This is a genomic window from Brevibacillus sp. RS1.1 (genome assembly GCF_013284365.1).
GTDB lineage: Bacteria > Bacillota > Bacilli > Brevibacillales > Brevibacillaceae > Brevibacillus > Brevibacillus brevis_D.
This window is the reverse complement of sequence record NZ_JABSVA010000008.1, coordinates 115344-171994: the sequence shown is the minus strand read 5'-3', so window position 1 is coordinate 171994 and position 56651 is coordinate 115344. Positions and strand designations below refer to the sequence as shown.

Genomic DNA, 56651 nt, shown 5'->3' with positions numbered 1-56651 from the left:
CTTCACATCTCGGTTGTAGGTGTACCGAGCATATTTATCCGCGAGAAGCATATCTGCCTGTTTTTCCCCGCCCGTTCCAAATAGCTTCAAATGCTCCGGCACCCCATGCTCCACGAACCAGTCATACAGCTCTTCTTCGCTCTTTCCCGATTTATCCAGCTCAAAGGCCATTTCAGCAGGAGGCTTCCCCAGCTTCATGTCTCTTAAAAAACGCGTTATATAACAATCGCAAGCGATGTTCCACAAAATCGGCTGCTCTTTTTCCACAAAATGTCCGAAGCCTAAATGCAACAGCGCATGTGCGAGAACATAAATCCATTCCCCGACTTCCCCTCTGCGCTTCGGATGCGCATACAAGCTGCCTTCCCGGGTCACGACTACCCAACCGTTATCCGGACAAATACTTCGCTCGGAACGTATAAAGTGCGCTCGCGATGAAAGCGGACCAAACATCGGGTGATGACTCAAAAAATGGACGGCCTGTTCGTAGTTTTGCGTCGCCGGGTCGTTTTGAACTCCTCTGGCCATTGGCTATTTGCCCTTCCTGTCCATGGCCAATCGCGGTAAATCACGAATGACCTCCACAACGAACCAGTCTGGCAATCCGTCGCCATCCTCGTGCCGCGCCACTACCATTTGCGCCATTTCCAGTGAGATAGATGAGAGCTCCTTCAAGAGAGCTTTCGCTCGGTGTGCAAACCGTTTATGCTGTTCCCCCACGGAGACTTTATCCGCTGGCAGTTCTTTTTTGATCTGCGAACGGAAAGAATCCGCCAGAAAATACAGTACGTCCCGATCCTCTGGAGTCGTCGGGAAAGAAGCCTCTCCCTCCAAAATACGGTTGAGCTGGTATTTGCCCTGAATGTTCTTGTGAAAAGCCCGAAATTGAGCCGCATGCTGGGGCGTCAAGCATCCGTAGGCCAGTACCCCCACCATCTCTGTCGTCAAGTTCTCACCGAATTCGTTCAGGGCATCAGAGAGCATGTGCCAGGAACGCGGAGTAGAAAAAGGTTCCTCGCTCTTCGGTGGCTGCGACCACAAATAGTCCGGGCGCACCTCCAAAAATTGCAGCACGTAGGAATGGATGCCGTTGCTGTACGCCCAATTCATCCATTGTTCATACGAAACTAGCAATTGCACATGGAACATCCGGTTGATCAGAGCAGACGACATCGGTTTGACAATCGCGCTATCCTGCGCGCGGTTACCTGCTCCAATCACAATGGACCCTTCTGGCAGATGGTAATCCCCGATTCTCCGCTCATGAATCAGACTGTAAAACGCCTTTTGCACTTCTTGCGAGCATGCATTCAATTCGTCAAGAAACAAGCAGTACGGTTCTTCTCGCGCAATTTGTGCAGGTGGGCAAAATCTGCTTTTCCCATCTACGGTCTGCGGGACACCAATAATATCCTCAGGTGCCAGCTGACTACCCAATAACGATACGCAAGGCAGGCCCACCTGCTCGGCAAACGCCTCGACGAGAGACGACTTTCCGATACCTGGTGCGCCCCAAATAAATACGGGACGAGCTACTGCAACGTTTAGCAGCACATCCATTAGTTGATTTTGCGTTACTTGAATGGCTAGATTCATTTCATAACCTCTCTTGTTTGATTGATTTTTGCAGCAATCTACCTCTTTCCATGATGGATTTCCATTGACTAGAGCGACCGTCACACCACAAATATTTCCTAATATTACAAGAAGATTGAATAAGGAGCAAGAAAGAAAGGCAAGTCGCAAACTTGCTACTCGCATCCATCGCATTGGAAGAGCTTGGGTTAAGCCATATCATTAACGCAGAGGCGGAAAAGCCTACTTCTCCTCCTTATGTAACATTCCTTTTTTTACCACGTCACATAGGCAAAGGGGGAATCACAAAAGATGAGAAAAATTATGAAAGCCAGTGGCATCACCCTATTGGTCACATCCTTGATCGGATGCAGCTCGAGCGAGCAGTTCGTATCAAGAAGCGAAAGTGGAAACAAACCATCAGCATCTGTTGAGCAAGGCCAAAGCAATCAGGTAGCCTCCAGTCCAAGTCCTCCCAGCCAACTAGCTGATTACGCCCTTAAAAAATCGGGCGATCCTCTCCCCAATGACATGTACTTCAAAGATTACGGCACCAACCAATTTGTCTCTACGGCGAAGGACCGCCTGTCTACTTTTGCCGCAGATGTGGACACCGCCTCCTACACCATAATGCGCCATTTTATAAAAGACGGGAATCTCCCGCCAGCAGAGGCCGTTCGGGTGGAGGAATTCATCAACTTCTTCCCCACTTCGTATCCCGCGCCGACCAATCAGACATTTGCGATTCAGGCCGATAGTGGCCCCTCTCCGTTTCAAAAAAATCTTCAATTAGTGCGAATCGGGATCAAAGGAAAGGAATTAAGCCCAAAAGAGCGGAAGCCCGCTAATCTCGTCTTTGTCATTGATGTATCTGGCTCGATGAATCAGGAAAACCGACTAGAGCTGGTGAAAAAAAGCTTACATGTTCTTGTCGGTCAACTCCAACCTACAGATTCAGTAGGGATCGTCGTCTATGGATCAGAGGGACGCGTTCTTTTGCCCCCAACCTCTACCGAAGACAAACAGGCGATTTTATCAGCCATCGATGAATTGCAACCCGAAGGCTCCACCAATGCGGAACAAGGACTGGTGCTCGGTTATGAAATGGCGGCCCGTTCCTTCAAGCCTACTGCCATTAACAGGGTGATTTTATGCTCCGATGGCGTGGCCAATGTAGGAGAAACAGGAGCTGAGGGAATTTTGCGTTCGATCGAGGACTATGCGCGAAAAGACATTTACTTGAGCTCCTTTGGCTTCGGCATGGGTAATTATAATGATGTCATGATGGAGCAATTAGCGAATAAAGGAGAAGGCAGCTACGCCTACATCGATACGTTTTCCGAGGCACGCCGCATTTTTACGGAATCTTTGACAGGCACCCTCCAAACGATCGCTCGAGATGTGAAAATTCAGGTGGAATTCGACCCTAAGAAGGTAGACTCGTATCGCTTGATCGGTTATGAGAACCGCGATGTCCGCGACGAAGATTTTCGCAATGACAAGACAGATGCGGGCGAGATCGGAGCTGGCCATAGCGTGACCGCTCTTTATGAAGTGAAGCTAGCTTCCCCTGTCCATGCAGAGCTCGGGACGGTTCGCGTGCGCTATCATCATGCCTCTACCCAAAAAGTAGAGGAAATCTCTGAGCCCGTGAAGGTGCAAAGTACCTTGTCTCCTGATGTGACGTTCCTTGCTGCTGTAGCAGAATACGGGGAAATATTGCGAGAGAGTCCGTATGCCGAAAGAAGCTCCCTTGCCGATGTACTCAAACTGGCGGAAGCCACAGCTACTGGAGAGGAACAGTTAGAATTTGTCCGCCTGGTAAAAGATAGCATGGCGATCAAAAGGAACTAATGCTTGTTCCTATGCTTTGGTGTCACGCCTGTATCTCATCCAAATATAAACCATCATGCCAATCGCCGAACCGATTAGCAAAAATGTGATGCCATAATGACGTATATAAACGACGACCTTGAGCCACTCTTTCTCAAGCGCCCGTCCCAACAGTAAAAAAGTGACACTCCAAAGGAATGCTCCAGCGTAAGCAAATAAAGCGAATCGTCGAAACCCCATCGTAGAGACTCCTGCCAAATAGGCGGTAATATGACGGACGCCAGGCAAAAAATAGCCAATGAGCAACAGGTATGGACCGTACTTGGCAAACAGCTTTTGGGTTGACTCTATTTTTTTCGGCGTAATATGCAAGTACGGTCCAACCTTCATAAGCAACGGCAGCCCCCACTTCCACGCGATGGTATAGCTGACCGTAATCCCTACTGCCGCTCCCAAAAAAGCGCTCAGTATTGTAAGCGGCATGTGCAAAACACCGCGGGAAACCGCATAACCGGCGTACGTCATCAGTACCTCATCGGGTATGGGGAGCCCCACAACACCAAGTGTGAGCGAAAAAAAGATGCCGACATATCCATATTTCATCAAAAAAAGATCCAAATGCTGCTCCACGGCTACCTCCAATAATGTTGTCCTACTTCATTGTATTCTCTCCCTATTCTTTGGCATTCTGGCTTTTTTACAAAAAAATCAGGTCAAGGCATATGGTATCCTAAAAAAGATCTTATTTCCTTTTTCAGGTGACGTCATGAATTATATGGAGCAAATAACGTATGCCCTCTCGTTTATCGAGAAGCAATTAACGGAAAAAGTCACTCTCGATGAAGTGGCATCAGCCGCCGGATATTCCAAGTACCATTTTCAACGCTTGTTTTTTCACGTGACAGGAGAAACGGTCGGTCAGTACATTTCGAAGAGGCGCTTGACCGAGGCAGCCAAAGCACTGTCGCTCGAACAAAAGAGCGTGACAGAAGTCGCCTTTACCTATGGCTTTGATTCCCACGAAGCCTTTACTCGCGCCTTTACCAAACGCTTTGGCCTGCCTCCTTCTACTCTTCGCCGATCTGGTAAGATGCCGCGATACATGATGTTGGAGCGCATGGAGTTGCCGTATTTAGAAAATATTCAGCGACAGTCCATTGAGCCCTTCTATGTCCCTGCCGACGAAGCGCTGAACCTGGCAGGCTACTACTCCCCTAGTTTTTCGGTTCGTGATATTACCGGTTGCTGGAGCCGCTTGGGGCAACAAGTGGGGTGGCAGCCAACGCAAAAGCGTTATGGTATCCTTCGCTACCCAGATACATTTGGACTGGAGCTGAGCTTTACGTATTTCGCCAGTCTGCCCGCATCGGAACGTGCTGACATCAACAGTCTGGAAATGCTCACATTGCCTGCATCAAGTTATCTTGTGTTCCCTCACAAAGGATCGGTGCAAAATCTCAAGCTGACGTATCAATACATATACGGGAGCTGGATGACACACGCATCCGAATCCGACCAGCTGTATGCCCGATACGATTTTGAATACTACGATCACCGCTTTCTCGGAAATGACCATCCTGATTCGCTTTGTTTCATTTATATACCCGTTCTAGCCCGAGAATAGTCGGGAACGGTTCGCATTTTCGATCAAGTTTTCCTCCTTTTCCTGTCGTACGCTGGATGTGTGAAAAGGAGTGAATCGAATGAATGAACTGACCTATTTGACAGCAACGGAGATGGGCACTTGGATTCGCGAGCGAAAAATAAGCGCCGAGGAAGCTACCCGGCATATCTTTAAACGAATCAACTCCCTCAATGGCAAAGTGAACGCCATCGTCGCCTATGATGAAAAAGGTGCGTTCCAAGCCGCCAAGCAAGCAGATAAAGAAATAGGGGAAGGCATCTATCGTGGGCCTCTTCACGGGGTACCCATTACAATCAAAGACTCTTTTGCCACAGCAGGACTCGCCACTACTTCTGGTTTTCCACCTCTCAAAGGCTACATTCCCCAACACGACTCAGCAATCGTTAGCAGACTGAAGCAGGCCGGAGCCATCATCCTGGGCAAAACGAATGTCCCTCCTCTTCTGATGGACATGCAAACAGACAATGATATTTACGGTCGGACGAATAATCCATGGAATTTGGAGAGAACAACAGGCGGAAGCAGCGGAGGATCGGCAGCCGCAGTTGCTGCCGGGCTTTCCTATTTGGATATCGGCAGTGACATTGGCGGTTCGTTGCGTGTTCCGGCTCATTTCTGTGGCGTACTTAGCTTGAAGCCAACAGAAGGAGCCGTTCCGTCAAGAGGACACATGCCCGGTTTTGAAGCAACCGCTGATTACACTTCCTCACGTCATCTTGCTTGCTATGGCCCCGTCGCTCGATCAATCGAGGATCTCGAAGTGGCCTTTTCCATCATTAGCGGTGGAAACGGCAACGCTAACGCTGGCCTGCCTCATGGACCACAAGTGTTGCCGCCTCCCCTCAAGGAACAGCCCATGCACATTCGCTGGATGGAGGAGCTGCCCGGCTACCCGACGAGTCGAGCTATCCGCAATCAGTTGCGTCGCTTTGTCAAAGTGCTGGAGCAGCAAGGTATGCATGTAGAACAAGTCACGGCACCACCTTTGGATGTACGCAAAGCTTGGGAAACATGGGGAAAAATGATCGACGCGGAGTTAAACTCGACGACACCCTCACTCATTCGCGGTTTGGCTCATCTCATGACGATGCCGATTTATCGCCAGCTTCCTACGGCTACCATGCTCATCCCACTGACGTTTAAAAACTACATGCGTGTCTTAACCATTCGGGAGCAGCTCATTCGCAGCTTCGAGCAATTTATGGCCGACTGTGACGTGTTTTTGTGTCCGGTTAGTTGCACAACAGCTTTTCCGCATATGGAAAAATCGAAAATGTGGGGCTACACGCCGCTTTACACCAAACCGCTGTACGTAGACGAGAACCCGCAAAACTACTGGGCCGCTACGACTTTTTATACGAATCTGTTTAATGTAACCGGAAGTCCGGTCGTAACGATGCCGATTGGTTTTGATGAGCAAGGTCTCCCTATTGGCATACAGTGTGTGGGCAAGCGATGGCGTGATAGGGAATTGCTACAGAGAGCATCGACATTGTATGCGACCTGCCCAGAATGGCGAGCGCCTGCCATTTCTGTGGAGCCGCATTAAGAATAAAATATTCCAATCCAATTTGCATAAAGCCCCTTTCTTGTGAAGAAAACTACCAGTGCGAACCCCATTTCTGGTAATGAGGAGGGGCTTTATGCTTCCGTTATTAAAAAAGCGCCTGACACTGATCGTTTCCATGCTTTGCATGACGCTTCACCTGTCCGGCCTGTCCTTTGCAAAAGAGACAACAAACGCTCCAGCTGTTCAACAGTCCCATCTCCTCCAATCGAAGACGTTTCTTCAATCACAAGAGAGGCTTGCCTATTCGCTTGGCATTCAAGCATACATTTACGGCTATCCGTTAGTGATGTCCGCCAAAACGATGGAAGCCATGGTCAAAAATCGGGCGCCGATCAACCAGTTTTACTATGCGGACACACTCGCTTCCCCAACTTATCGGGATATCGTGACGCCGAACTCCGATACATTGTATATGAGCGCATGGCTGGATTTGTCGGAAACACCCGTCCGCTTGACTGTCCCCGCCAATTCGCAAAACCGCTATTATACCGTGCAAATGCTGGATGCGTACACAAATACGTTTCGCAATGTCTCCAATCGTTCCACCAAACAGCAGGCCGGACAATATATCATTGCAAGCCCACAATGGAAAGGGCCTACCCCAGCCCATATCCCTGTGATCTATGCTCCTACGAATACCGTCTGGCTCATTGGTCGTGTCGAGGTAAAGGGTGAGGCTGATTTGCCGCAGGCAGTCTCGTTTGAAAAACAAATCGCGATTGCCCCTGTCCATCCAAAATTGCAGACGGCACATGTTCCCGAAGCGCTTCCCCCTGATGTGTTGTCGTCCCTTTCTTTTTTCCAAGTGATGACGAAATGGATCCAGAGCAATCCTCCCCCCGAATGTGATAGCGTCTTGCTCGATCAGTTCGCACAAATCGGGATCGATGTCCAAAAAGGATTTGATCCTTCCGCACTCGGTCCAGCCAAACTTGCGGGCCTACAGCGTGCTTTACAGGATGCTCCGTCTATCGTACAAAATGGCTTTCCCGGCTACGCCACCTTCCGTAATGGCTGGGGCTCCTTTTCCCCCATCGGCACGTACGGAAACCAGTTTCTCGCTCGTTCCTTTATCGCCTATTCTGGTATTGGGGCCAATGTGCCGAGCGAGGAAGCTTATTATCGCGCATTGACAGATGGCTCCGGAAAACCACTTACGGGAGCCAAAAGCTACACGTTGCATTTTACAAAGGAACAGCTTCCCAAGACGTCTGCTTTCTGGTCGATCAACGTCTATGACAACCAGTTGTTTTTAGCCAAAACAGCAACTGATCGCGCATCGGTTCGCAGCAATACAGGAACGCTTGCATACAATCGCGATGGCTCCCTCGATCTGTATTTGCAACAGCAACCGCCCAAAGGCAAAGAAGGAAACTGGCTGCCGCTCCCTGAGGGTGAGTTCAATCTCGTTTTGCGGGTATTCGCACCAGAGCCTGCAACGCTAGACAAACAGCACGCTTGGCCCGCTGTCATGGAAAGCAACCCATAACCGTAACACAAACGCAAAAAGGCACCGCCCCATCGTGAGCGGTGCCTTCTGTATTGAGTCTGTTACTTCTTCAAATCTTCAATGGAGTTAACATCCATGTAGGTTGGAACAGCCAAGCCCAGCTTGGTTCCTTGCAGGTTTGGACCGAGGTCCTCTACGTCTTTCCCCAGCTTTTCCATGTAGTCTGCGTGCGTCGTTGGCAGCCAAGCTGCTACCATTCCATCCACATCGCCGTTCGATACACCGACCCACATTGGTCCTGCTTCTACTTGGCTAAGCTCCACTTTGTATTTCAGCTTTTGCTCTAGGACCGTCTTCACCACATTCGTGCTGGCGATCTCAGAATCCCACGCGACATAGGCGAGCGTTAATTTTTTGCCTTCTGCAGGCTGGATGCCTTCTACCCACTTGTTGACGGTAGCCTCATTATTTTTCACCCATTCGGCTGCTGCCTCTTCCGGCTTTTTGCCGCTCTCGATATCGAGCATCACTTTTTCCATGTCCGCAGGTGTCCACGAAAACTTGTCGAGGAACGCATACGCACTTGGTTGCTCCTCCTTCAGTCCTTTGCGCACGATGGTATGAATTTGCTCATCCTTCCCGAAAGTGCCTTTCGGGTCGTCGAGGTATTTCATTTGGAATTTAGAGAACATCCAGTGAGGTGTCCAGCCAGTCACGATAATTGGTTTTTTGTCTTTGTAGGCTTGCGTCAGAGCTGCTGTCATCGCTGCACTGGAGCCCTCCACCAGTTCCCAATCTTTCAGATCGTAGTCTTTCATGGCTTTTTCCGTCGCTTTCATCAGACCAGCGCCAGGATCGATTCCGATAATTTTATGATCCACTTGTGCTCCAACGCTATTCGGTGCAGACGTACCCGTATTGCCCTCGGCAGGCTGATTTCCCTGCGGTGTTCCCGCGTTTGAACATCCTGCCATTACCATACTGAGTCCGAGTGCGACTGCCAGCCCTTTCAAGGCGCCTTTTTTCATTTTCATGAAAACCCCTCCTACGCGTTTTTTCTCTTTCCAACACTTTGCGTGAGACGATCCAGCAGAATCGCCAAAATAACGATGGCCAGACCCGCCTCAAAACCTTCACCGATCTTGATCTGTGTTACGGCACGATACACGTCCGCTCCCAAGCCTTTCGCTCCAATCATGGAGGCAATCACGACCATGGACAGCGCGAGCATAATGCTCTGGTTAATCCCCGCCATCATTGTCGTCTTGGCAATCGGCAGCTGTACCTTCGTCAGTTTTTGCCAGTAGGTAGAACCGAACGCTTCAGAAGCCTCGATCAGATCAGCAGGAACTTGACGAATTCCCAGGTTGGTCAGACGAATCGTCGGTGGCATCGCAAAAATGACAGAAGCGATAACCCCTGGTACTTTACCGAGTCCAAAGAAAAAGATTGCAGGAATCAAGTACACAAACGCCGGCATCGTCTGCATAAAATCAAGCAGCGGTGTGACGACCTTTTGCACAGAATCATTCTTCGCGCACCAGATACCGACGGGAATCCCGATAATCACCGAGATCAGCCCTGCCGTCAATACCAGCGCAAGTGTTTCCATTGAGTGCTCCCAATAACCCAAATTCTGAATCAGAAGAAGTCCAATGAAGGTAAAAAGAGCAATTGCCACTTTGCCAGCACGATACGCCAGCAGCGTAAACAAAATGATCAGGGCCCAAAACGGGATTCCTGTTAGAATCCACGAAAACAAGTCAACGGTTCCACCGATTCCAGCTGATATGAAGTCGAACAAGAAGCCCAAATTCTTTTCCAGTCCATCTACAATCGTTTCTACCCAACTGTCGAGCGGCAGCTTCGGAAAAAATTGATTTTGACTCATGATGGATTCACCTGCCCCTCTTCAATCGTTGACTCTGGAACTTGTTGATTTACTTTTCCTGCCAATCCGCCCAGGACGGCTCCTTTTACAATCACACCCAACAGACGGTTTTGTTCCCCGATAACCGCCACAGGAATATCTGAAAACGCAACAAGGTCAAACATCTCATTGAGAAGTGTCTGCGGTCCGACAGTCGGTACCTCTGTTCGCAGCACGGATTCCAGCGACTGTCCTGCTTCCTTGGCTCCGTTTACCGCGTCTGCCGTCAGCACACCCAGTAAAGTTTTTCGTTTGTCCACTACGTACAGACTTGATACACCGCGCTCACGCATCATTTGGAGTGCGACGCGAGGCCCTCTGTCCAGTGTGATCGTCTCTGCTCGCTTCATGACTTTTTCCGCGGACAACACCTTGGAACGATCCACATCCTCTACGAAGCGTTCTACGTATTCGTTTGCTGGATTGGTCATGATTTCTTCCGGCGAGCCGATCTGCACGATCGCACCGTCTTTCATCAGAGCGATTCGATCCCCGATCTTCAATGCTTCGTCCAGGTCATGCGTAATGAAAATAATGGTCTTCTGCATGGTGCTCTGCAGTTCCAATAGCTCATCCTGCATGTCCTTGCGAATCAACGGGTCCAAGGCACTGAACGCCTCATCCATCAACAGCACATCGGGTTCATTCGCGAGAGCACGGGCCAGGCCCACACGCTGCTGCATCCCGCCACTCAACTGATCCGGATAGCTTGCTTCCCAACCGCCGAGTCCGACGAGTGTGAGTGACTTTTTCGCTTTTGCCTCACGCTCGGCCTTTGGCATCCCTTGAATTTCCAGACCGTACTCCGCATTTTCAAGTACTGTCCTGTGAGGGAACAAGGCGAACTTTTGAAATACCATCCCCAGCTTCTTTCTTCTTACTTCCTGTAATTGCTCGGTGTTCATACTGACGATATCCGTACCGTCAATCAGGATCTTGCCTTCTGTAGGTTCAATCAACCGGTTCAATAATCGAACCAAGGTCGACTTCCCGCTTCCCGAAAGCCCCATGATGACGAAAATTTCGCCTGCATGCACCTCAAAACTCGCTTGATTCACCCCAAGGGTAAGACCCGTTTCCTTCAAGATTTCTTGCTTGGTCTTCCCCTGCTTCACCTGGGACAATGCGCGTTGGGGTTGGCGTCCAAAGATTTTGGTCAAATTCTCTACTTTGATCTTGGGCATATGGTCACCTCCAACTATTACGCCCGGCATCCGGACTGTTCTTTACCCTTACAATTGTAACCAGCCATTTTTTTTACCTCAAACTGGGTGAGGCATGATAATCCGTCATTTTCAGCGTTCAGAAAAAACTTTACGTACTTTACTTCCTGTATTCTCAGTTTATCGCGTATATACTGTACAATGTCTCCATTTACTTTTTGCAGTTGGAGACGTACAATTCTAGTCAGGTTACTATGATAGAGGAGCTGCTTTTTTCAAAATGGATACCAATCAGGAAAAAATCCTCGAAAAAGCTCAGGAACGCGTGATTGAAACGCTGGCTCGCAACATGGATCTGTATGGAATCACCATGTCAACGGGACTGCTGTATGGCACATTGCTCTTTCAGGACAAATCAATGACACTCGATGAGATGGGCGAAGCACTGGGCATGAGCAAAACCAGTATGAGCACTGGCGTCCGCACATTGATGGACTTAAATATGGTAGAAAAGATATGGAAAAAAGGGACACGGAAGGATCATTACGAGGTCAATCTGGATTGGTACCAGAACTTCATTGACCTCTTTTCCGTGAAGTGGCGTCACGCCTGTGAACATAATGCACACGCCTTGAAAAAGTCGCTCCTTGAGCTTCGCGCGCTCCAGCAATCCGAAGAGCTTTCCGAAGAAGTCAGCGAGCGTGTGGACCTCAGTATCAAGCGCATTGAAAATGGGTTGGAGTATTATCTGTGGCTGTCCCGTTTGATCGACTCCTTCGAATCACATGATATCTTTCAGTTTGTACCGAAAAAGGAAAATGAATCATAAGAAGTACACAATCGAAAAAGACTCGTTCCTGACAATAGGAACGAGTCTTTTTGTGGTACAATTATCCAGAGCAAATTCACGCTCTTCTATGATGAAAGGAGTGGTCAGTTATGAAAAAGGACAGGAATCAACGTTCTTATAAAGCTGTGCGTGTACCAAGCAACTCAAAAGGGGAACACCAACACTAACCCCCTTTCACCTAGGAGGAAATGAATTGATTCGGAAAACAGCTCTACTCATTATTGATGCGCAAGTAGGTATTATCGAAGGGAAACTTGGTCCTGTTTTTCAGCCGTCTACACTTGTCCAAACATTGAAAAAAGTAAGAGAAGACGCCTATAGCAAGGGTATTCCTGTGCTGTACGTTCAGGATACGGATGTCGGGGAAGTCGGTTCAGACGACTTTGCCATCCACCCTGAGATCGCACCTCTCCCATCAGAAATAGTCATTCAAAAACTAGCCACTGACTCGTTTCACGGAACAGACCTGCACGAAAAGCTACAAGCGCTCGGAATTAACCACCTTGTTATCACAGGGTGCAAAACCGAGTATTGTATCGACAGCGCCTGCCGCAAAGCGACGACACTCGGCTATGATGTGACGCTCGTCAAAGACGGGCATTCTACATCGGACAATCAGGTATTGTCAGCGGAACATATCATCGCTCATCACAATACATGCTTGCATGGATTAGGGAATATTGATCCATTTATTTTGGTGCGGGAATCAACCGAGGATATCTTCGCCCCTACCCATGATTCTTACCGATAACATTTTGCTGAACTTCTCGAAACCGTCTCTTCAGGCGGTTTCTTGTTTTGTCCTGATTACGATTTGATCTTGCTATAGCTATAATAGTAGAAACGAATCTGCCTATCGAAGGAGAAACCATGTCGACTACTATCGCTATACCAAGATTGGGCGTAGGAGCTGTCATCCTAAACGACAAGAATGAGATTTTGCTGGTTTTACGAAACAGAGATCCAGAGAAGAATACATGGAGCATTCCCGGGGGAAAAGTTGATCCCTATGAACAACTGGAGACGAGTGTCGTCCGCGAAATCAAAGAAGAAGTCAATCTCGATGTCGAGGTAAAGTCCCTGCTGTGCACCGCAGAAACCATCCGCCCGGAAAGTGCCGAGCATTGGGTGTCGGTCATTTACGAAGTCACAATCCTCGGTGGAGAAGCACGCAATTTAGAGGAAGGCGGGGCAATTAAAGACATGCGCTGGTTTTCACTCGATGCACTTCCGTCCAGTCTGGCTTGCTTCGCGGTACCAGCTATTGAGCAATTGCAAAACCGGAACCGTTCATGAAATGCAAAACGGACAGTTGCCCATGGGGTCTGTCCGTTTTTTTAAAAAAGAAGATTACTGCCCTTTTCGGATGATCTCCTGCACTCTCCCTACTTGTCCATCCGTCAAACGGACCTTGATTCCATGGGGATGGGTACTGGAGTTCGTCAGGATATCCTTGACGATTCCACGGGTGCGCTTGCCTGTGCGTTGGTCCTGTTTCAATACAATCTCGACCTCAAGACCCGCTGCGATGTCTTTTCGATTTTTTCCGTTCATTTTTCCCTTCTCCTTTTTTCGTTCTATGTCCCACCTATGATATAATCTACAAACAAATCCATCTCACCGGAGGAATCCATGCTTACTTTTGAAGAAAAACTAGCGATTATTGAATCTTTTCCACAACTGACTCGGAATGACGTCTCCCTGAAACGGGTTAATTTTCATTATGAGGAAAGTCTTCATGAAAAGAAAACGGTTGTCTATCACCTTCATCCGAACGGCAACGGCTTTGTGTTCGTCGGCTTTGTGAAGAGCTATCAAAAGCAAAAAGACGATAAGGGCTTCATCAATATCCGTGATTTCTCGGCGGAAGAACTGCGCACGGTTATCGAAGCGTCGATCCACTCTCTCTCCCAAAAACGTGAGGAAGCGCCTAAAAACACTGCCGCATCAGATCAACTGGAGCAAACATGGGTCGACAAGCAAAACCGCACGCTCTTGCTGCAACAGGAAGACGCGTTGTGGAACGTATACCACGGGATGAACCTGGAAGCTTCCTTTGAATCGTACGTAGAAGCGGAGCAGTATCTGATTGAAGAAGGATTTTCCCTTCAACAATAAGCCCTTCCTCCTCCCTGCTACATGTACCATACCAAATCGTAGACGTTTTGATCAAATGGGCGCAGGTGATCCGACCGCTTGCGCCATCCCAAAACAGGGGGGCGTACGACATGATCAAGTACAGAGATGCACTTCTTACGAATATTCACAAACAGATTGAGACGTGGTATACCCAGAAGTCCCCCGTCTCTCATGAAGAGCTATATCGCTTTCTTCATTCGTTAAAAGGGACATCCGGGACAATTGGCTTGACCGACTTGTCTGATCTGTCTCAGATCCTCCTGGATCGAATGGAAGACATGCCGGCCAAGGATTGGTCGCTCGGTGAATGGCGATTGTTTTTGCACGAGTTGATCAGCTTGTGTTACGAACAACGGCCGGAACAGGAAGTTTTTATCGAGAACCCCACTCTCCAACGGGAATCCCCTTGTGAGCAACAGCCTTTGGTCCTCATCCTGGACGATGACGTCACCCTGCTTATGTATCTAAAGGAATATTTAGAAAACCACAATTGGTCTGTCATCGCAACGGTCTATCCTCATATGGCTCTCGACTATTTTCACGACATGAACCCCGACTGCTTCATTCTGGATTTGAACATCCCGGAAACGGGCGGCTTCCAAGTGATACAGACGATTAGCGAAAAAATAAAGAAGCAATATGTGCCTACGACCATTATCAGCATCGATTGCGGACGGGAGACCCGTCTGAATGCCTATCGTTTGGGCGCAGATGACGTCATGTGCAAACCGCTTGATATGGAAGAGCTGGTTGTACGCCTCGAACGCCAGCTTCGCCGGAAGCGCTGGATGAACAGCATCTTGTTTTTGGACGAGCTAACGGGTGTCAACAATCGCAATTCTTTTGTTGATACATACCAACGGCTTCTTTCTGATGCCCAACGAACCAATACCCCCTTCTCACTGGCATTTTTAGATATCGATTTTTTCAAAGGGGTCAATGATACATACGGTCATCTGATCGGGGACGAGGTGCTGACTCGTTTTGCTGCTTTCATCAGGCAGAGCGCGGAAAAACAGGATGTATTATTCCGGTACGGCGGAGAGGAATTTATCCTGTTGATGCCGCGTACGACTGTACAGACAGGAAAGTTACGCCTGGAACAAATGCTCTCTGCATTTTGTTCGCTTACGTTCGATGCTCCTGAAGGAACGTTTTCCTTAAGCTTTTCCGGTGGAATCGTACAAGTAGATGATCCTCATAGACCGCATACGTATTGGGTAGAAGCTGCAGACACTGCTTTGTATGCAGCCAAAAATGCAGGGCGGCGCCGGATTGAAACCGCTCAAATCACAGAGACACATGATACCCCTAAGGTAAAACTGAAGGTCGCGATAATCGATGACGATCCGATGATTCGCGTGATGCTTGCTGATTCCATCCAAACCAGTTTTGACGGTTGGATTCACGTCGACATCCAGACTTTCGAAGAAGGAGCAGCTTTCTTTGACTCCACCTGGCATCAGGGACAAGAGCCTTATCTGGTCATTTTAGACGGGATGATGCCACAGATGGATGGCCTCGAGGTTCTCCGGAAAATCCGGAATTTGCCGAATGCCAAGAAATATACGGTGATTATGCTAACAGGCCGTACGGAAGAGCAAGACATAGTCCGCGCGCTTCAGCTCGGAGCTGACGACTATATGACCAAGCCATTCCGCACACGCGAACTGGAGGCTCGCATCACGCGACTGGTTAAGCGAATGCTGTAAGGAGGTAGCAAGATGGCAACCATTATGCTGGCCGAAGACGAAGCCGTGTTGCGCATGTTGATTGGCGACACGCTCGAAGACGAGGGACACGAGCTCGATATCGCTTGTGATGGAGAGGAAGCCCTGCAAAAAATCGGTCAAAATGAGTACGACTTGATTATTCTAGATTATATGATGCCAAAGCTGACAGGCTTTGAAGTATTGCAGCAGCTCAAACAGATGGACGATAAAAAGGCAGTCAAGGTCCTGATCCTTTCGGCAAAAAGTCAGCATGCCGAACAGGAGAAAATGCGTGAAGCTGGTGCTGATGACTTCATGCCGAAGCCCTTTAGCCCGATGGATCTCGTCCGGAAAGTGGAGGAAATGCTCGCATGACGGGGTTCTGGGCGTTTATCAGAAAAAGCATCACACGTCGCTTCATAGCGATGATGCTTCTTTTTCTGTCACTTCTGATTGCGGGCGCTGGCATCGTTCAAAATTTGAATAGCAACGCATTAACCCATTATCAGACGGAGATATACAATACCAAGGAAAAACAAAATTTGGTCGCAGACATCGCTGAGCACACGAACCAGATCTTTTTTCGCGCAAGGGGTTATTACGCTTTCTTGAGCCCATCTGAGTACAATGAGCTATTTCTTGAGAAAAAGAAGCTGGAACAGGCGTTGGAAAAATTTAAGAAGCTTCCGCTCAATGATGAGGAGCAAACGCTTGTCGCTTCGATCGAATCTTTCTTCACGAACTTTTTCGCCAATGTGTTTCCTACTTTTTCGAGTTATGCAAAGAACGGAGACTTTGAATCCCTGCGGAAAGCTTCGGCCAGTGGCGTGAATCAGGAAGTGAACAACCTGCTTAAATACGCCGGGCGGTATCAGGAAGAGCACGATCAGCTTTTATATACGAAAAACCAACTACTTTTCGAAGAGATGTCACAGATAAGCACCTGGTTTCTCGTGTACTCGCTGATGGTGCTGGTGATCATGATAGTAGTCACCATTCAAACTACGCGGGAAATCGGCAGGCCGTTGGTTCGTCTATCCCAAAATGCTGAACAGTTTGCTAATGGCGGTACACCTCTTTTGCAGGATTTGAACAGGATTGACGAAATCGGTAGGCTCTCCCGCTCCCTCGACTATTTGATCAGGCAAATTCAAGCCAAAGAAGAAGTGCTCATGGCGCAAAACGAAGAGCTGCAAGCCCAGCAGGATGAACTGATGATGCAGCAAGAAGAGTTACAAGAAGCATTGGGCAAGATGGAGGAAAACGAACGGTATTTGGAAAAGAAAAACCGTTTCATCCTCTCTTTGTCGAATACGTTGGATAAAAGCGAGCTATTGTCCAGTATCATTCGCAATATAACTGAAGTCCTGGATGCCGATAAAGGCGTTATCGTCATGTTGAACACGGACAGGGATGCAGCTAGCTTTGGCGTTTCCCAGAACGGTCTGGAGCAATTGCGCAAAGGATTGGATGATGGTCCATTTGTGCGAATCAGGGAGACGGGCCTGCCATATGTCCTGATGCGTGAAAGCACTGACGCTGAGCGCGGCTACACAGAGGAAAAGTCACAAACATTTGAGCTTTACCTCCCAGTGCTAGATGCTCAGCAGACAATCGTTGCCTGTATCATCTGCTCCCGTATCGGTCGAAAATTCACCAATCAGGAGCTACAAGTCATCATCGGCATCGCCAAGCAGATTTCCTTGGCACTCGACAAGCTCGAGATGTATGAGGAGACAGAGCGACAGCGTAAAATGACGCAGGATATGCTCGATTCTGTTCAAGAAGGCATTCAGCTTATAGATTTGAGTGGAGAAACACTTCAGGTGAACTGGAATTTTTGTGAGCTCTTGTGTTACGACCATCAGCTCGCTTCGCAAGGATTTGACTTGGAACAGTTCCTTTCCCATCTACAGAGTCGAACCTCTGAGCCTGATCGGCTGATTCAGTATGTCAGATCTGTCGTTTTAGACGAAGGTGCCATTCCTTCAGGCAGTATTGTGTTTGAGATGACTGGACCGCAAATACGCTATATTCAGCTCTATGCAGAGCCATTGTACCGGAACCAAGAGAAATGGAGTACCTTGCTCGTTTACCGTGACTTCACCAAGGAATACGAGATCGACCAAATGAAATCGGAATTCGTCAGTACGGTCAGCCATGAGCTGCGTACTCCTCTCGCCAGCGTACTTGGTTTTGCGGAGCTACTGTTAACGAAAAAGCTCAAGCCCGAACGTCAACAGCGGTACATAGCGACCATTTATCAAGAAGCTACTCGCCTGACTGCACTAATCAACGATTTCTTGGATTTACAACGCATGGAATCCGGCAGACAGACGTATGAGCTAGAGAATGTTGCCATTGATCAAGTGATTCGGGATATTTTCGAACTTCATCGAGTACAGTCCCCTCTCCATCGGTTTGAACTCGATTTGCAAACGGAGAAAACCGTTGTTTCTGGAGACCAAGCCAAGTTGCATCAAGTATTTTTAAATCTGATCAGTAATGCCGTCAAATACTCCCCGCATGGTGGTCATGTCCGGGTGGGTTGTCGACAAGATGGCAATCGCTTGTTCGTGGAGGTCCAGGATGAAGGGCTAGGCATTCCTTCCGAAGCCATTCCTCACTTGTTTACTAAATTTTATCGTGTAGATAACTCGGATCGTCGCGAGATCGGCGGTACAGGATTGGGTCTCGCCATTGTTCAGGAAATCGTCCATATGCATCATGGAGAAGTTTTCGTTATTTCCGAATCGGGCAAGGGTAGTACATTTACGGTTACTCTTCCATTGGCCGAGCACGCTTTGTCCCCTAGCTATCCAGCGGGAAGTGAGGAGGCAGTTTCTCCAACTGGTCAATGCAAAGGAAACGTTGTGATCGTCGAGGACGATTTGAACTTAACCGAGCTGCTACGTCATGAGTTAACATGCTCTGGATTCAGCGTCAATTCCTTCTCTACGGCGTCTGAGGCAGTAGCAGCAATCGAGGAGCTGCGACCGGATGCTGTCGTGCTTGACCTTAACTTGAAGGACGGCGAGAGTGGTTGGAAGGTCATTGAGAAGATACGCAACAACCCGGATTTACGAACCATTCCGATCGTGATCTCCAGTGCTTTTGAGGAAAAGAAAAAGGCATTTGATCTGGGGGCAACCGGCTATCTGATCAAGCCTTATCATCCAGATACCTTGTCAAAAGCGATTTTGCTGGCCATCACGAATCATGAAGCAACGGGACAGATCTTTATTCCCGACGAACAGTAAAGATGGAATGGACAAAAGAGGCTGCGTCGATGAAAGCGCGGCCTCTTTTTTTACCTACTACCAAAGAAAATCTTGGTATATTCATGAGCTTTCCATCACACATTAATAGAGGTTACTTTGTGCACTTTTGCCCTGCAAAGGAGGAGTTCATGTGTATTTCTCAAAAAAAGCAGTCGTTCCAATCGAAGAAGAGGAAACAGATGTATGGACGTGCAGTAACGAGGGCTGCACGTGCTGGATGAGAGATAACTTTTCCTTTGATAAGAGCCCGAGCTGCCCTTTTTGCCATGCCCGAATGGTAAAAGACACGCGCATGCTACCGGTCATAACCAATCACAGCAGCAAACGGAACTCTTGAGTCCTTCTTTTCTTTTTTCTTGCGGGTATTCTTCCTCTTCTCTACAATAGGCTCATGACGTACGAATGTTAGAGGAGTATGCCCATGAACCGAAAAGAGATGGAAGATCAAGTGATTCAAGCCTACCAGCGCGATGAAGGCATGATGATTCTCGTTTTTGCCCAATGGTGTGTGAATCACGGTCTCGATGCACGCGAATTATACCGCCGCGCTTATCCCGCTCAAGGGGAAAATACGTTACTCGCTCAAATGCTGGACAATACCGTTCCCAAAGAAGAAGCTGAGGACATTCCTGATGCGACTCTCCTCGGTGTATTGTCACTGTTTGGCAATGACGATTTGGCGTTTGTGGTCAGTGAGATCATCGATGAAATGAACAAGAATCCGAAATAATGTATGAAAGCCATTCTCGTGCAAAAGCTACACGCGCGGGTGTGGCTTTCTTTCTTTTTAATTTTTTCCGGAATCCCCCTCTCCTGTCCAAATACGAATCAAAGAAAACTTTATTATCATAAAACCATTCACAGTTTATTGTTTGAGCGACAACGTCAGCCGACAAACGATGAAATGGAGAATATCGAAATGTATACAGATTCAAAAATCTTGAAATCTCTGTTTTACATCCAGCTCTTCTCAAGTTTTCTCGTTGTAGTCGGTCATTTCACGGCTTCTGCACTTTCGTTTACAGATCCGTTCTGGATCGTGGCCCTCAATCAGATCAGTCGTTATGGCACTGTCCTGTTGACGATCGCCACCGGTTATTTGACTGCTTATTCTTTTGAAGCCAAGAGCCCTACTGCTCGCGAATTTTTTTCAGGGAAGCTTCTGTATATTTTTGTCCCTTATTTAGTATCTGGTGTCCTGTACCATTACTTGTTGAAAAAAGGGATGCCTCATACTGCCCAAGACTTTACAAACATTGTTTTAGGCAAAACGGGTGACCATCTGTACTTTGTGTTTATGATTTGTCAGTATTACGTTTTTGCCTATCTGTTTCGTCGTGTGATCACGAAGCGCAATATTTTGGTTGTCATTTGGATTCTGCTCGGTATTCAGTACATCTACATCAACTTCATCCATCAGGGCTGGTTCGGGCTCACCACGCGTCATATGCTTCCGAGCTGGATTTTTACCCTGTACATGGGGCACGTGTTGTATTGGTACCGTGAATCGATCCTTTCCTTTTTGCGAAACAACCGCTCAATCCTGACGCTGATGACGGGTGTTTCCACTGCGGCTGCGCTGTTTTTTGTTATCTCAAACAAGCTGTATGTGGCTGTGCATTTGACTTTTGTCTTCGCCACGCTTTTGTCGTTTCTCGTGCTCATGGTCTTCTTTTTGGAACGCGTCGATCGTTTGTACATCAAGTTTCGAAAAGGGCTGACGTATTTTATTTTCTTGTTTCACTCTGCTTTTTTGATCATGTTCAAAGATTATTTGTTTGCGAAATACGGCGAGGTCACTTGGCTGTTTGAAAACACGTTGTACTCGCTGCTGTACTTACTCCTGATTATCGGGTGTAGTTGTCTGTTGGCGCTTATGCTGGTCTGGATGGTAAACAAACTGGAGCGTATCTCCAAAACTATACGACAAACACGTAGGCCGCTTCACGCTAGCAAATAAACAGTCACGTCTTTTTTCACAAAAAAATGACCTATTCATGGTGCACGTCTGTTCTCGAGCGTGCCTTCAGGAATAGGTCGTTTTTTTGTAGCGTTAGATATGATGGCTCATCGACATTGAGCCACTTGTACATGTGTCGCAGGGCTTAAATTGCATGGAAAACTTCGTTTGCAGATCAGTAGATTCGCACGTAATCGTTCCTCCATGCCGCTCAATGATTTCTTTGCAAACGTATAAGCCAATTCCAGTACCGAGCTCCTTCGTCGTGAAAAACGGTTCAAAAATAACCGAGAGCAGGTCAGGTGGTATTGGCGATCCATTGTTGGAAACGGTAATCAAGGAGCTGTCTGACGTTTGAGATACCTCAATGACAATCTCCTTATCGCCTGTTTTTTTATGTAACGCATCCAGCGCATTCGAAATGATATTGATAAACACCTGCTTCATCTCATCCTTGTAGCCTTTTAGTTGGAAGGTAGGATCGATGCTGCATTGGATATCCACATTTACGTCAACGATATTCGGATAGAGGAAGGAAAGAATCTCATCAAACAACTCCCAAACGCTAAAAACCTCCATTTGCTTATAGACCGCTCCCTTTTTCGAGACCAGCAAAAACTGCGAAACCCGGTAATTCAATTGCCGCAGCTCATTTTCAATAATGTCTACGTAAGGGAGGTTCGGGTAATCTTCTTTTAACAAACGTGAGAATCCCATAATGGAAGTAAGCGGATTCCGGAATTCATGGACGAAGCTGGATGCCATTTGCCCTAGAATCGTGAGCCTGTCTTTGTGAGAACGCTCGATAAATAGCTTCTTCTCTTCCAAATCGTTGTCTTTGAGATCGGTATATTTAAAAACAGCATGTACCAAAAAGACATCAAAGCATTCGTTTATTTTCAATAGGGCTGGCATTAAAGTGGCAGGCGTAAAAGGACCTTTTTGGAGAAGATCGATAACCATTTCTCGGCCCATGCACACGTTGGAAACGAAATCGCCAATGTTGGTCTCTGCCCTGTTTCGTTCATATGCGACCTTGTAAGCCAATTCTTTAATATCCTCAAGAGTGATTTCCGAACGAAAATATTCAATAACCATACGATACAGTGCTTGGCCATTCAGATGGATCAATCCCTTGTATTGATCACTGTCCGAAACGGCAATTCGTCGCTTGAATTCTTTTACGATCGCTGCCTCGTGCTCGTCCAAATATACTGCCAAGTCATCCATCGGCATCTATCCCCACTCCGAATTATAGGCAAACTCACCTTCCAGCCCATTATACTATCATTATCGTTAATTAACTAAATATTTTTACTACTTTAGCAAAAAAGAATAGTAAGGGGAAAGGAGCTACTTGTCAAAACCACTCGTCCTCCTGCCGTCAACAATACAATTCCCCTTGGAAACTCACCCATTATCTGGTATATTGGTGTCACGTCTATTTGGATGGAAAGGTACGGTAACTACGTATGCCAACAACTACTTTGTAATGGCCTAAAAAACTGGATAGCTTGCCCTTCGGAAAACAAACGGTTTTTCGCACAGGTGCAGTCTGCCCTTTTTTCCCATTACAAAGGAACGTAACGAAATCTGTAGGTGTATATCCTAACGGAGGTTCGCTATGGGGAATCTCCGTTTTTTTGTGTTCAAAAACAGGCCTGCCCTACAGGACATCCAAATAGCAGGTGCGTTCCTTTCACTTTTTATACGAGGTGAAGGACCATGCATACCATCGAGCATACGTGGGTATTACGTGAAAATCATGAAAATCAGCCAGTCCAGCGATATTGCAGCAATTGCGGGCGAACCGTTCTCTTTTTCGATACCAACATCCGCCGCCACAACGCTAACGGCAAAAACATCTATCGCTTCGCTATCTATAAATGCGAAAAAAATCATACATGGAACGAAAAGCTGGCCATCTACAAAGCCTTTACAGATCATCGGGAGGTGCCAGATACGGAGTTCAGTGAAGAGATCGCGCCGCTCCCTATTCTCCCCTTGCTTGAATACCAGGAAAAAGGCATTCAGGAAGTGACGATTCATATAGAGAGTACAGAGGCGCGCTTCCGCCTTGACAAGCTGCTGTCCGAACAGATAGAAGGCTGGAGCCGCAGCCAAATTGCCCGCAAGATCAAGGACGGGCAAATTCTCCTAAATGAGCAGGAGACGAAGCCAAGTGTTGTCTTGAGTGCAGCAGATATCATTCAGATTCGGATTGGGTAAAAGTATGTATGGGAAAAGTCGCAGACGGAATCTGCGGCTTTTCTTTTATTTCTTCAATACGACTGCTTTTCGCGGCTCGTCCCACTCCACTTGCAAACCAAGTAAGGCGGCAAGCTCTCTTGTTTTCGCAAAAGCAGTTCCCTGGTCGTTTACATAGGAGACTTCCTCTCCGTTCACGGTCACTTTTTGCGTGGAAGGCTCCCATTCCACTGCTCCACCAACTGCCTCGGCAATCATACGAATGGGTACATAGGATACATCATCGATTAGTTTGCCTGTAGAAGTTAGTGTCAGTTCAACCGCGCACTTATCCACATCAGGCTGTGGTTTTTGTGGATAAGCTGTGAGAAACCTGTGGACATCCTGTTGAAACTTTGTCCATGCGTCCTTCGCTGGCATTCCTGTATAGGTTTGTGCGGTCGTATTGACGACAAAAAAGGCTGGACAGTTTTTTCCCGTAATGTCGTAATGACGCCACAGGTGCTCGACTCCCCAGCCATGTCGCTTCAAGATATCCGCGGTCAGCGCCACTGTTTGCTCGTACATTTTCGCAAAGCTTCCATCTGCATTGACGCACATTTCAATCCCAATCGTGCAGTTGTTCGGATAGTTGCTCAATTTGTTCAAGGCGGCCTGTGAATAAGTCTGCGCCCCGACGTGGTAGCCCATCTCGTCCTCGGGCAAGCAGCGAATGATTTGCTTGTCGTCCACGATGTAGTGTGCGCTCGCTACTGTCGTTGGTTTGTTGAAGTAGTTTCGGTTTGCGGTGGCATTTGCCCCGCTGCGTTCGTTGGCCGTCCAGTGGATGACGACTCCTTTTGGGACCATTTTCTTTTTGGGACGGGAATTTACGTTGGTCAGAAGCATCTCGGTGATATTCATTGTTTACTAGGACTCCTTTCGTTTAGCACGCTCTGCCTTTGCCTTGATTTCGGCGCTGACTAATTTCTCGACGGATTTGGGCATCGGCCAGCCTGCGCGGTGGGCATTGGCGGTCAGGCTTGTCCACGTGTGGTAGATGAGGCCGAAGGTGACACCGTAGAATAAGAAGCCTGGGGTGCCCATGACGCGGTCTAGGAGATTAGCTACGGCTGGTAGGGCCATGAGGAATAAGGTGCGGGGGATTCGGGACAGGCCGTAGTCGGAGGAGTAGGATTGGTCCTTTTTGGCGGCGGAGATGCCCGTGATCCAGTCGAGGGCGATTAGGAAGAAGAGGACGATGATGATGTCTTGGCGGTTGGTGCCGTATAGATAATGAAAGGCGGGCGACACGATTGCACCTGCTGTTGTCGCCCAGGCGTTTGCTGGGGTTGCGATGCTTTCTAGGCTGTGTAGGGATTTCATAGCGTGTCTCCTCCTTTCGCTTACATAGCAAAAAAGGCCCCGCTTAGAACGAAGCCTTTTATTATTTTCGTGTACCAGAGTGTCATAACAAAGAAAAAGCGCCCTTTCATGTAAAAAGAGTGCTTAGGCCTTGTATGATTGTCCAGTGATGGTTTTAAACTCTTCTACGGTGATCTTTCCGAAGGAAACTATCTGTTTAAGCTGATCAGTGGTTGCCCAACCACAAGTATAGTAATACTGCCACTTTTGATAGTCTGTCATACTACAAGCCTCCTTGGGATAGTCTTAATTCAAGGTTAACGATGGATTGCCCGAGAACTTTGTTTTCGTTCTTTAGTTGCAGAATTTGCAACTCCTTTTCTACCAATTGTTGGCCTCTGATTTCTGACTCAGACTGTGGCCGTTGCCAGTCCTTGATCTTACCTATTTCTTGACTAGTTAGACCCTCTTCCCACTGGTCCCCCGTCCATTTTGCTTTAAAGAGTCCGTCAGTTGGCCTTTCTTTCACAATGTCTTCCGGAATTTGTTCAGGTGGTAAATCTGCACTGATCAATACTGGTTCTACGAAAAAACCATTTACATCGATTCTGTATGCTTGGATTTGAGACATACGATTTATCTCTCCTCGTTATGTTTTTTTGGCTCGGAAGCTTGCACCAGTAAAGATAACTCTTATCCCACCTAGTGGTGGAGGATTATTGGAGTTATAAAATAGTTGTATGTCACCCGTGTAGTGGTCGATAAAAATATACCCTTGGTACAATTTTTCCTTCGCACTCAATGAAGTGATTACAACGGGAACTTCCGTAAAGTACCTTGGACGGTGCATAAGCATCAGAGTAGCCATAAGACTGCCTTGTTGAGGCGTACTGGCCAAAGTAAGCTCGCCCATCAATATAACAATTCCAGAATTGTCTTCATTGTCTGCGATCAACCCAGCACTCGCTGGTTCATTTGTATTGGCAGTAGACCATCCGTTTTTCGGTGTCAGATCCCATTGGATTGAGTTATGAAAATAATTGGCATACGATGCAATAGTATCTAGTTTCTTCTTATCGGCGCTACTCATATACCCGTGTACCGAATCAGTAGCCAAATGCGCTGCCATGTTATCTGCTCTCATTACTTCGCTATTCAGAAATTTGAACGAGCGATCTCCTGCGTTAACTGATAGAATCAGATTCGAACCATTTTGTGATAAAACATCAAATCTATTTGAATGGGCATAGAGCGCCGTACGTTGATTAACTGTTTCCGAGATTTTCGTTCCATTCGTAAGGTTCACTTCTGGAGCCAAGACGAATCCGAGATCACCCTCGGCGCTATATGGCGTCGGTTTTGTCCCTGCTTCTAGCTTGATTTTGCGCCATGCAGCATTTGTAAGTGTTGTACTTGGGTTAATAGCGAGAAATACTTTTACCTTTGCAGTAAGTGGTGGCGTTGTTGCTGTAAAAAAATAAAATGACCACTTTTTACCATTTTGCGCTGTTACATTCATACTATTTATGAGTGTGCCATCGGACTTGTAATACTGTACTTCTAAATAAATTGCGCCTGAAGTTATGCCGATTGTCTGCATTTCTCCTGACAATGAAATCGGGGTATTTTCCTTCATATCAATAAAGTCGCTGCTCAAATAGGGGCGCTCGTTAGCAGCGGCGCCAACTCTTGTTGCGAAATAATCCCCTTCACCCTCGTTTCCTTTAACCACAGAAATCTTTTTCCCGCTTTGATCAGACCAACTTAAAAGTCCAAAACGACCTGTAGAGTTTTTCAATAGGTTTGGATTGTTTTGAATCTCCGGATTGCCCTGATGAAATACTTGTTGATTGTTAACCAATACCTTGCCAGCACCATTGGTTAGGAGATGGATGCCGCCATCAACTTTTTCGTTTGCCAGTGTGAAATCAATCGTTGAGTTATTTGGAAAACCTATATGAGCCTCTCTCTTTGATGGATTGTCTTTGTCCGGATAAAATTGCAAAAACACATGATCATCAGGTGCAAATGCTTTAATAGATGGATACCCATAAAAAACAGGTCGGATCGCATTTACTTTCTCATCTAAACTTTTATGAGCACTTTCGATGCCGTCCTCCATGTAGTTAAGGCGAACTTCATCTACTGGCGTACCTGCTATTTGCTTCCAGGCGGGAAGAATCTTGGCAGTACCATCCGTGTTTTGTGTAATCGTGTATGTGTTCGGACGATCAACCAATCGATTAACATGTTGTTGCTTGTTATAAACCATCCTATCCACCTACCTTCCAGTTTACTTCTATGGGAATACTGATAGCTATTTCCCTCTCCGGTTTTGTAATGTTTACGTTATCCTGCCAAACAACCTCGCCTTTAACATCCTTTACTATACGCTTCGTGACAAGACCCGCTTGTTTTGCCTGAATCCGAACGAGAATCGTTATTTTGCTCGGACCCTGACGTGTCTTTTCAAGGATGGCTGGGAACAAGTTACCATCGATTTCGACCTCTGCTTGATGGAAAATCGATTCCAAGGCATTCGTTTGTTGCTTGAGTGCGTAATCTGTTAACATAAATCGTTCTCACCTCCCGCATAAAAAGCCCCACAATCTTGAGTGATACTCTCGTAAGTCTGATAGGTTCCTATTTTGAACTCTAGATGTCCACTTCGTCTTATGACGATTCTCTCTCTGTTAACATGAACTGGGCGCATCTGTTCAAACATATCGTGAAGCATGATCAAATCAATCGGTAGCTGAAGCGAAAATTCAAATTCAATTTCCTTTTTCGAAAAGTCTTCTGTTACTGAAATTAAATCACCAACTGTTTGTCCTAATGACCGAAGTACTGGCATAGTAAATGGGAGTCTCCCCCAGTGTTTCCTTTGAATGTTCTTTCTCCGATCATCAATAGGCATCAGTTGCTTGTTCCCGAAATAAATCCAATCCCATACATCTAACCCCCAGGTTGCTGTCAGGGGTAAAAACTGTTGCTCAACGTCTGAACGTTTTTGAAAATGGGCGTCTAATGCGCTGATTGCACCCTCAAAATGAAGTTCAGCGACTTTATTCTCATACCACTGCTGCGGTAACATGCTTCGGTATCTTTCAGGGATCATACAGATACCACCAATGACAGTGTAGACACAGAATCCGCTGGTACGGTTAGGTTTGCCTTTTCACCGTTTAATGTGTATTCAGTAAAATCACTTACTCCATCCACGAAAAAGAGGGCCCCTAACTGTTGATACACGATAAGGGAACGCCCTTTGAGATATGCTTTAATTAGTGTTGTGATTTGCTCCTTCACTTTCGCAACCTCCACTTCTGGTTGTACAACAAGGCGTACTGAAATAGAGATAGGGAACACCTTCGCAGGAAAGACGTTTAGATCGTGAAGCGCCTTCCGGTTGTCTTCTAGTTTTGTTCGTACTTGCTGAACTAGCTCTGCAGCCGCCGGCTGACCACTTAGGTTCGTAATATATACATCAATCGAATTGTCGTGACGCGCTTTCTCAACAGCTACAGCCCCTCCAACCCCCTCAGTGTTCCGTGCCCACCGTTCGTAGTCAGCGCGCCGACCGTCCCCGTCTTCTGTGCGTGCTCTATCTATCAACCTTTGCTTGTAGGAAATGTCAGCTTCGTCTTTATGTCTTCCGAGTCCGAAGAAGACTCCATTTGCGTCAAGATATTCCCCTTCAGCCCATGGCAGAAATCGCTGTAAAAAGCCATATTCAAATAACTGCTGCTGATCACTAATCTCTTCTGCTAATGGATAAAGCAAATCGTAAAACAGTTCACCCTCTTCTGTCGCAGGTGGAGTTTCACCACGCTCTTTAGCAATGACCGCCATCCGATTTGCTATTCTCTGATAAATCTGGTCAGCCGTCTCCCGAAGTATCGGCATTTCCGGCTTCTCTAACGTTGCCATGCATCCACCTCCATTCTCGTCGAACCACGTATCCCAGCAATCTCCAGATACAAAATAACCCGATTCCCCTCAAAGCGGATATCAAGCACCTCCGCGCGTTCAATCTCACTGTGCGCTTCCAGCGCTTCTTGCACTTGTGCCTTAATCACAGGCAGGGACAATGCAGACCTCATTCGCCCCTTGTCGGACAAAAAATCCACGCCATACCGCTCCGAGTAGATCGCATAACGGAACCGCCGTGTATGGAGGATCTTTTTCACCGTCTCCTCCAAGTACTCTACGTAAGTCGTAGTGCGCAAATATCTGCCATCTGGTCCCTGCCTTAGCTGCTTCGTTTCCCAATCGAACCGATATGTCCACGGAATGGGCAACTCGGTTCCTTGCGCAAATATCTCATCTGTCCCTTGCAACTGCGGAAACATCATTCCACCACCCCAAGCAGGAGGTATTGTTCGTTGTTGCATCGCAGCAGAGCTACTTTTTTGCCCACATCTTCTTGTAACAATCGGGCAGAACGCAGTACAGACAGCTCATACGGCTCCAAGGGTGTCGGGTCCTCATCCAACTTTACAGACAAAGGCGAGAGCGACAAAAGCTTGCCAAATTCCCCTTGGGTGTTCTCGATGCCGTCTTGTGCATGCCCCCGCAGTTTTGCGATAACTGAATGCATCCCTTACGTCCTCCTTTCCAATTGGAGATCCATTGTGTATTGACCGCCCTTCCAACGCGCTTGGCAGTTGGTGACGATCCAATCGGTGATGGATTTATTGTCCTTTTCCATGATTTTGATTAGCCAGCCTGCGCGAAGTCTCGCAGCATTTTCATCCTCGTGCTTGACCGAAATGGAGCGCGTCTTTGGGATTTTGGACAACTCTGCAAGCTGCTTGGCTGCCAATCCAGCTACGTTTTTGTCCTCGCCTGCATCGATGACTTTTTGCATGCGTCCGATTTGTTTGACCAGGCTATCGTTAGATTTCGTTGCACTGCTCACGACCCGATCATCTCGGTAACGCTCTACTGTCACGACGGTGTAAACCTCCTCGATGCTCTCACCCGTCGAACTGCTTGTGAGTAAGCTCGCCTTGAACATCGGAATAATGCTGTTTTTCCCCTCGGGGAGTACCGTCAGCTTGTCTCGCTGGTATTGTACAAAATAGCGGATGCCAGTTTTTTCGTACGCCTGCTCTGTCAGTGATGTAAAGAGGGAAGTATATGATTGGGACGAGATCCTCTCCTTGACCGTAAAACCGAATGCTGGACAGCTAAAATGTATACCTGCCGACTTAATGATTCGTGCAAGCTCTGTCCCTGCATCTCCATCCAGCTTGAGCCTGGAGACTTCGTTTTTTTGCAAATACCAGCCCAACTCATATGCCGTAGCGGATAGATCACCTGTCCGATCATCCCGGTCAAAACGAACGAGCGGGCCATGGAAAAGCTGCTGAGATTCTTTTAACTCCGCACCTGCAAAGAGCATCAAAAAACCCGCCGTTTGTAGCGGCGGGCCTCCCTTGACTTTCACATCACAATTTTGGGCGATTTGTCCCCTGGCCGAGGACCAGGACAACTCGGTAACGGCTGGGGTCAGGTCATAGCGGGTCTGCTCTTTTCCGTAAATGACTTTCATTGCGTCTGCCCTCCGTTACATTCTATTTTCTCTTTCTAGCTTTTCGTGAATCTCTCTTTTCCTATCTTCCAACCTTTTACTGTCTATCCGTGGGGTCGCTTGCTGCTTCTTCGTCTTCTTGGCTACCTTCCCGCTCGTATTCGGGCGAGCTGGCTGCTGTCGCGTAATGACCGCACCCGGGGATAGAAGCTGCGTCTGATTGCTCCACGTAATGAACTCATCTTTGACAAACAACGGTAGCTCAATCGAGCCATGAAAATCGACGTTCTTTCCTTGGAATTTTCCGTCGCATGGCCCGATGAGCACATTCCACGCAAGATCAAGCTCGTCAATAGTCAAAAGGGCTTCTGAACCAGTTAAGCGATCCAATCCGGCAAGCCACTGTCTGGGCCCCTGATAGCCTTGCACCTCGACGTAAGGAGCTGTACTGTCTCCGGGTAGAAAGAAATCAAAGGAGATCGACTTCGGACGTCTGGAAGAGATGCGATTGCCGGACAATAACGTAATCGATGTCGAGCTTTCGATGTCGTTGCCGTAGCCACGAAACTGGATTTCCGCAGGTGTAACCGGAAACGTCAGCCTGTATTTGCCTTGTAGACGGATCATTTCGTTACCCCTCCCCTCGTCTCTATTGCATCCAGCAGGGATCGCTCGATGATGTCCTTGATTCTCTGCGCAACAGATGGATCGCTGAGCATTTTTAACATGGTGGGGATATCTTGCAGTACGCCTTGTACGTGCAGTGGAATCGAAACTTGCGGAATAGCAATGGAGACAGGCTGCGGATTCCCAGGTGAGTTACCAACAGGCGAATGATTCGGAGCAGCAGGACCTGCTTGAATTGCTGGTTTCATAGCTGCAGCTCCCGCAGATGCCACAGGAGTCTTGTTCTGCCACCACGACTTGATCCCATCGTATAGGGCACCACCCGCCGCTGATCCACCCATGCCACCAATAAAGCCACCAACTATCCCCCCGATTGCTGTACCAATCCCAGGTAACACCGAACCAATAACTGCTCCAGTAGCCGCTCCCGCTGCTGCCCCTCCCCAGCCACCGAGTGCTTCTGCCCCCACTTGTGCTGCAGTATCCAGCTTGTTCGCTGAGCCTGCAATAGCTGTGACGCCTAGTAAAGTTCCCAGAAGAGGAACCCTTCTGAGTCCTCCTTTCAGCAATTGTTTCCAGCCACCTTTGCTGCCAGCTTTACCAGTCTCACCATGATTGCCGCCACTCTCTGGTCCGGGTTGATTTCCTACAGAAGAGGGGGTTGGCGCACTGTTTTGATTTTTGTTTTTGCCGTCTGTTTTCTCTGCTTCTTTTTGCGGATTACCGCCACCAGCGTCCGGTTGTTTTTTTCCTGCCGTAGAAGTTGTTGGGGCATTGTTTTGACCTCTGCTCGTTGTTTTCCCCGCTTGTCCTTGAGGACCACCACTATTCGAAGCAGATTTTTCTCCTGTTGGAGGGCGATCCGGAGAATTTTTTTTCTTTGATTTCTTTTTAGAAGAAGGACTTTGTGTGCCATCGCAGCAACAGCCGCAGTCTTTTCCGCCAGTCGCTTCTGGAGGGAACTTTTCTATGGTTTTCCAAAGATCTTTGAATTTTTTCAGCTGAGATGTCGTGTGAACGTTCAAAGCATTACCAAGGAGTAGTAATCCTCCGACAAAAATCACAGTACCTTTTATCGACTCGTTCAAAGAGTTAAACGAGCCCATTACTCCTTCAGCTGCTTTCGTAATCCCTGTATTTATCTCAGACATTTGTTCTGCGTAAAGAGTCGCGATCTCCATGGCCTCGTTTCTCGCCATCGCTTGTGCCTGCCCAGTTTTATAATAAGCATCGTTCTGAGCAGACAGCTGATGCGCATTCACCGCTTCATTCCCGACTTTATATGCGCTCTCTTTCCCCATTTCCGGCACAAAAGCCCCTGTTGCCGTATCATTTACTTCTCGCAGACCCTTCGCCATGTCATCTCCGGCATCGCCTCTCAATGTATCGAATGCACGTTGTTGTAACGTTTGATCCTGGATGCTAGAAAAAGTCATCAGGAGTTTTCCGAGGGCGATATTTATTGTTTCTTTCTCCCCTGTTGCGAGACTTCGATTCAGCGTTGCTATATCTTGGGCGGCCTTGGCCTTTGCATCCTTCTTATTTTGAGCCTTGTAATGCTTCTCAAGGATTGCGGCGAGATCACCATTATCCGACATCTTCATTGCATTCTCATACAACGCACCATACGTTTTAAAATCATTCAAAAGGTTCCCTATAGAGACAAAGGTAGCGGCCATTTTTTCAGGCGTATTCAGCAAATTGCCATTCTGTAGGTTGAAGTGAGCCATAGACTCCACAAATTTTCCAGTCGCGGCTCCCCCTCCCTTGTTGCTTAAATACTGAACGGCATTTGACTGCCTAACGGTACTTTCATTACCCGTAGAAATCTCAATGGAGCTCATCATTTTCATGATGTCATCTTCCGTAAACCGCGTCGTGTATTTCAGCATGCTTGCTTTTTCTGCATACTTTAAACCATTGGATGCATGCACAAGTTCAGCTTTGGCCATGAGGCTGTATGCTTGATCTTTCTTTATATCAGGGTTGAGCTCACGTATGGTTATGGAAGTCTCTTCTATCTTCAGGAGTTGCTCCTTACTTTTGCCACCAGCTTCAAAAAGTGTCTTTTCTCTTTCAGTCGCCTGAGCTTCTTGGGCAACTGAACTCAGCGTTGTTCCAAGAGCCTTTTCTAACAAAGGAGTTAGTGAGCCCTGGAGTCCTTTTGCTAAATCGTCATATTTACCTACTACTCCACTATAAGCATCAAACGTTTCCATCATTGTTCCTGCCATTCTTTCACCTCCTTGTCCTCCCAGATGTCTACACCCAGCAGAACCCGAAAAAAGCCGGGAGACCTATCCCCCAGCCCTTTCCTCATCCTCAGCCTCAATCATCTGACAAGCAAAAATAAACAGCTTCTGCTTGTACAAATCGACTTCGTACTCGAGTAGATCCGACGGGCGGCCTCTGCCTTTTAGAAAAGCGCGGCAAATATGCCAGGCCTCGCCGTCAGATCGGATTAGTTTTTTGCTTCTTCAATGGCTTCTTCTTCCGTTTGGGTCGCATTGACTTCACGGACTGCATTTAGTAGCTTGGTGTAGCCTTCTGGGTTGTCGCGGAAAATTTTCTCGACGAGCTCATACTTGGTGCCAACCTTGTACGCCTTCTTGAGTTCTTCCTGATTCCAAGGGAATTCGTGCTCCGTGGCCTTCACCAAACGAGCATCGTTGTACAGGAACCAATCCGTTTTCTCTCCTTTGTCAGCCATGCGTTCGCAGTCACGCAGCTCGGACAAATTCAGTTGGCGTACCTTCCACTCGTCACCATCGATGGTGACGGTGATTTCTCTTCGCGGAGCTTGTTCATTGGCTTTGGCCAAAAATTTCTCGAGTTTGTTTTTGTTCATATTCAAGCACTCTCCTATTCCGTGTAGGTTGGCAATTCATCTAGGTAGTCTGGCTTCTCGATGGAAATCCCTTTCAGATCGTAGGTCGCGTGATCGTTGCCGTCTGCTTTGGCTTCCCACAGCGTAATCTCGTCTGGGTTCAGCACGATATTGGAAATGCGGACGCGTTCGGAGTTGCCGGCTTCCTTGTCCAGCGTCTCACCGATCAGGAATGGGAGGACTGGGGTCTTGCCTTGCGTCAATTGATCCACGCAGTAGTATTTCAGCGCAGCGTTGGTTGCGGTAATTTTCAATGTCACTTCTACATGCCAGTCGTTGACGGTTTGGATTTTTCCTTTTTGCAGGCGATTCGTGTCGCCGTACTCTACCTTGAGAACCATTTTGCCTTCCAAGGTACCGAAGATCGGGTCTCCGTTTTCATCGTAAATTTGGCAGTTCTTCAGTTTAATATCGCGTGCAATAGCCAATTAAAGCACCTCCCAGTCAATGTCAAAGTATTCGATGGCATCAAGCGGCTTCGCAGACAAGAGGAAGCCACGGCGATCCCCGATGCCATTCTTTTTATCCGTAAATGTCCAGCCCGTATCAATCGCGCCCTGCTGCTCGCGGACGGTCATGTACGCGTTGACGGCAGAGACAAACACTGCGCCGCCCAAATCGTTGTTGCCGAGCTTGCCTTTGTATTTCTTGCCGACTTGGCTGATGTCGTTGACGATCTGATCCAGCGTCATGCTGACACGGATTTTGCCGTAGTCCTCGCGCTCATGTGTCCCCAGAACAGCCAACGTATTGACGGCGCTCTCGAGGATGTACACGTCTCCGTCGCGAGTTGCGATCAGCGTTCCAGAACCGAGCGCACTCAAAATATCCGTGTGGCCCCAATCCTTGAGCGCTTTTTTCAATGGAACGACGACGGCCGTCAGCGATTCATGCGCAGGTGTCGCGGCGATCATACCCGCTACCCATGCGGCCCACTCCAGGCTACCGTATACTTTTCCGTTGTTGTGTTGACCAGCGATAGCAGTGTTCACGACAAACCGGGCATTTTGCGCCACGGAGCGCTCGATGTGCTTCGCCATGTTCTCGTCGTCCGCCGCCTTTCCACCGATTACCAGCGTGCTGAGCTTCTTGTTTTGTGTGCGACGATCGCTCATGAATTGCTTTGCTGCTGCTTGTACAGCCGCATCGTCAAAAGGCAGATACATCGTGTCAAAATCAGCTCCGGACACAGCCATGAACAGCTTGGTAGAGTCAGCTGAGGTAAGCGCTACCGTGCCACTTTTCGCTCCTGTTAGCGCTGTTTCCGGCACGATTGTAACGGCAGTCTCACCCAGCTTTTTCACACGCACATAGTTAGATTGGCTCGTTTTTGCTGCCAGCTCATTCGCATCCGCAAACGAAAACTTCTCCGTTTGCAGCGGGCCTGTTACCTGAAGTTCTTTTTTACCTGGCTCGGACGTCGAGACTGTGATCGTAACCTTCAGCTCGTTACCTACCAACCCCGGATACAGAGCCTCGACTCTGATTGCATCGGCTTGCTCATACGCTGCTTTTGTGGCTGTGCCATTCGTCATGCGGTACGCGAGAATCGTCGCCCCGCCTTCTGCTGCCAGCTCCACGGTATCGACCTTGCCAAATGTCTGGGCAATTCGCTCTTCAAAGCTCCCCAGCTTGACCAGCTCATCTGGCGCACCCCACTCCGCTTGATACGGTACCAGTACGACACCGCTCTTCGGTACTACACGTTCTTTTGCTTTTGCGATCAGTTCGACCGTTACACCCGGACGTTCACGTTGAATGGTCATGCTTACACCCCGCCTTTGTATTTGGTCAGTCGGCTCTTCACTTGTCCTTCTGCCAGTAGTTGATCATCTGCTTCAGAAAAAAGAGCACCTACTACCTCGAACCGTTCGGCTCCAAGGTAAGCGGCGCTCTTGATCCACTCTTGTTTGGTTTGCACAAGCTCTGGGGCCTGTGCTTGTTGTTCTTTTCGTGCCACTATGATCGGACCCCCTCTACATCAAATTCGTTGATTTTTTCTGTGACTGCTCTCTGCACCGCCACGTTGTAGGTGAACTGGAACGCGATTTCCGTCCGGTCCTTTTTATCCCGCCAAATACGCAAGGTAGAGCTGTCGATCTCGATGGACAATCCAGACGTCTTACCTTGATAACTGAACTGCCTTTGGCGAAGAAGCTCACGCAGCGGTTCGGCTGAAAGCGGCTGGTAGACGCCCGCTACCTTTGGATAGTGGAGGACGATGGCTGCTTCTGAGACCACCTGATAGGAAGTGAGGCTTCTTCCTTCTTCACGGACCCCTTGCGTCAAAAGAAACGCGATAGGGGGTTGGAATCGCTGCGCCATCCAGTCGTCCACATTCACAACAGTAGACAGCTCTGGATACGCTTCCTTCACCAGTTCAATGAGAACAGCTAGCTCACGATCCATCAAGCTTCCACCTCCCATACTTGCGGTATTCTCGTCTGTCTTCGTCACATGTCTCTTCCCCCCACTATTTCACTTCATTTGGCAAGGTATCCACGGCAAATACCCGCCGAGCAGGGAGCGAGTAGCCTTTGGCTTTGACTCGCAACATCGTGTGGCGTCAATTGCCGTTTTCCCCGCTCGCCGGACATTTGAGTCGGTGGCGTACATAAAAAGCCACCCGACAGCTTCATCGGATGGCTCGTATCTCTCTTACTTGTTTCGCTTGACTCAAGTATAACCGATTTGAAGGAAAAACCGGGAAAATGACCCGATGTGTCAGGAAGTGTCAACCTTTGTCAGCCTCAACATATTTGTGAAAATAAAAAGAAGCTGTCATCATCAGACAGCTTCATCTATTAAGCCGGGCTTTGTTTTTCATCATCCAGTCTGCTGTACCTGATCGCCATACATCGCCCATGCCATCTTCATCACAGCACTGCGCTTGATTTCATAATACCGCTGTCGGGACACACCGATTTCTTTGGCAATCAGATTGTTCTTGTCGCCATCCAGCAAAGCTTCGACTACCAACCGTTCCTGCTCTCCTGGAATCGTCTCAACCGCTTTGTTGATCCGCTCGATTTTATCCTGCAAATTTTGTAGCCTCTTCCATTTCCGCTCCCGGCGTACAACCTCTGCGTGCGTCTTATCACCATTGCTGCCTTTTCCTTTCGGCATCCCTGCATCCAGTCCGTACTGTGCGACCATTCCTTCCCCTGCTTCACGCAAAAAACGCTGGATACGCACGATCTCGATCTGCATGTAATTGTAGTCGCGGATTTCTTCCTCCGCCTTTTGTAGAAAATCTACGATGGGTGCTTGCTCGCTCGTCCGGGCAAAACCTTCTTTTCTTGTGGATACTGTCTTTTGCTGCCCTTTTATCTCTTGATCCCGCATGTACTTGTCCCACTCCGGGCAAGAATCGATTTTTCCTACGTGCTTATCATGAACCTGGCAATGTGATTTCTTTCCCCAGCACGTTGCCGGACACACCTCGCATACTGCTTCCATGAAAACATCTTTGCTGATCAAGGTACTATTCCCCCTCGGTCATATATATGAAGTCCGTATGATTGCTTATCGGTTTTCGTTGAGTCTTGCATCTTTTCTTAATCTTTGAGACAAACCGATCTGTCCGATAATGACTCCGACCAATAAAACAACTGCTCCGATTAATGCTGCTTCTATCATTTCGTACGTATCTCCTTTGCATGGTCATTTTCTTGTATAATGAAAGGGGGCAAAGAGGATACTCACCAGTTGTATTCTTTGCCCCAAGCAATTAATGGGGATTCCGATCGTCAGTCGGGGTCTCCTTTTTTTCCTGCTGCTCTTTCTTTTTCTCTTTGTTTGCCTTTAATTGCAGATTGAACAGATTATTGATCCGAATCTGCAAATCCACCTGCTTAAACGTGACGATTAGAGCAAGGAAGCACACGACCACCGCGAGAACCTGAACATAATCAATCGTCATCATAGCATCACTTCTCCACTACGGATCGCCTCGAGCATCGCCGTTTTCATTTCTTGCATGCTCTCTTCGCGAGGTAGTTTGATAAAGGAAGCAAGGTACTCCATGTCAGGAAGCAAAAAGTCGAGGATCGTCAGTACCGCCCGATTGTCCCCTGACTGTGCTTTTTGGAGGATCAAGCTGAACGAGTCAGCTTCTCGGCCAATTGGCGCAAATATTTGTTTTTGCATTTACTCACTCCTTGTCTGGTCATATTCAGTTTTTGGGCTACCTGTTCTTCTGTCATTCCTTGAATAACGACATGCTTGATAATGATCCGGGCTTTTTCTGGGAGCTGCATCAACACCTCCTGAACATACAGGTTGGACAGATTATCCTCCATCGTTTCCGTTCCCCGCATCCCTTCTTTGATCACCGTCTCCCTGCACAAACGCTTCTTGGCGGCGTATTGCAATCGCCAAGCAATCCTTTTGAGCACCTTTCTGCAATGCTCTTTTAACTGCTCATCTGTCATATGCTTCACCTTCTGTCTTTTTCGAACATCCAACCGAAAATAGGAACACTCGTTCTCTTTGTAGTACAAGTATCTCATACTATGGTAATAAGTTCAAGTTCTTTCTACCAGATTTTTGGAGATGATTTCTCCGGTTAAACTTCTGCATAAATTCCAAATAAAACATCAAAAAACACGATCCCCAGTGGAGATCGTGCCTATGTAGAAGTATGAAATTATCCTTACACAACGGATGTTCCCACTCGATAAAAGTACAAAATTTCCATACTTTTCGAGCTTTATCTGTCCATCACACAAAAAACACGATAAAAATAAAAAAGCAAGCTCCTCTCTCATTCACAACAGAAGAGCTAGCCTGCTTTTTTATCTTTCGCACTTTTTTAATCCCAAATATTCGGTCGTTCAACGCCCATCGTTCTCATATAATCCAGCAGTTGACCGGTATGTACCGACTCATGATAGGCGATTCGGAGTAGCATGTCTCCAAGTGTGCGGACATAGCCTACATCGGATCGATCAATGCGGATACTCTCCAAATCGCTCTTGGACAACCCTCTGACGAAGCGGAGAAACTCTTCTCGATATGGCTTCGCAAAGGCCAAATCTTCTTCTACGGTCGAAAACTCTTTGGTTTCATACGGATTGGGAATGTCAGACAGGGCAGCGCTTCCCCGTTGGATCAAAATCTGGTGATACAAAAATTCACCCTCCATGACATGACGAATCATTTCTCCGCACGTAAACGCTTTATCGTCAGGCTTCCATTTTAGCATATCTGTAGGGATTGCCTTCCACACCTTGATGCTTCTACGCCTTACTTCCTCAAAGTTTAAGATTAAGAGATCATTTTCGTTCATGCCATTCTTCCCTCCCCGTAAGCTCGTCCTAATTTTTTTGATAGAGATCACAAGTCGCTACGTGATCATTGACCATGCCAACTGCTTGCATAAAGGCGTAGCAAATGGTTGAACCGACAAAAGTAAAACCGCGCTTTTTCAAGTCCTTGCTCATTTTGTCGCTGATTTCGGTAGAAGCAGGCACATCCTTCATTTCCTGAAAATGATTATGAACCGGCTTCCCGCCTACAAACGACCAAAGATAGCTGCTAAAAGACCCAAACTCCTCCACAACCCGCAAATAGGCCTGGGCGTTCTTCACGACGCCCCGAATCTTCAGCCTGTTTCGAACGATGCCTTCGTCTGTCAGCAATTGCTCGATTTTGGCTTCATCGTATTGAACGATTTTCTCCGCTTCAAAGTTATCAAACGCTCTTCGATAATTTTCCCGCTTCTTCAGGATCGTGTACCAGCTCAGTCCGGCCTGTGCGCCTTCCAAATTCAAATATTCAAAGAGCAACCGATCCTCATAGACAGGAACTCCCCACTCGTGATCGTGATAATCCATATAAATAGGGTCCTGATTCACCCAGCCGCACCGATTCATGCAAAGAAACCTCCTTCACGAAATACGAACGTATATTCTTATATAAAGAATATATAATCATTGGGTATTCTGCAAGTTTTTCTTCACAAAAAAAGACCTCATCCATTTGAGGTCTCTCAGCAATCAAGCAGTTAAAATAATTGGCTTCCCCTTCGTTACAACGATGGTGTGCTCGTATTGCGCTACGTAACTCTTATCAGGCGTAATGAGCGCCCAACCGTCCCTGCCATCATCCACATATTCCGTCCCCGTTGAGATGAATGTTTCTATTGCCAACACGAGACCTTCTGTGAGCAAGCGTCTTTCCTTTTTGTCATAGTAATTCAAAATGTAAGAAGGCTCTTCATGCAAGCTTTTGCCGATGCCATGGCCCGTAAGGTTTTTGACGACTGTAAAGCCCTTTTTCCTGGCCTCCTGGTGAACAATGCGACCAATTTGGCTTAGCTTTGATCCCGCCTTTGCTGCATCCAATGCCTTGTACAGCGACTCCTCTGCGCATTCGCATAAGGATTGCTTCTCAGGCTCACCTTCCCCTACAACAATTGAAGCACCTGTATCGGCAAAATAACCATCCAGCTCCGCCGAGACATCAATATTGATGATATCGCCATTTTGCAGAACTGTATCATCAGGGATGCCATGCGCAACAATGTGATTGACACTGATGCATGTATGCCCTGGAAAATCATACGTGATATTCGGTGCAGACCGCGCTCCGTACTTTGCCAAGATCTCTCCGCCAATCCGGTCGAGTTCTTTTGTTGTCACGCCTGCCCGCACTGCTTTGAGCATCGTCTCCCGCGCTTCTGCCACAATGCTACCGATCCGCTTCAAACAAATCAAATCATGTTCATTTTGAATCGACATATGTTGCCCTCCTGTCTACGAATGTAATGATTCCTCTTATCTATTCCTACATTGGAACATTTTTCATCGCCAATCGCAACCTGTCGAAAGAACAAAGAACCCCAGAAGCGCCCTCTGCGACCCTTATCTAGCTTCACCCCAGTCTCTCTACCAAAAACCAAACGACATTCGAAATGAGCAAAGACTGTCCGATTCCAAAACTGAATCCTGTAAAAAAACGCAGCTTGTTATTGCTTGTTCGCCACTTCCAATGTTGGGTAAAGCCATCAATCAGCATGGGCAATAAAAGCAGTCCAATCAAATAGTAAGAGGTCACGATATGCATTCCTGCAAAAACAGGCGCCGGCAGGTATCCAACTAGGATCGAAACACACCTGGCACATAGGGGCATTTTCTTACCACCGATAGAAAAGGAACGATCTGCTCGTCGATGACAGGGAATCCACTGTGTATTGATCATCATCAGCTCCCTCAATCTGGCTTGCAATCGCAATCTGGTGTATCACAATCCGGACAATCAACGGGAAGATAGCTGCAATCTGGCGAACCATTTTTACGCTTTTTCCGGTTTGTCGAATAATAGAGGATCATGCTAATGAAAACGAGAAGACCAAGTATGAGCAAGACTCCTCCTGTAACATAGTCCCCTTGATACAGAAATACGCCTCCCGCAATCCATGTGATCATGCAAAGCGTTAATCCAACAAAAAACAGATACACCCTCTCCCTTCCTTTCTTTCTTTCTTTCTTTCTTTCTTTCTTTCTACGAGAAAGAGTATCTGTAGTTTCAACTGTGCGTGACGATCAGGCGTGAAGTCATCGACCCTGCTGATTTGTTATAGCGTCCACATATTTATACCGCTCTGTACGTGCGGATGTAAGCCGATAAAAACAACATCCCTTCTCTTTATTTGAAATTGCTTTCGCATTTGTCTCACTTGCGTAAGAACAATACTTAGCTTCAAAAAAGAGAAGGGAATAGTAGGAAGATGAGATGAACGTTTCTATTCTAAGCGTTTCGTTTTCTCCGCAGTTGATAATAGGTCACAGCCAGTGCAAGCGCCAATACCGTTCCTTTAATAATGTCATACGCGTAATACGGCAGATTGAGCATCGTCATGCCGTTGAGCAGCACCCCGATCAGAATGGCTCCCACAAATGTACCGAACACATTTGGCTTCCCTGCTCCAAAAACGGAGAAGCCTACAAAAGCAGCCGCTACTGCATCCATCAGCATGGAGCCGCCGCTACTCACCTGCCCGGTACCGATCCGCGCTGCCAAGAGCATCCCGCCCAAGCCCGCAAAAAGAGCAGAAAGCACATAAGCCAAGGTACGATAGCGATTCACAGGAATCCCCGACAGACGGGCTGCTTCCAAATTACCACCTGTCATGTACAGCATCCGCCCCTGTCTCGTATAGGTCAGGTACACATGCGTAATTGCGACAAGTAAAAACGTCAGGATAACCGGAACAGGAACGGAGAGAATTTCTCCTTGGCCCAGCCACAGGAACCATTCCTGGAATTTTCCCGGAGCCTGTGAGCCGTCTTGCATCGGCATGTTTGCGTAGATCGAGTAACCTTGGGAATACGTCATATGAATGCCGTTGACGATGTAGAGCATCGCCAGAGTAGCCAGCAAATCAGGAATGCGGATTTTCACGACCAGAAAAGCGTTGACCAGCCCGACGAGCAAGCTGAGTACAATCGGAACAACCAAAGTCGTGAAGACTCCTTGTTCGTACCAAACCATCATCGAAGCAGAAACGACCGTGGTCAATGAAACCGTCGATCCTACAGACAAATCAAAGCCTCCGACAATCAGCGAGAACGTAACGCCTATCGCGACAAATGTCACAATCGAGATGGAGCGAAGAATATCCGTCAGGTTGTCGTACGTGAAGAAATACGGGTTGGTCAGACTGAATAACAACATGACAATGACGATGACTGCAACCGTTCCGTATTTGTAAACAAAATCAAACAAGCTAAACTTTTTATCTGCCACGTTACTCACCTCCGCTTGCGTAGTACATAATCAGCTCTTGTGTTGCTTCCTCGCGACTCAATTCCTTCACGATCTTGCCCTCGAACATGACGAGAATCCGGTCTGCGATCCCGATGACTTCCTGAAACTCACAGGAGAAATACAGGACGCCCTTTTTCTGCTCGGCAAGATTTCCAATCAGGCGGTAAATATCGCTTTTCGCTCCGATATCCACTCCTTTTGTCGGCTCGTCAAACATAAAGAGGTGAGCGTTTGTATCCAGCCATTTGCCGATCGCGACTTTTTGCTGGTTTCCGCCGCTGAGAAAACCGACCAGCTGCTTGATGTCGGCTGTTTTTACCCCAAGGCGCTGCACCAGCTCTTTTGCGTTAGCCGCTTCCGCCCCTCTTTTGATAAAACCGAGCCAGGACTTCTTTTTCAACGAGGCGACAGACAGGTTGTTCTGCACGGACTCCTCTACGAAAATCCCTTCTTTGCGCCTTTCCTCCGGGACGAGTACGATTCCGGCATCGACGGCGTCTTTTGGCGAGCGCAGCTGGATACGTGTTCCATGCAAGCGAACAGCTCCAGCCTTTGCCTCATCCGCACCGAAGAGCAGTCGGGCGAGCTCAGTCTTCCCTGCCCCGACTAGACCGACGACGCCCACGATTTCTCCCTCTCGAACCCGCAAGTCGACACCGTGTACCTTGCCGCCAGCCACACCAGACGCCTCAAAAATCGTTTCGCCAATCGGCACCGCAAGCTTCGGGAACTCCTCGTCGAAGCTTTTGCCCAGCATGTTAGCAATCACTTCGTCCATATTGGTCTTCGCCGTCTCTGTGGTCACAACATGCTGTCCATCGCGCATGATGGTGATCCGATCACAGATTTCAAAGATTTCCGGCAGGCGATGGGAGATATAAATGATCCCGACTCCAGCTTTTTTCAACTGCGCAATGATTTGAAACAGCCGTTCGCTCTCCTTCGTGCTCAACGGCGCTGTCGGTTCATCGAAAATGACGTATTTCGCCTTTTGAACGGTCGCCCGTGCAATCAAAATCAATTGCTTTTCCGACAGCGTACATTCTTCGACGAGCATCCTCACCGGAATGGAAAAGCCGAAGTTTTTTAAAATCTGCTCCGTTTCGTTGTACAAGCTCTGCCAGTTGATCAGTCCCTTGGTTTTCGCCTGGACGAGTTGGTCCGCCAATATGTTTTCGGCGACACTCAAATACGGGATCAAGGCGGTGTCCACTTCCTGATATACACATTGAATGCCCTGTGCTTTGGCGTCCTGCGGAGATTGAATCGACACGGCCTGTCCATCGATGGTGATCGTGCCACCATCTGCCTGATACGCTCCCGTGAGAATTTTCATGAGGGTACTCTTTCCCGCACCATTCGCTCCGAGCAGTGCGTGAACCTCTCCTGCGCGCACCTCAAAATCGACGGATCGCAGGGCAGGAACCCCAGAAAACTGCTTCGCCATCCCTTTCATCTGCAATGTGGACATGTTTCACACCTCCTGTTAACCTGCGTGTTCCCACCTCTATAAGGAAAAATCCCGTTGACGGATACAGCTCAACGGGAAAAGCCAATTTGGTTCTTACTTGCCCCACTCTTGTACGTATTGGGACAGGTCGCCCATCGTTACTTTTTTATCCTTCGGCAGGTCTTCTTGTTTCACCAGCACTGGGTTCAGCTTCACGTTGTCTGGCACTTGCTCGCCTTTGATTTTTTGGAACACGGTTTGGGCATGGATGCGTCCGATATTGGATGGGTCTACCGCTGCCGTCGCTGCCCACGGAGAGTTTTCTGCCTGAATCATTTGCAAATCCTCATCGCTCAAATCGATGGAGTATACTTTGATTTCCGTACGTCCTGCTTGTTGGATGGCACGTGTCGCCCCTTTGGCAAATTCATCCCAAGCCGCCCATACTGCTGTGATGTCGCCTTTATTCGGATACTTTTTCAAGATCGCTTCCATCTGCGTTTGTGTATCGAGAGCCGTATTGTTGGTTGCAGAACCGAATGCCGCAATTTCTTTCAAGTCCGGGTATTTATTCTGGAAAGCTTCGTACGTCACTTGGCGTTTTTCCATGGGCGCAAAACCAGCTACCCAAACTTTTACGATGTTGCCTTTGCCGTTTGTATCAGCCGCCAGCTTTTCCAGGCTCAGCTCTGCCAACTTGTTGTCATCCTGCGCCACAACTGGCACACCCGGAATGTTGATGTCTGTATCAAACAGGACAACCGGGATTTTTTTATCCACGGCCTTTTGCGTGCCCTGCTGCAACGCTTCTGCCGTACCATGATCGATCAGAATACCATCAAACCTTTGGTTCACAGCCGCATCGAGGTTGGACGCCATTTTTGCCAGATCGGTATCTGCGTTGAATACGGTCAACTCGCCCCCGTTTTTCTCCACCTCTTTCTTCACGCCATTGATATATTGAGCGGAGAACGTCCCTACATTTTGGCGCATGATCAGTGCGATTCTCTTTGCCTTCTCTCCCGAAGCACCGCCGTTTGTACTGCCGGTTCCCGTTGTTGCCCCGCTGCCGCATGCCGTCACGAGAACAGAAGCTGCCAAAACAAGTGATGTGATCAGACCGAGTTTCTTTTTCATTGAGATGCTCCCCCTTTTTTCTTTTTAAAACAGATAACAAGATGAAATTTTTTTGTTTCCCCTCAATCGATTGAAGCTTCTTTTGATTTCACTTTCAAAAAGGAATAAAACTTCGTAGAAGAAGCGCATTTCCAGTCCAAGCGCCTCTGGAGCCCATCTCAGCTTCGGAAGAAATGGCGGGGAATTTCAGCTTCATTTATGAAATCCTTCCTGAACCTTCTGCGTTTGAAGCGCTCCCGCCATTTCTTCCGAAGCGGACAGTCTTCACTCACAGCGGGGCGGAGGCCGAAGCGTAGACTGGAAATGCGCTTCTTCCCCACGACAGCTACGCAAAAAATCCTCTTTCACAGAGAAAGAGGACAAAAATCGACAAGATTCTCGCCTCTTATCTGTCAGGTATTCTACCTGTTGGAGTTAGCACCTTGGCTCGAAAGAACGCATTCTCTCGTGCTAGGTTGCCGGGCTTCATAGGGCCATTCCCTCAGCCTTCTCTTGATAAGAGTAGTTTCTATTTTCAAAACGTTTGTATAAGTATATACAGAATATAATCTGGCAATTACCTATCTGTCAACTAGGTTTACCGAAAGAATTTTCTTGATAAATATTCCAGTTTCTTCTGTAACATCAAGAGGGATTTTGTTGTGTCTTGTCGAATTATCGTAGATTGATACAAGCCTAGCAAATATTTGCGATGGGGATGCTACATGAGTCTATTAAAAGAAGTTATTCTTCAATGGTTTTTCGCCATTATCCCGTTTGTGTTTTTCAACATTTATTACCGTGACAAAATGAGGAACTACAGCCGTTCCTTTATTGCCATCACCAGCTCAGCCTGCATGTTTCTCGCGATGACCTTCGCCCCGAGTGTGACGAATGGCATGTTTTTTGATATCCGACATGTCATCATATTTTTCGGACTAGTTTATGGCGGAGTCGAGATTGCCCTGCTCCTTCTGATTGAAGCCTTGGTTTATCGGTACTACCTTGGTGGCGAAGGAACATGGGTTGCCTTGCTGATCCTTACAGTCAATTTTGTCTTGTCACTCTTTTTGTATCGACACTACAAAGCCAGTTATCGGAAAACACTGTATCTTTTTATGACGAGTGCGATTTTTTCTACGGTTGCTTTAGGGACTACTTATTACTTTTTTCCCACGTATGTAACTCAACACCTCGTTTACTACACCATAGCGATTCCTATTCAAAACTTTTTCGGCCTCTGGTTATTAATGTCGCTTTTCAGCAAATGCGTTTCGGATAAGGAGCTGTTTATCCGCCACGCGCAAAACGAAAAAATCCAGACGATGAGCCATGTTGCTGCATCGCTTGCCCACGAGGTTCGCAATCCGCTGACAGCAGTCAAAGGCTTTTTGAAATTAATACAGGAATGTCCGGAAAATTTGGTAAAAGTCGATCAATACATTCGCATCAGTCTTGATGAAGTCCAACGCACAGAAGCCATTTTAACCGAGTACCTTGCGATTTCCAAGCCGCTCAAGGAACGACATGAGATCATTAATCTTAGCGAGCATTTGCATGCCATCCGCGAGGTGATGCTCCCCTTTGCCAATATGCATAACGTGGAGCTTACGTTGCAAGATTTTGAGAGACCTGTGACGATCAAGGCCAATCCAGACGAGTTCAAGCAAGTGTTGGTGAATTTCATCAAAAATGCTATCGAGGCGTGCTCGGATATTTCGGACGGAAAAGTCTCCCTGGACTTGCTCATCGAGCGAAACAAAGCCCTGTTGGTCATCAAGGATAACGGCGTCGGCATGGATGCTGGACAGATTAGCCGTCTCGGAACGATTTACTTTTCTACGAAAACAACTGGGACCGGTCTGGGATTGACGTATTCCTATCATGTCATTCATGCGATTGGCGGAACGGTCAATGTATCAAGTAAACCACGAGTAGGAACCAAGTTCACCATTATGCTCCCGTATAAGGCACAGTGACTTCATGCAATTTTGCAGAGGGACTGTGCCTTTTTCCATTCGATCGCTAATGATGCAACGGGGGTACTTGTGGTTCTTTTTTGTTTTTCAAGGAAAACTGCAATTCATTTTGGCGATTGATCGTCGCGAGAAAGACTTGTTCGGACGCGATCCCCTTTTTCTTTAATTCGTGCGCAAGCCATTGCTCATCGCGTTTCCGGTATGACAATACATCTGGATATATCTTGCCTTCCACAATGAACGGCAGCGACATTCCCGCTGAAGAAGTATGGATGCCCAAATCTTGTTTCGTTACGACCTGCTGTTCTACTTTTTTGAGCACAGTCAACCGACCGTTTGCCTCGATAATAGCCAAATCAATCTTTGTCAGGTCAAAAATATCTTTTTCTCGAAGCATATGGAGGACATTATCGAGCGAGTAGCGGATTTTTTTCAAGTTTTTGATGTGAAAAACCCCGTTGTGGAAAATGACGGTCGGTTCAAATGTAACCATTCTGCCAAACCAGCGAAAGACAATAGACAACTGCGATACGATCCGTTGCAAGATCCCCAATGTCACAATCGCTACTGCAATTGAAATATGCCGGACATCTGGCTCTGCAATGTCAGCTCCTGCCACTGACCCCAAAGTAATAATGATAATAAAGTCAAAAACAGGTAGCTCCCCAATCGAGCGCTTGCCCATGAATAAGGTGATGATCAGTAATAAAGGAATAATCGTACATACGCGCCCGATGACGATCATGGTTTCTCCGAATCCTTCCACGTTTGTCCCTCCCTCACGCTTTACTATGCAATTTCTGGGAAGGCATTATGCAAAACAAAGCACCAGGAGTCTCCCCCTGGTGTCTCTCATTATTGGAGTGGCAGCCATTCTCCCGAAATGGCATCCACATCCCCATTGCTTTTCAGTATTTCTGCCGAATAGACTAAGACTGGTTGCTCTTGAATCTTATTGTAATTGTTATCAAGAGGGAAGACATAGCGAGGACTGAGCGGATGATGTTGGAGATAAACCTGCGCTGCCTCTCCCGGTGAAATCACCTTGGCCACATCTGCGAAGCTCTCCTGCTCATGAGGGAATGTCAAATTCACCCCGATAATTTCTCCTGTCTGCCCGTCGATCATGACCTTATAATACTGATCCGGTACCATTACGCCGTTTATTTCTCGGACAAAGTTCAATTCAACCTGTCTGCCCATCACATACACTTGCTCCTGCATCCGCACCGTCTTCACCCGTGAATCCAAATACGGCTCCAAAAACAAGATCGCTCTCTCCTGCAATTCTGCGACGGTACGTGTCGGATCACCTTCTCGCAGCTCAGGATAAGATATCTTGAACGCTGCTGCCCGATTGTTGACAGTAGTCAGCCGCATGGATCGCTCTCCTTTTTTGGCCTGGTATTCCCGTTCGTTGTCTCCCAGCATATATTCAGGCACATTACTCCCCATAAATGTGAAGCCCTCCACCTTCTGACCGAAGAACTCCATGGCAGCCGCAGCCTCTTTTGCCGATGCAACCATTGTCTTCTTGCCTCCGGGCTTGACGGCAATGCTGTCGCGAAACGACTCTCCACGCCACAAGGTCGTTTTCACTTCCTTGCCAGTACGAGCGTCGAGATACCCGGAGAAGCTCTCCCTGTAGCGAAGAACGTAGTCCACGTCCTTCTTCCCAACTCTCTCATACGTCAGCTGCATGACTTCTGCAAGTCCGCTCTCTATTTTCTTCGGAGAAGGCCTCTCAGCTATTGGAGGAAACTGCCCAGCGTCCAGATTCATTCCGGTTGAATCCCCTGAATTGATATAGCGAATATCCCCGACATCGCTCATGCCAATCACATAGTTATCTCCTTCTACCTGCACGTCATTCACATAGCGTTGCAAGCGGACGGCTTCATGCGAAACGGTATCTGTTCCCTCTTGCCCATCTACTTGTTCGATCCGATACTGTTCCAGATTTTTGCCCAGGAACGGTTCCATAAATGCCTTCGCCTGTTGCTCTATTCTCTCCTTGGAAAGCGTTCCTTCGACTTTCTCTTGCCCTGGAATCTTCTCCAGATCGAATCCGAGCAAGAGCCCGCTTTTGGCGTCCAGCTTCGCTCTGGCATATAGCGACACTTCTGTTCGTTCTTTGTTGCTGAACATGCGAAAATCTATGTCGTACACCTCTCGAGGAGCTTTCGCTACGTAGACCCTCTTTTCCGATTCCCGAAAAGGAGGATATTTCTCGTACAGCTTTTCCAGTGTTCTGATTGCTGCTTGGCTTAGCTCGCTTTCTGTTATTTCTGTCGAGGAGAAGGAGCGGGGAACCAAATGCGCTTGTGATTCAACCCGAGATTGCGTGAACATCTCCGGGGTTACACCCATCATCCATACTGCTGCTGCCACCGTTGCAGCGGAAACCGTCCATGTCGCCAGCTTGAGGACGATTCTTTTCGAGCGATTCGTTTTGGTGCGCGCCCGTTGCACCAGCTTTGCTTCCAGCGCTTCGACGAATTCGCTCCTTGGCTCCGCATCCTTTGACTGAGGAAGAGCCGCGAAGAATTGCTCGTCATTTGGAGTATTCATTGGCCAACCCTCCTATCCAGTCGACATGCATAACTTTTTTGAGTTCTTTTGTTGCTCGGTGAAAATCTACACGGACTTTGGCTTCGCTTGTCCCGAGGATTTCTGCCGTTTCCCGAATGCTGTAGGCCTTGATGCCGCGCAAAATCAGTACATTCCGATGATGCGGCTTCATTTTTTGCATCGCCTGCTCAATTTCCAGCTGTTCTTCCTTGGAAACCAGCTCCGCTTCCGGCCTTCCCAGAAGAGAAGGCAGCCCTTTTAACAATTCCATGCCAAAAAGCGTTTGCACCCGCCTCTTCCGGTAATCATCGATGGCGACATGCTTGGCAATATGCAAAATCCATGTCTTCACACTGGAACGCTCTTCATATCTACCCAAAGCGTTCAAGACTCGGATAAACACTTCCTGCGTCAAATCCTCCGCATGCTCGCGCTTCCCCGTGAAGTAGTAGAGATATTGATAGACATCACGGTAGTGCTCACGATAGATCGCTTTAATCCGCGCTTCGTAATCGATTGTGTCCTGCACTGGATTTCCTCTCCCTGCTCCCTACCTGATAAATTGACCGGTAACCGCGTCAACCTTTCCGTTTCTTTCTTTTGGCTCATAAACAAGGACAGGTGTTGCCTGGTATCGCCCGTTAAGGGAAGGAAATACGTAGCTCATTGTAAGCGGATTAGCTTTTAACAATGCTTGTACGGCTTGCTCGGGCCCTACGACATTTGAGGCATCATCATAGGATAATTTACCAATAGTTACTGGTAAACTGGCGGATACAATGTCTCCCGTATGCATGTCAACTTTTACTGAATAGCCCTGTCCTTCAACCATAATCCCTTGGTGTACAGGAGAAAATAGAAACGTTTGCTTGCCTGCTTCTCTATTAATCATTTGTGGCACCAGCTCCATTTGTGGTACCAGCTCCGTTACCTCTGCGTCTACAAATGGTTGCAGAAACGCCACTGCTTTTTCCTTGGCAGCTGCCTCTGTGATCACTTTCTGCTTTGGTGGGTTTTCAATTACATGGAAGTACGCAATCTGATCATTCATTGTCCTTACCGAGAACTTTTTGTTGCCAACCACGGCATCATACTCCTTTTCCCCTGCAAGAACTGGCGCACCTTTGGTCATTTGAAACCCGATTCCTTCGGGCAATGGAATAAAAGTGGAGAGTGCGGTAGCTATCTCCTCATTGGTCTTGGCGAAGACCCGCTGGTTTCCAGGCGTTACCGTAATTGGTTTCCCGTACTTATTTTTCGTGGTCCATCCTGACTCTACCTCGGCTCCTGATCGTGCATCCAGATATCCAGAAAAATTCAGGCTGTAGACTGGGCGGAAGCCAGCGCTTATGTCTTTTGCTTTTTGCTCATAGTTGAGGTGGAGCATGTCTTCTAATTGTTTGCTGATTTCGTCTTGATTCTTAACCCCTGACGGAGCGGGGAATTTACTTGTGTCCATCTGCAATCCTGTTGTGTTTCCTGCGTTTATATAGTCTAGCTCGCCTACTCCATTGATCGCTACTACGTAAAGATCGTCTTTTACCGGAATTTGATTCACAACCCGAACGAAACGCACATTTGCCACGGCCTCTGCACCCTCACCATCAACTATTACCTCGTCTATTTGGTATTGCTTGATAGCGTCACCGATGAAATTCTTCAGAATACTTGGCGCTTTTTCTTTTCCCATCGCTTCCGTAGGACGTGCAGTCGGTTTCTTTTTGGGAATGTCGTGTGCAGAGAAGAATAGCAACATACCGTTGTTTGCATCGATTTTGGCATCCGCATACAGGGATACTTCCGTCCGCTCCTTGTTGCTGAAGATGCGGAATTGGATCTGGAAGACATCTCGCTCCTGATTGTTACGCGAAATGGTTTTTTCCGCATTTTTTAATTCCGGGTAGTGTTTGTTCAGCTTGTCTACGGTTTTTTGAGCTGCTTTGCTCAATTGGGGTTGTGTTGATTTAACTGCCGCGGCTTGTACAGTTACTTGTGGTTGTGTAATCCACAATGGACTTGAGAAGAGCAAAGCAGCAGCTCCTACTGTGATCATCAGCTTTTTGGTTGCATATGGTTTCATTTTGAATTTCCTCCTGGCTTTCACTTTTTATGTTCTTAGCCCAATAGTCGAAAGCAGAAGGGAAATGTTACAAGGAAATGAAAATAAAAAAAGGCCAGTCAAGCCTTTGACAGGCCGCCTAGCCGTTGCGAGGTTTTGAGAGCGACATCCTTTACCCGTTCAATCAAATACTGGAGTCGTTCCTCCTTCAAATCATACGTGACAATTCCAATGCTTAACGCCCCGATTACCTTTTGGTTGTAATCAATCACCGGTGCTGCGACAGAAGCCGTGTTTTCCGTCCGCTCCGCAAAGCTGACCGCATGACCAACACCTCTGATCTCCTGGAGCTTCTCCATAAAAGCAGGCACCTGCTCTTCACCCACGAGCTGGACTACCGTTTGTCTGGCTTCTTCCACAGGCATGTGGGCCAACACGACTTTATTGGCCGCACCGATATGCATCGGAATCCGCAAGCCCAACTGGTCGTAGATGCGGATATTGTGCTGACTGTCTACGCGTTCGACGACAATGGATTCGAGTCCGCTAGGCTGACTAAAATAAACACTTTCGTTCACTTCTCTGGCGAGCTCCTCGATCATCGGCTTGATCACCTTCCGATAATCGATCCGATCGAGCACGCGCAAGCCGAACTCCATCCATTTAATCCCCAACGTATATTGTTTGGTCGCAGCATCCTGCTCTACCAGTCCATGCTTCATCAACGTGTACAACAGCCGATAAATGGTGCTGACCGGGAGCTGGCATTCCTTCGCTAGATCATTGATCGTCCACCATTTTCTATGTTCATCCGACGAAAGTGCCGTTGCAATCGCCATCGCTCGATCAAACGATTGAATCACGGTCATCCCCCCTTTTCTATCTTTCTTCACCTATGAAACTATGTTAAACCATTTGCTCTAATTTTGTGAATCGCAAAAAAACTATAGGGAGGAATCGCAGATTGACAGTCAGAAATCAGAATGTGTAAACTAATGGTGAACATTTCGAAATATGAATAATATTCTGCAATGTGGAAAAAGGGAGGCAACTATGTTCCAAGGCAGCCAATCCATGGTCAAAAAGATGAAAACCGTCATCATCAAGCATCCCCATCAAGCATTTATCAGTCAAGAACATCTCGATCAATCGTGGAAAACCTTCAACTATACAGACCGCCCTGACTGGGACCGCGCTCTGCATGAATACGCCAAATTCGAATCGATTTTGCGCGAGCATGTGGAAAACGTCCTGCACTTGCCACCATCCGATAAAACCGGACTGGATTCCATTTACGCCCACGACCCGGTAAAATTTACTTCCAAAGGGGCAATCATCCTCAAATCTGGTAAAGAGCTCCGACAGGGAGAAGCAGAAGTATACAAAGCCTTTTTAGAAGAAAATAATATTCCGATCCTGGGACAGCTCACAGGCGATGCCTTGTCAGATGGCGGCGATCTCGTCTGGCTGGATGATAAAACACTCGCGATTGGCCATGGCTTCCGCACGAACGAAGCGGCTATCGCTCAAATTACGGAAATGGTCAAGGATTTCACGGATGAAATCATCGTGGTACAGCTTCCGTATGATCGCGGTCCGGCGGAATGTTTGCATCTGATGTCGATTATCAGCATGGTCGATCATGATTTGGCAGTCGTCTACTCCAAGCTGATGCCTGTATTTTTCCGTCAACTGCTCATCGACAGAGGCATTCAGTTAATCGAGGTGCCTGATCCTGAGTACGATAATCTCGGCAGTAATGTTCTCGCCCTTGCGCCGCGTGTGTGCATGGTCGTGGCAGGCAACCCGATTACGAAGCAACGCCTTCTCGACGCAGGTGCGACTGTGTACGAGTATGAGGGCGAAGAGATTTCTTATAAGGGAACAGGTGGGCCTACTTGCCTGACAAGCCCGGTGGAACGAATCTAGCCGTTAACAAACTGAACTGCACCTCCATTGTTAGATACCTTTAACGATTGGCGGTGCAGTTTTTCTATGACCAAAAAGTTTCCTTAAGCAAAAACTTTGTTGCCTAGGAAAGAATCTTACCTTAAACTAAAATCATAAGATATCGACTACGTGTACTTTTTTTTACCTTCATTTTTGCCCTAAGCCAACAGTTTGTCCTTAATGAAAAAGGAGAGTGAACCTCATGCCATCCATCAGTATTCCTTTGTCTGATGCCTTGATTGGTAGCCACATCTGTCTGGATCGTATTGACGTTCAGGGTATACTGCGCAGACGATTGCTGGATCTCGGCTTCGTCCCCGGCAACATCGTGGAAGTCATGCAAAAAAGTCCGTTGGGCGATCCCACTGCCTTTCGGGTAAATAACACGATCATCGCCCTGCGCAAAGAAGAAAGCTCCCTCATATTCGGGGAGTACGTAGGAAGTGACGAAATATGAGTTCATACACCATTGCGTTGGCAGGAAATCCGAATACCGGGAAGAGTACATTATTCAACACATTGACGGGACTTCGCCAACATACGGGAAACTGGGCAGGGAAAACAGTCGTAATGGCGGAGGGAGAATTCTCTCGGGGAAATACGACTTTTCGGATCATCGATTTGCCAGGTACGTATTCCTTGTATTCCAACTCGGCAGATGAAGAAGTGGCGAGAGATTACATTATTTTTGAGCAACCCGATGTCACCATCGTGGTACTGGATGCAACTTCATTGGAACGAAATCTCAATTTGGCCTTGCAGGTATTGGAAATGACCCCTCGCGTCGTCGTATGCGTCAATTTGATCGATGAGGCGAAAAAGCTTGGCATTCGTATTGATCTGGAAAAAATCTCGCAAAGATTAGGCGTTCCTTGTATCGCCATTTCCGCCAGAAATCATATCGGGATCGAGAATTTGCTCGATCAGGTGGAGAAGGTAGCGAACGGAACCATCGTGCCCACTCCTGTACAGATAACCTACAGTGATCAGATTGAATCCAAGCTGGCACAGTTGGAGCCGCTCATCGAGAAAACCTTGGGTAGTCGTTTTCCGACAAGATGGATCGCTCTGCGGTTGTTAGATGGCGATGAGAGTTTGTTGAATACCTTGCGGGAGCGAATGCAAAAGCCAGCAGAGTCTTTCGGAGAGGAGCGCTTGACCCATGGCCAAACCGTTTGCCACTAATCCGTCCGATCCACTGGATGCGCTTCTTTCCGTGGCCCGCGCCTCAGTCGCAGGAAGTGAGATTCGGGACACGATTGTTAGTGACATTTACCGCACCAGTCGGAGCATTTGTAAGGAAGCTGTGACCTACGAAAACAAGCAAAAGCTGTCTCGCGCATACAAGCTCGATAAAATTGTGACGTCCAAAATATGGGGCTACCCCATCATGCTGGCGATATTAGGTGCAGTATTCTGGATCACAATCGCAGGTGCGAACGTTCCATCCGGAATGCTCGCCGACATGTTCGGTGTTGTCGAGGGCTATTTAACTGCTGGCTTTCAAGCTGCACATGCACCTGAATGGCTGCACGGGATTCTGGTTCTCGGATTCTTTCGCGGTACCTCATGGGTTGTCAGCGTCATGCTGCCTCCGATGGCTATCTTTTTCCCAGCCTTTGCCCTGCTCGAGAACTTCGGATATTTACCGCGTGTCGCGTTCAACATGGATCGTCTGTTTAAAAATGCCGGCGGACACGGCAAACAGGCATTGACCATGTCGATGGGGTTCGGCTGTAACGCAGCAGCCATCCTGTCCACCCGGATTATCGAATCTCCTCGGGAGCGAATGCTGGCGATTCTGACCAACAATTTCGTTCCGTGTAATGGTCGCTGGCCCACACTGATTTTATTGTCTTCTTTATTTATGGCGACGAGTGCGACAAGTGGATGGCAATCTCTGACTACTGCTCTCATTGTAATGGGTATGGTTATTTTTGGAATCGCTATCACTCTTATGGTTTCCTGGACATTATCCAAAACAGCCTTGCGCGGAGTACCGACACACTATACGTTGGAGCTGCCCCCTTATCGCCGTCCGCAGATTTGGAAAACGATTCTGATCTCAAGCAAGGATAAATCGTGGAGCGTGCTGAAAAGGGCCGTCATTGTGGCCGCCCCTGCCGGTATCATCACTTGGGTATTGGGCAATATCTTTGTCGGTGGAGATAGCATCCTCGCCCATATGGCTGCCTTTTTTGATCCGTTTGCACAAATCATTGGTCTCGATGGCTATATTCTCATGGCTTTCATTCTCGGTTTGCCTGCGAATGAAATTGTGCTGCCGATCCTTCTGATGGGGTACATGTCCTCCGGTGCCATGGTTGATGTGGAAGGGATCGACAATATCAAGGATGTCTTCTTGCAGCACGGGTGGACTTGGTTGACAGCGCTCAATATGATGCTGTTCTCTCTGCTTCATTACCCTTGCGGCACAACCTTGTTCAATATTTACAAGGAAACGAAAAGTGTAAAATGGACGGTGCTTTCTGCACTCATTCCGCTAGCCATTGCGGTCGGAGTAACGTTCTTGACTGCCCAGTTGGCAAGAGCACTCGGTTGGGTGTAAAAAACCGTAAAAAGCCTTTGCACAATACCAGACCTCCTGGTTCGTGCAAAGGCTTTCTTATTTCGTAATAGGTATTACACCTTTAAGGGGAAATCTCTCAAACTCAAGTCCGCTCATCTCCAGCTGATACGTATCCTGTTTGGGTACCTCGAAAGTAAGTGAAACGGTCTCCAGGTTCTCGGCGATAATAAAATCCTGGTAGTACCGACCTTCCACGCGCAAGATAATCTCTTCCGGTCTCTTATTCGGGATGACGATGAAAAGCTTGCCTTTGTCGTAATACACCTTTTCGATGTTCAGCTTATTCTTTTTGCCAAATGGAATGCTTTGCGGGTATTTGGCATTCCGATCCAGCATGATGTTTTCGCTAATGGACTTATTCGCAGATACCTCGTCGAATCGAAGCTCAAGTTTTTCCGGTACCTCTTCATAGAATAGAGATGGGAAAAACTGTATTGTATACTTGTCGCTGCCT

At 47.7% G+C, this 56651-nt stretch carries 64 protein-coding genes, 1 pseudogene and 1 riboswitch (2 of these 66 cut by a window edge); of the genes and pseudogenes, 21 read left to right on the top strand and 44 right to left on the bottom strand.

All coding sequences use genetic code 11. The features are described from left to right. Nucleotides 1-528, bottom strand: partial view of a vWA domain-containing protein gene (locus tag HP570_RS22965; RefSeq protein WP_173627277.1) — the 5' portion only. Its footprint begins 1272 nt before the window's first position; 528 of the gene's 1800 nt are visible here — the first part of the coding sequence; the start codon lies at nt 526-528; its stop codon lies off the left edge, out of view. A 3-nt stretch (nt 529-531) separates the two neighbouring features. Beyond that, nucleotides 532-1596 carry an AAA family ATPase gene (locus tag HP570_RS22960; protein WP_173627276.1) on the bottom strand — a complete coding sequence of 355 codons (1065 nt, stop codon included), beginning with the start codon at nt 1594-1596 and terminating at the stop codon, nt 532-534. A 119-nt stretch (nt 1597-1715) separates the two neighbouring features. Between HP570_RS22960 and HP570_RS30130 the strand changes: the two are divergent. Together HP570_RS30130 and HP570_RS22955 are read left to right on the top strand one after the other, a co-directional pair. Then, a pseudogene (locus tag HP570_RS30130) lies at nt 1716-1817 on the top strand (alpha-helical endospore appendage domain-containing protein); the annotation flags it as partial. Between the two features lie 70 nt (nt 1818-1887). Then, the gene (locus HP570_RS22955) at nt 1888-3429 is read left to right on the top strand and encodes a vWA domain-containing protein (RefSeq protein WP_173627275.1); all 1542 of its coding nucleotides are present in this window, start codon (nt 1888-1890) and stop codon (nt 3427-3429) included. 9 nt (nt 3430-3438) lie between these two features. Here the strand turns inward: HP570_RS22955 and HP570_RS22950 are convergent, their stop codons facing one another. Continuing rightward, a complete protein-coding gene (locus HP570_RS22950; RefSeq protein ID WP_064202110.1) occupies nt 3439-4050 on the bottom strand; it encodes a DedA family protein in 612 nt (203 codons plus the stop codon). 124 nt (nt 4051-4174) lie between these two features. Here HP570_RS22950 and HP570_RS22945 point away from each other — a divergent pair, with 124 nt between their 5' ends. From HP570_RS22945 to HP570_RS22935, 3 genes are all read left to right on the top strand, one after another. Then, nucleotides 4175-5032 carry a helix-turn-helix domain-containing protein gene (locus HP570_RS22945; RefSeq protein WP_173627274.1) on the top strand — a complete coding sequence of 286 codons (858 nt, stop codon included), beginning with the start codon at nt 4175-4177 and terminating at the stop codon, nt 5030-5032. Nucleotides 5033-5111: 79 nt separating this feature from the next. After that, complete coding sequence (locus tag HP570_RS22940) at nt 5112-6602, top strand: amidase (RefSeq protein WP_173627273.1); 1491 nt, start codon at nt 5112-5114, stop codon at nt 6600-6602. 94 nt (nt 6603-6696) lie between these two features. After that, a complete protein-coding gene (locus HP570_RS22935) occupies nt 6697-8112 on the top strand; it encodes a DUF1254 domain-containing protein (protein WP_173627272.1) in 1416 nt (471 codons plus the stop codon). Nucleotides 8113-8174: 62 nt separating this feature from the next. On the opposite strand, the gene HP570_RS22930 is transcribed toward HP570_RS22935, so the two are convergent. The 3 genes from HP570_RS22930 to HP570_RS22920 are packed head-to-tail and all read right to left on the bottom strand — an operon-like array spanning nt 8175 to nt 11187. Beyond that, nucleotides 8175-9101: a glycine betaine ABC transporter substrate-binding protein gene (locus tag HP570_RS22930; RefSeq protein WP_142498194.1), complete on the bottom strand. Its 927-nt coding sequence runs from the start codon at nt 9099-9101 to the stop codon at nt 8175-8177. A 17-nt stretch (nt 9102-9118) separates the two neighbouring features. Then, a complete protein-coding gene (locus HP570_RS22925) occupies nt 9119-9964 on the bottom strand; it encodes an ABC transporter permease (protein ID WP_015893300.1) in 846 nt (281 codons plus the stop codon). Continuing rightward, entirely contained in the window at nt 9961-11187 is a 1227-nt protein-coding gene (locus HP570_RS22920; protein ID WP_015893301.1) for a quaternary amine ABC transporter ATP-binding protein, read from the bottom strand. The genes HP570_RS22925 and HP570_RS22920 overlap by 4 nt, the downstream gene beginning before the upstream one ends. 259 nt (nt 11188-11446) lie before the next feature. On the opposite strand from HP570_RS22920, the gene HP570_RS22915 reads away from it, so the two are divergent. From HP570_RS22915 to HP570_RS22905, 3 genes are all read left to right on the top strand, one after another. After that, entirely contained in the window at nt 11447-11995 is a 549-nt protein-coding gene (locus HP570_RS22915) for a GbsR/MarR family transcriptional regulator (RefSeq protein WP_015893302.1), read from the top strand. Nucleotides 11996-12209: 214 nt separating this feature from the next. Next, nucleotides 12210-12767: a cysteine hydrolase family protein gene (locus HP570_RS22910; RefSeq protein WP_173627271.1), complete on the top strand. Its 558-nt coding sequence runs from the start codon at nt 12210-12212 to the stop codon at nt 12765-12767. Nucleotides 12768-12886: 119 nt separating this feature from the next. Continuing rightward, a complete protein-coding gene (locus tag HP570_RS22905) occupies nt 12887-13312 on the top strand; it encodes an NUDIX domain-containing protein (protein ID WP_173627270.1) in 426 nt (141 codons plus the stop codon). A gap of 54 nt (nt 13313-13366) precedes the next feature. On the opposite strand, the gene HP570_RS22900 is transcribed toward HP570_RS22905, so the two are convergent. Further along, nucleotides 13367-13570 carry a YwbE family protein gene (locus HP570_RS22900; RefSeq protein ID WP_015893304.1) on the bottom strand — a complete coding sequence of 68 codons (204 nt, stop codon included), beginning with the start codon at nt 13568-13570 and terminating at the stop codon, nt 13367-13369. 78 nt (nt 13571-13648) lie between these two features. Here HP570_RS22900 and HP570_RS22895 point away from each other — a divergent pair, with 78 nt between their 5' ends. From HP570_RS22895 to HP570_RS22865, 7 genes are all read left to right on the top strand, one after another. Next, nucleotides 13649-14134 (top strand): hypothetical protein, encoded by a 486-nt coding sequence (locus HP570_RS22895; RefSeq protein WP_015893305.1) that lies wholly within the window; start codon nt 13649-13651, stop codon nt 14132-14134. 110 nt (nt 14135-14244) lie between these two features. Next, nucleotides 14245-15867 (top strand): response regulator, encoded by a 1623-nt coding sequence (locus tag HP570_RS22890; protein WP_173627269.1) that lies wholly within the window; start codon nt 14245-14247, stop codon nt 15865-15867. Between the two features lie 12 nt (nt 15868-15879). Beyond that, nucleotides 15880-16242 carry a response regulator transcription factor gene (locus HP570_RS22885; RefSeq protein WP_015893307.1) on the top strand — a complete coding sequence of 121 codons (363 nt, stop codon included), beginning with the start codon at nt 15880-15882 and terminating at the stop codon, nt 16240-16242. Beyond that, nucleotides 16239-19127, top strand: a complete 2889-nt coding sequence (locus HP570_RS22880; RefSeq protein ID WP_173627268.1) for an ATP-binding protein — start codon at nt 16239-16241, stop codon at nt 19125-19127. The genes HP570_RS22885 and HP570_RS22880 overlap by 4 nt, the downstream gene beginning before the upstream one ends. Before the next feature lie 151 nt (nt 19128-19278). Continuing rightward, entirely contained in the window at nt 19279-19485 is a 207-nt protein-coding gene (locus tag HP570_RS22875; RefSeq protein WP_081496852.1) for a cold-shock protein, read from the top strand. Nucleotides 19486-19569: 84 nt separating this feature from the next. Then, nucleotides 19570-19878 carry a hypothetical protein gene (locus HP570_RS22870; RefSeq protein ID WP_173627267.1) on the top strand — a complete coding sequence of 103 codons (309 nt, stop codon included), beginning with the start codon at nt 19570-19572 and terminating at the stop codon, nt 19876-19878. A 189-nt stretch (nt 19879-20067) separates the two neighbouring features. Then, nucleotides 20068-21108, top strand: a complete 1041-nt coding sequence (locus HP570_RS22865) for an acyltransferase family protein (RefSeq protein ID WP_173627266.1) — start codon at nt 20068-20070, stop codon at nt 21106-21108. 93 nt (nt 21109-21201) lie between these two features. Here HP570_RS22865 and HP570_RS22860 read toward each other — a convergent pair whose 3' ends face one another. Next, on the bottom strand, nt 21202-22344 hold the full coding sequence (locus tag HP570_RS22860; protein ID WP_173627265.1) for a sensor histidine kinase: 1143 nt from the start codon (nt 22342-22344) through the stop codon (nt 21202-21204). A 489-nt stretch (nt 22345-22833) separates the two neighbouring features. Here HP570_RS22860 and HP570_RS22855 point away from each other — a divergent pair, with 489 nt between their 5' ends. Beyond that, entirely contained in the window at nt 22834-23337 is a 504-nt protein-coding gene (locus tag HP570_RS22855) for a S4 domain-containing protein (protein WP_173627264.1), read from the top strand. A gap of 45 nt (nt 23338-23382) precedes the next feature. On the opposite strand, the gene HP570_RS22850 is transcribed toward HP570_RS22855, so the two are convergent. From HP570_RS22850 to HP570_RS22705, 30 genes are all read right to left on the bottom strand, one after another. Next, on the bottom strand, nt 23383-24219 hold the full coding sequence (locus HP570_RS22850; RefSeq protein WP_173627263.1) for an N-acetylmuramoyl-L-alanine amidase: 837 nt from the start codon (nt 24217-24219) through the stop codon (nt 23383-23385). A 6-nt stretch (nt 24220-24225) separates the two neighbouring features. Next, nucleotides 24226-24681, bottom strand: coding sequence for a phage holin family protein (locus tag HP570_RS22845; protein ID WP_173627262.1), 456 nt, complete (start codon nt 24679-24681; stop codon nt 24226-24228). A 123-nt stretch (nt 24682-24804) separates the two neighbouring features. Continuing rightward, complete coding sequence (locus tag HP570_RS22840; RefSeq protein WP_081437276.1) at nt 24805-24942, bottom strand: XkdX family protein; 138 nt, start codon at nt 24940-24942, stop codon at nt 24805-24807. A gap of 1 nt (nt 24943) precedes the next feature. After that, complete coding sequence (locus HP570_RS22835) at nt 24944-25291, bottom strand: hypothetical protein (protein ID WP_173627261.1); 348 nt, start codon at nt 25289-25291, stop codon at nt 24944-24946. Nucleotides 25292-25309: 18 nt separating this feature from the next. Continuing rightward, nucleotides 25310-26932: a hypothetical protein gene (locus HP570_RS22830; RefSeq protein WP_173627260.1), complete on the bottom strand. Its 1623-nt coding sequence runs from the start codon at nt 26930-26932 to the stop codon at nt 25310-25312. A gap of 1 nt (nt 26933) precedes the next feature. Then, entirely contained in the window at nt 26934-27233 is a 300-nt protein-coding gene (locus HP570_RS22825; protein WP_173627259.1) for a hypothetical protein, read from the bottom strand. After that, nucleotides 27227-27778 carry a DUF2313 domain-containing protein gene (locus HP570_RS22820; RefSeq protein ID WP_173627258.1) on the bottom strand — a complete coding sequence of 184 codons (552 nt, stop codon included), beginning with the start codon at nt 27776-27778 and terminating at the stop codon, nt 27227-27229. The genes HP570_RS22825 and HP570_RS22820 overlap by 7 nt, the downstream gene beginning before the upstream one ends. After that, a complete protein-coding gene (locus tag HP570_RS22815; protein ID WP_015893320.1) occupies nt 27775-28590 on the bottom strand; it encodes a baseplate J/gp47 family protein in 816 nt (271 codons plus the stop codon). The genes HP570_RS22820 and HP570_RS22815 overlap by 4 nt, the downstream gene beginning before the upstream one ends. Next, complete coding sequence (locus HP570_RS22810; protein WP_173627292.1) at nt 28578-29012, bottom strand: DUF2634 domain-containing protein; 435 nt, start codon at nt 29010-29012, stop codon at nt 28578-28580. The genes HP570_RS22815 and HP570_RS22810 overlap by 13 nt, the downstream gene beginning before the upstream one ends. After that, on the bottom strand, nt 29012-29260 hold the full coding sequence (locus HP570_RS22805) for a hypothetical protein (RefSeq protein ID WP_064202087.1): 249 nt from the start codon (nt 29258-29260) through the stop codon (nt 29012-29014). Before HP570_RS22805 ends, HP570_RS22810 begins: the two co-directional genes overlap by 1 nt. A gap of 3 nt (nt 29261-29263) precedes the next feature. Continuing rightward, nucleotides 29264-30217, bottom strand: coding sequence for an XkdQ/YqbQ family protein (locus tag HP570_RS22800; RefSeq protein ID WP_173627257.1), 954 nt, complete (start codon nt 30215-30217; stop codon nt 29264-29266). Nucleotides 30218-30232: 15 nt separating this feature from the next. Further along, nucleotides 30233-30823: a hypothetical protein gene (locus HP570_RS22795; RefSeq protein WP_173627256.1), complete on the bottom strand. Its 591-nt coding sequence runs from the start codon at nt 30821-30823 to the stop codon at nt 30233-30235. Beyond that, complete coding sequence (locus HP570_RS22790) at nt 30820-33057, bottom strand: hypothetical protein (RefSeq protein WP_173627255.1); 2238 nt, start codon at nt 33055-33057, stop codon at nt 30820-30822. Before HP570_RS22790 ends, HP570_RS22795 begins: the two co-directional genes overlap by 4 nt. A gap of 227 nt (nt 33058-33284) precedes the next feature. Further along, nucleotides 33285-33671 carry a phage tail assembly chaperone gene (locus HP570_RS22785; RefSeq protein WP_173627254.1) on the bottom strand — a complete coding sequence of 129 codons (387 nt, stop codon included), beginning with the start codon at nt 33669-33671 and terminating at the stop codon, nt 33285-33287. Nucleotides 33672-33685: 14 nt separating this feature from the next. After that, the gene (locus HP570_RS22780; protein WP_016741306.1) at nt 33686-34138 is read right to left on the bottom strand and encodes a hypothetical protein; all 453 of its coding nucleotides are present in this window, start codon (nt 34136-34138) and stop codon (nt 33686-33688) included. Then, a complete protein-coding gene (locus tag HP570_RS22775) occupies nt 34139-35476 on the bottom strand; it encodes a phage tail sheath subtilisin-like domain-containing protein (protein ID WP_173627253.1) in 1338 nt (445 codons plus the stop codon). Nucleotides 35477-35478: 2 nt separating this feature from the next. Further along, a complete protein-coding gene (locus HP570_RS22770) occupies nt 35479-35670 on the bottom strand; it encodes a hypothetical protein (RefSeq protein ID WP_173627252.1) in 192 nt (63 codons plus the stop codon). Then, a complete protein-coding gene (locus HP570_RS22765) occupies nt 35670-36167 on the bottom strand; it encodes a hypothetical protein (protein WP_309139210.1) in 498 nt (165 codons plus the stop codon). The genes HP570_RS22770 and HP570_RS22765 overlap by 1 nt, the downstream gene beginning before the upstream one ends. Nucleotides 36168-36536: 369 nt before the next feature. Next, nucleotides 36537-37190 carry a hypothetical protein gene (locus tag HP570_RS22760; protein ID WP_173627251.1) on the bottom strand — a complete coding sequence of 218 codons (654 nt, stop codon included), beginning with the start codon at nt 37188-37190 and terminating at the stop codon, nt 36537-36539. 250 nt (nt 37191-37440) lie between these two features. Further along, complete coding sequence (locus tag HP570_RS22755; protein WP_015893333.1) at nt 37441-37635, bottom strand: hypothetical protein; 195 nt, start codon at nt 37633-37635, stop codon at nt 37441-37443. After that, on the bottom strand, nt 37632-37859 hold the full coding sequence (locus tag HP570_RS22750; protein ID WP_088909490.1) for a hypothetical protein: 228 nt from the start codon (nt 37857-37859) through the stop codon (nt 37632-37634). Before HP570_RS22750 ends, HP570_RS22755 begins: the two co-directional genes overlap by 4 nt. Continuing rightward, complete coding sequence (locus HP570_RS22745; protein WP_173627250.1) at nt 37805-38143, bottom strand: sigma-70 family RNA polymerase sigma factor; 339 nt, start codon at nt 38141-38143, stop codon at nt 37805-37807. The genes HP570_RS22750 and HP570_RS22745 overlap by 55 nt, the downstream gene beginning before the upstream one ends. A 380-nt stretch (nt 38144-38523) precedes the next feature. Beyond that, nucleotides 38524-39000: a DinB family protein gene (locus tag HP570_RS22740; RefSeq protein WP_173627249.1), complete on the bottom strand. Its 477-nt coding sequence runs from the start codon at nt 38998-39000 to the stop codon at nt 38524-38526. A gap of 28 nt (nt 39001-39028) precedes the next feature. Further along, nucleotides 39029-39586, bottom strand: a complete 558-nt coding sequence (locus HP570_RS22735; RefSeq protein WP_173627248.1) for a DNA-3-methyladenine glycosylase I — start codon at nt 39584-39586, stop codon at nt 39029-39031. Nucleotides 39587-39709: 123 nt separating this feature from the next. Further along, entirely contained in the window at nt 39710-40453 is a 744-nt protein-coding gene (map, locus tag HP570_RS22730) for a type I methionyl aminopeptidase (protein WP_173604232.1), read from the bottom strand. A 133-nt stretch (nt 40454-40586) separates the two neighbouring features. Continuing rightward, nucleotides 40587-40916: a DUF2085 domain-containing protein gene (locus tag HP570_RS22725; RefSeq protein ID WP_172142214.1), complete on the bottom strand. Its 330-nt coding sequence runs from the start codon at nt 40914-40916 to the stop codon at nt 40587-40589. Between the two features lie 8 nt (nt 40917-40924). After that, the gene (locus tag HP570_RS22720) at nt 40925-41173 is read right to left on the bottom strand and encodes a hypothetical protein (RefSeq protein WP_173627247.1); all 249 of its coding nucleotides are present in this window, start codon (nt 41171-41173) and stop codon (nt 40925-40927) included. Between the two features lie 289 nt (nt 41174-41462). After that, a complete protein-coding gene (locus HP570_RS22715) occupies nt 41463-42461 on the bottom strand; it encodes an ABC transporter permease (RefSeq protein ID WP_016741326.1) in 999 nt (332 codons plus the stop codon). Between the two features lies 1 nt (nt 42462). Next, nucleotides 42463-43953: a sugar ABC transporter ATP-binding protein gene (locus HP570_RS22710; RefSeq protein WP_173627246.1), complete on the bottom strand. Its 1491-nt coding sequence runs from the start codon at nt 43951-43953 to the stop codon at nt 42463-42465. A 93-nt stretch (nt 43954-44046) separates the two neighbouring features. Beyond that, complete coding sequence (locus tag HP570_RS22705; RefSeq protein ID WP_173627245.1) at nt 44047-45069, bottom strand: sugar ABC transporter substrate-binding protein; 1023 nt, start codon at nt 45067-45069, stop codon at nt 44047-44049. Between the two features lie 382 nt (nt 45070-45451). Further along, a riboswitch (SAM riboswitch) is annotated at nt 45452-45571 on the bottom strand. A 202-nt stretch (nt 45572-45773) separates the two neighbouring features. Between HP570_RS22705 and HP570_RS22700 the strand changes: the two genes are divergently transcribed. Beyond that, entirely contained in the window at nt 45774-47027 is a 1254-nt protein-coding gene (locus HP570_RS22700) for an ATP-binding protein (protein WP_173627244.1), read from the top strand. 46 nt (nt 47028-47073) lie between these two features. Here the strand turns inward: HP570_RS22700 and HP570_RS22695 are convergent, their stop codons facing one another. The 5 genes from HP570_RS22695 to HP570_RS22675 all read right to left on the bottom strand — a co-directional run bounded on the left by HP570_RS22695 (nt 47074) and on the right by HP570_RS22675 (nt 52520). Then, nucleotides 47074-47793 carry a DUF421 domain-containing protein gene (locus HP570_RS22695; RefSeq protein WP_173627243.1) on the bottom strand — a complete coding sequence of 240 codons (720 nt, stop codon included), beginning with the start codon at nt 47791-47793 and terminating at the stop codon, nt 47074-47076. Between the two features lie 89 nt (nt 47794-47882). Next, the gene (locus tag HP570_RS22690) at nt 47883-49598 is read right to left on the bottom strand and encodes a hypothetical protein (protein ID WP_173627242.1); all 1716 of its coding nucleotides are present in this window, start codon (nt 49596-49598) and stop codon (nt 47883-47885) included. Further along, the gene (locus HP570_RS22685) at nt 49582-50127 is read right to left on the bottom strand and encodes an RNA polymerase sigma factor (protein ID WP_173627241.1); all 546 of its coding nucleotides are present in this window, start codon (nt 50125-50127) and stop codon (nt 49582-49584) included. Before HP570_RS22685 ends, HP570_RS22690 begins: the two co-directional genes overlap by 17 nt. A gap of 21 nt (nt 50128-50148) precedes the next feature. Next, the gene (locus HP570_RS22680) at nt 50149-51678 is read right to left on the bottom strand and encodes a hypothetical protein (RefSeq protein WP_173627240.1); all 1530 of its coding nucleotides are present in this window, start codon (nt 51676-51678) and stop codon (nt 50149-50151) included. 98 nt (nt 51679-51776) lie between these two features. Then, on the bottom strand, nt 51777-52520 hold the full coding sequence (locus tag HP570_RS22675) for an IclR family transcriptional regulator (protein WP_173627239.1): 744 nt from the start codon (nt 52518-52520) through the stop codon (nt 51777-51779). Nucleotides 52521-52710: 190 nt separating this feature from the next. On the opposite strand from HP570_RS22675, the gene HP570_RS22670 reads away from it, so the two are divergent. From HP570_RS22670 to HP570_RS22655, 4 genes are all read left to right on the top strand, one after another. Further along, nucleotides 52711-53586: a dimethylarginine dimethylaminohydrolase family protein gene (locus HP570_RS22670; protein ID WP_173627238.1), complete on the top strand. Its 876-nt coding sequence runs from the start codon at nt 52711-52713 to the stop codon at nt 53584-53586. A 223-nt stretch (nt 53587-53809) separates the two neighbouring features. Then, a complete protein-coding gene (locus tag HP570_RS22665; protein WP_173627237.1) occupies nt 53810-54064 on the top strand; it encodes a FeoA family protein in 255 nt (84 codons plus the stop codon). Continuing rightward, the gene (locus HP570_RS22660) at nt 54061-54792 is read left to right on the top strand and encodes a FeoB small GTPase domain-containing protein (protein WP_173604222.1); all 732 of its coding nucleotides are present in this window, start codon (nt 54061-54063) and stop codon (nt 54790-54792) included. The genes HP570_RS22665 and HP570_RS22660 overlap by 4 nt, the downstream gene beginning before the upstream one ends. After that, entirely contained in the window at nt 54770-56176 is a 1407-nt protein-coding gene (locus tag HP570_RS22655; RefSeq protein WP_173627236.1) for a ferrous iron transporter B, read from the top strand. Before HP570_RS22660 ends, HP570_RS22655 begins: the two co-directional genes overlap by 23 nt. 57 nt (nt 56177-56233) lie before the next feature. Here HP570_RS22655 and HP570_RS22650 read toward each other — a convergent pair whose 3' ends face one another. After that, a protein-coding gene (locus tag HP570_RS22650) for a hypothetical protein (protein WP_173627235.1) crosses the window boundary here: on the bottom strand, nt 56234-56651 show its end. It continues 986 nt past the right edge of the window; 418 of the gene's 1404 nt are visible here — the last part of the coding sequence; its start codon lies off the right edge, out of view — the gene reads right to left on this strand; the stop codon is at nt 56234-56236.

Coding starts and splice junctions, on each gene's coding strand:
- HP570_RS22840 (WP_081437276.1), bottom strand. CDS start 24,942: ATGACAGACTATCAAAAGTGGCAGTATTACTATACTTGTGGTTGGGCA.
- HP570_RS22710 (WP_173627246.1), bottom strand. CDS start 43,953: ATGTCCACATTGCAGATGAAAGGGATGGCGAAGCAGTTTTCTGGGGTT.
- HP570_RS22700 (WP_173627244.1), top strand. CDS start 45,774: ATGAGTCTATTAAAAGAAGTTATTCTTCAATGGTTTTTCGCCATTATC.
- HP570_RS22880 (WP_173627268.1), top strand. CDS start 16,239: ATGACGGGGTTCTGGGCGTTTATCAGAAAAAGCATCACACGTCGCTTC.
- HP570_RS22870 (WP_173627267.1), top strand. CDS start 19,570: ATGAACCGAAAAGAGATGGAAGATCAAGTGATTCAAGCCTACCAGCGC.
- HP570_RS22935 (WP_173627272.1), top strand. CDS start 6,697: ATGCTTCCGTTATTAAAAAAGCGCCTGACACTGATCGTTTCCATGCTT.
- HP570_RS22655 (WP_173627236.1), top strand. CDS start 54,770: ATGGCCAAACCGTTTGCCACTAATCCGTCCGATCCACTGGATGCGCTT.
- HP570_RS22845 (WP_173627262.1), bottom strand. CDS start 24,681: ATGAAATCCCTACACAGCCTAGAAAGCATCGCAACCCCAGCAAACGCC.
- HP570_RS22925 (WP_015893300.1), bottom strand. CDS start 9,964: ATGAGTCAAAATCAATTTTTTCCGAAGCTGCCGCTCGACAGTTGGGTA.
- HP570_RS22705 (WP_173627245.1), bottom strand. CDS start 45,069: ATGAAAAAGAAACTCGGTCTGATCACATCACTTGTTTTGGCAGCTTCT.
- HP570_RS22725 (WP_172142214.1), bottom strand. CDS start 40,916: ATGATGATCAATACACAGTGGATTCCCTGTCATCGACGAGCAGATCGT.
- HP570_RS22735 (WP_173627248.1), bottom strand. CDS start 39,586: ATGAATCGGTGCGGCTGGGTGAATCAGGACCCTATTTATATGGATTAT.
- HP570_RS22945 (WP_173627274.1), top strand. CDS start 4,175: ATGAATTATATGGAGCAAATAACGTATGCCCTCTCGTTTATCGAGAAG.
- HP570_RS22750 (WP_088909490.1), bottom strand. CDS start 37,859: ATGCAAAAACAAATATTTGCGCCAATTGGCCGAGAAGCTGACTCGTTC.
- HP570_RS22900 (WP_015893304.1), bottom strand. CDS start 13,570: ATGAACGGAAAAAATCGAAAAGACATCGCAGCGGGTCTTGAGGTCGAG.
- HP570_RS22960 (WP_173627276.1), bottom strand. CDS start 1,596: ATGAATCTAGCCATTCAAGTAACGCAAAATCAACTAATGGATGTGCTG.
- HP570_RS22795 (WP_173627256.1), bottom strand. CDS start 30,823: ATGATCCGTCTACAAGGCAAATACAGGCTGACGTTTCCGGTTACACCT.
- map (WP_173604232.1), bottom strand. CDS start 40,453: ATGTCGATTCAAAATGAACATGATTTGATTTGTTTGAAGCGGATCGGT.
- HP570_RS22775 (WP_173627253.1), bottom strand. CDS start 35,476: ATGACCATTCAACGTGAACGTCCGGGTGTAACGGTCGAACTGATCGCA.
- HP570_RS22790 (WP_173627255.1), bottom strand. CDS start 33,057: ATGGCAGGAACAATGATGGAAACGTTTGATGCTTATAGTGGAGTAGTA.
- HP570_RS22820 (WP_173627258.1), bottom strand. CDS start 27,778: ATGATCCCTGAAAGATACCGAAGCATGTTACCGCAGCAGTGGTATGAG.
- HP570_RS22940 (WP_173627273.1), top strand. CDS start 5,112: ATGAATGAACTGACCTATTTGACAGCAACGGAGATGGGCACTTGGATT.
- HP570_RS22805 (WP_064202087.1), bottom strand. CDS start 29,260: ATGCATTCAGTTATCGCAAAACTGCGGGGGCATGCACAAGACGGCATC.
- HP570_RS22915 (WP_015893302.1), top strand. CDS start 11,447: ATGGATACCAATCAGGAAAAAATCCTCGAAAAAGCTCAGGAACGCGTG.
- HP570_RS22885 (WP_015893307.1), top strand. CDS start 15,880: ATGGCAACCATTATGCTGGCCGAAGACGAAGCCGTGTTGCGCATGTTG.
- HP570_RS22895 (WP_015893305.1), top strand. CDS start 13,649: ATGCTTACTTTTGAAGAAAAACTAGCGATTATTGAATCTTTTCCACAA.
- HP570_RS22755 (WP_015893333.1), bottom strand. CDS start 37,635: ATGATGACGATTGATTATGTTCAGGTTCTCGCGGTGGTCGTGTGCTTC.
- HP570_RS22865 (WP_173627266.1), top strand. CDS start 20,068: ATGTATACAGATTCAAAAATCTTGAAATCTCTGTTTTACATCCAGCTC.
- HP570_RS22855 (WP_173627264.1), top strand. CDS start 22,834: ATGCATACCATCGAGCATACGTGGGTATTACGTGAAAATCATGAAAAT.
- HP570_RS22660 (WP_173604222.1), top strand. CDS start 54,061: ATGAGTTCATACACCATTGCGTTGGCAGGAAATCCGAATACCGGGAAG.
- HP570_RS22690 (WP_173627242.1), bottom strand. CDS start 49,598: ATGAATACTCCAAATGACGAGCAATTCTTCGCGGCTCTTCCTCAGTCA.
- HP570_RS22905 (WP_173627270.1), top strand. CDS start 12,887: ATGTCGACTACTATCGCTATACCAAGATTGGGCGTAGGAGCTGTCATC.
- HP570_RS22740 (WP_173627249.1), bottom strand. CDS start 39,000: ATGAACGAAAATGATCTCTTAATCTTAAACTTTGAGGAAGTAAGGCGT.
- HP570_RS22680 (WP_173627240.1), bottom strand. CDS start 51,678: ATGAAACCATATGCAACCAAAAAGCTGATGATCACAGTAGGAGCTGCT.
- HP570_RS22830 (WP_173627260.1), bottom strand. CDS start 26,932: ATGGTTTATAACAAGCAACAACATGTTAATCGATTGGTTGATCGTCCG.
- HP570_RS22825 (WP_173627259.1), bottom strand. CDS start 27,233: ATGTTAACAGATTACGCACTCAAGCAACAAACGAATGCCTTGGAATCG.
- HP570_RS22745 (WP_173627250.1), bottom strand. CDS start 38,143: ATGACAGATGAGCAGTTAAAAGAGCATTGCAGAAAGGTGCTCAAAAGG.
- HP570_RS22670 (WP_173627238.1), top strand. CDS start 52,711: ATGTTCCAAGGCAGCCAATCCATGGTCAAAAAGATGAAAACCGTCATC.
- HP570_RS22860 (WP_173627265.1), bottom strand. CDS start 22,344: ATGCCGATGGATGACTTGGCAGTATATTTGGACGAGCACGAGGCAGCG.
- HP570_RS22955 (WP_173627275.1), top strand. CDS start 1,888: ATGAGAAAAATTATGAAAGCCAGTGGCATCACCCTATTGGTCACATCC.
- HP570_RS22800 (WP_173627257.1), bottom strand. CDS start 30,217: ATGAAAGTCATTTACGGAAAAGAGCAGACCCGCTATGACCTGACCCCA.
- HP570_RS22850 (WP_173627263.1), bottom strand. CDS start 24,219: ATGAATATCACCGAGATGCTTCTGACCAACGTAAATTCCCGTCCCAAA.
- HP570_RS22785 (WP_173627254.1), bottom strand. CDS start 33,671: ATGAACAAAAACAAACTCGAGAAATTTTTGGCCAAAGCCAATGAACAA.
- HP570_RS22835 (WP_173627261.1), bottom strand. CDS start 25,291: ATGTCTCAAATCCAAGCATACAGAATCGATGTAAATGGTTTTTTCGTA.
- HP570_RS22920 (WP_015893301.1), bottom strand. CDS start 11,187: ATGCCCAAGATCAAAGTAGAGAATTTGACCAAAATCTTTGGACGCCAA.
- HP570_RS22930 (WP_142498194.1), bottom strand. CDS start 9,101: ATGAAAAAAGGCGCCTTGAAAGGGCTGGCAGTCGCACTCGGACTCAGT.
- HP570_RS22665 (WP_173627237.1), top strand. CDS start 53,810: ATGCCATCCATCAGTATTCCTTTGTCTGATGCCTTGATTGGTAGCCAC.
- HP570_RS22890 (WP_173627269.1), top strand. CDS start 14,245: ATGATCAAGTACAGAGATGCACTTCTTACGAATATTCACAAACAGATT.
- HP570_RS22815 (WP_015893320.1), bottom strand. CDS start 28,590: ATGGCAACGTTAGAGAAGCCGGAAATGCCGATACTTCGGGAGACGGCT.
- HP570_RS22810 (WP_173627292.1), bottom strand. CDS start 29,012: ATGTTTCCGCAGTTGCAAGGGACAGATGAGATATTTGCGCAAGGAACC.